55 protein-coding genes and 1 pseudogene (3 of these 56 cut by a window edge) are annotated in these 55,684 nt (G+C 70.4%); 30 read left to right on the forward strand and 26 right to left on the reverse strand.

What is annotated here, in order from left to right:
• Window positions 1–1,110, forward strand: partial view of a metallophosphoesterase family protein gene (locus tag KOL93_RS00535; protein WP_260405822.1) — the 3' portion only. Its footprint begins 60 nt before the window's first position; the window shows 1,110 of its 1,170 coding nt (coding positions 61–1,170); its start codon lies off the left edge, out of view; its stop codon occupies window positions 1,108–1,110.
• 42 nt (window positions 1,111–1,152) lie between these two features.
• On the opposite strand, the gene KOL93_RS00540 is transcribed toward KOL93_RS00535, so the two are convergent.
• The 10 genes from KOL93_RS00540 to KOL93_RS00585 form a co-directional block, all read right to left on the reverse strand.
• A complete protein-coding gene (locus KOL93_RS00540) occupies window positions 1,153–1,947 on the reverse strand; it encodes an ABC transporter ATP-binding protein (RefSeq protein WP_221583358.1) in 795 nt (264 codons plus the stop codon).
• Window positions 1,944–2,987 carry a FecCD family ABC transporter permease gene (locus tag KOL93_RS00545; protein ID WP_221583359.1) on the reverse strand — a complete coding sequence of 348 codons (1,044 nt, stop codon included), beginning with the start codon at window positions 2,985–2,987 and terminating at the stop codon, window positions 1,944–1,946. The genes KOL93_RS00540 and KOL93_RS00545 overlap by 4 nt, the downstream gene beginning before the upstream one ends.
• Window positions 2,984–4,021, reverse strand: a complete 1,038-nt coding sequence (locus tag KOL93_RS00550) for an iron chelate uptake ABC transporter family permease subunit (protein WP_221583360.1) — start codon at window positions 4,019–4,021, stop codon at window positions 2,984–2,986. The genes KOL93_RS00545 and KOL93_RS00550 overlap by 4 nt, the downstream gene beginning before the upstream one ends.
• Window positions 4,022–4,029: 8 nt before the next feature.
• A complete protein-coding gene (locus tag KOL93_RS00555) occupies window positions 4,030–4,968 on the reverse strand; it encodes an ABC transporter substrate-binding protein (protein WP_221583361.1) in 939 nt (312 codons plus the stop codon).
• A gap of 110 nt (window positions 4,969–5,078) precedes the next feature.
• Window positions 5,079–5,918, reverse strand: coding sequence for a siderophore-interacting protein (locus KOL93_RS00560; protein ID WP_221583362.1), 840 nt, complete (start codon window positions 5,916–5,918; stop codon window positions 5,079–5,081).
• Between the two features lie 31 nt (window positions 5,919–5,949).
• The gene (locus KOL93_RS00565) at window positions 5,950–6,537 is read right to left on the reverse strand and encodes a PadR family transcriptional regulator (RefSeq protein ID WP_221583363.1); all 588 of its coding nucleotides are present in this window, start codon (window positions 6,535–6,537) and stop codon (window positions 5,950–5,952) included.
• A 94-nt stretch (window positions 6,538–6,631) separates the two neighbouring features.
• Complete coding sequence (gene ligM / locus KOL93_RS00570; protein WP_221583364.1) at window positions 6,632–8,041, reverse strand: vanillate/3-O-methylgallate O-demethylase; 1,410 nt, start codon at window positions 8,039–8,041, stop codon at window positions 6,632–6,634.
• A gap of 28 nt (window positions 8,042–8,069) precedes the next feature.
• Window positions 8,070–8,951, reverse strand: coding sequence for a formyltetrahydrofolate deformylase (gene purU / locus KOL93_RS00575; RefSeq protein WP_221583365.1), 882 nt, complete (start codon window positions 8,949–8,951; stop codon window positions 8,070–8,072).
• The gene (locus tag KOL93_RS00580) at window positions 8,951–9,826 is read right to left on the reverse strand and encodes a methylenetetrahydrofolate reductase (protein WP_221583366.1); all 876 of its coding nucleotides are present in this window, start codon (window positions 9,824–9,826) and stop codon (window positions 8,951–8,953) included. The genes purU and KOL93_RS00580 overlap by 1 nt, the downstream gene beginning before the upstream one ends.
• Window positions 9,827–9,960: 134 nt before the next feature.
• Window positions 9,961–11,334 carry an aminomethyl transferase family protein gene (locus KOL93_RS00585; RefSeq protein ID WP_221583367.1) on the reverse strand — a complete coding sequence of 458 codons (1,374 nt, stop codon included), beginning with the start codon at window positions 11,332–11,334 and terminating at the stop codon, window positions 9,961–9,963.
• A 115-nt stretch (window positions 11,335–11,449) separates the two neighbouring features.
• On the opposite strand from KOL93_RS00585, the gene KOL93_RS00590 reads away from it, so the two are divergent.
• The 3 genes from KOL93_RS00590 to mdlC all read left to right on the forward strand — a co-directional run bounded on the left by KOL93_RS00590 (window position 11,450) and on the right by mdlC (window position 14,564).
• The gene (locus tag KOL93_RS00590; protein ID WP_221583368.1) at window positions 11,450–12,367 is read left to right on the forward strand and encodes a LysR family transcriptional regulator; all 918 of its coding nucleotides are present in this window, start codon (window positions 11,450–11,452) and stop codon (window positions 12,365–12,367) included.
• A gap of 103 nt (window positions 12,368–12,470) precedes the next feature.
• On the forward strand, window positions 12,471–12,941 hold the full coding sequence (locus KOL93_RS00595; protein ID WP_221583369.1) for a DUF3237 domain-containing protein: 471 nt from the start codon (window positions 12,471–12,473) through the stop codon (window positions 12,939–12,941).
• A 30-nt stretch (window positions 12,942–12,971) separates the two neighbouring features.
• A complete protein-coding gene (gene mdlC, locus KOL93_RS00600) occupies window positions 12,972–14,564 on the forward strand; it encodes a benzoylformate decarboxylase (RefSeq protein WP_221583370.1) in 1,593 nt (530 codons plus the stop codon).
• A gap of 12 nt (window positions 14,565–14,576) precedes the next feature.
• Here the strand turns inward: mdlC and KOL93_RS00605 are convergent, their stop codons facing one another.
• From KOL93_RS00605 to KOL93_RS00620, 4 genes are all read right to left on the reverse strand, one after another.
• A complete protein-coding gene (locus KOL93_RS00605; RefSeq protein WP_221583371.1) occupies window positions 14,577–15,983 on the reverse strand; it encodes a TRAP transporter large permease in 1,407 nt (468 codons plus the stop codon).
• Window positions 15,983–16,648 (reverse strand): TRAP transporter small permease, encoded by a 666-nt coding sequence (locus KOL93_RS00610; protein ID WP_221583372.1) that lies wholly within the window; start codon window positions 16,646–16,648, stop codon window positions 15,983–15,985. The genes KOL93_RS00605 and KOL93_RS00610 overlap by 1 nt, the downstream gene beginning before the upstream one ends.
• Window positions 16,649–16,714: 66 nt before the next feature.
• Window positions 16,715–17,830, reverse strand: coding sequence for a TRAP transporter substrate-binding protein DctP (dctP, locus tag KOL93_RS00615; RefSeq protein WP_221583373.1), 1,116 nt, complete (start codon window positions 17,828–17,830; stop codon window positions 16,715–16,717).
• Between the two features lie 246 nt (window positions 17,831–18,076).
• Window positions 18,077–19,801 (reverse strand): tannase/feruloyl esterase family alpha/beta hydrolase, encoded by a 1,725-nt coding sequence (locus KOL93_RS00620; protein ID WP_221583374.1) that lies wholly within the window; start codon window positions 19,799–19,801, stop codon window positions 18,077–18,079.
• A 158-nt stretch (window positions 19,802–19,959) separates the two neighbouring features.
• Here KOL93_RS00620 and KOL93_RS00625 point away from each other — a divergent pair, with 158 nt between their 5' ends.
• Genes KOL93_RS00625 through KOL93_RS00645 form a run of 5 tightly spaced genes read left to right on the forward strand, consistent with a single transcriptional unit; the run spans window position 19,960 to window position 24,607 of the window.
• The gene (locus KOL93_RS00625) at window positions 19,960–20,952 is read left to right on the forward strand and encodes an ABC transporter substrate-binding protein (RefSeq protein WP_221583375.1); all 993 of its coding nucleotides are present in this window, start codon (window positions 19,960–19,962) and stop codon (window positions 20,950–20,952) included.
• A 6-nt stretch (window positions 20,953–20,958) separates the two neighbouring features.
• Window positions 20,959–21,795 (forward strand): ABC transporter permease, encoded by an 837-nt coding sequence (locus tag KOL93_RS00630; RefSeq protein ID WP_221583376.1) that lies wholly within the window; start codon window positions 20,959–20,961, stop codon window positions 21,793–21,795.
• Entirely contained in the window at window positions 21,795–22,571 is a 777-nt protein-coding gene (locus tag KOL93_RS00635) for an ABC transporter permease (protein ID WP_221583377.1), read from the forward strand. The genes KOL93_RS00630 and KOL93_RS00635 overlap by 1 nt, the downstream gene beginning before the upstream one ends.
• Window positions 22,561–23,409, forward strand: coding sequence for an ABC transporter ATP-binding protein (locus tag KOL93_RS00640; RefSeq protein WP_221583378.1), 849 nt, complete (start codon window positions 22,561–22,563; stop codon window positions 23,407–23,409). The genes KOL93_RS00635 and KOL93_RS00640 overlap by 11 nt, the downstream gene beginning before the upstream one ends.
• Entirely contained in the window at window positions 23,402–24,607 is a 1,206-nt protein-coding gene (locus KOL93_RS00645; protein WP_221583379.1) for a Bcr/CflA family efflux MFS transporter, read from the forward strand. The genes KOL93_RS00640 and KOL93_RS00645 overlap by 8 nt, the downstream gene beginning before the upstream one ends.
• 6 nt (window positions 24,608–24,613) lie before the next feature.
• Here KOL93_RS00645 and menE read toward each other — a convergent pair whose 3' ends face one another.
• The 5 genes from menE to KOL93_RS00670 form a co-directional block, all read right to left on the reverse strand.
• Window positions 24,614–26,206 (reverse strand): o-succinylbenzoate--CoA ligase, encoded by a 1,593-nt coding sequence (gene menE / locus KOL93_RS00650; RefSeq protein WP_221583380.1) that lies wholly within the window; start codon window positions 26,204–26,206, stop codon window positions 24,614–24,616.
• A gap of 346 nt (window positions 26,207–26,552) precedes the next feature.
• A complete protein-coding gene (locus KOL93_RS00655) occupies window positions 26,553–27,017 on the reverse strand; it encodes a MaoC family dehydratase (protein ID WP_221583381.1) in 465 nt (154 codons plus the stop codon).
• A gap of 18 nt (window positions 27,018–27,035) precedes the next feature.
• Entirely contained in the window at window positions 27,036–28,211 is a 1,176-nt protein-coding gene (locus tag KOL93_RS00660; protein WP_308291493.1) for an acyl-CoA dehydrogenase family protein, read from the reverse strand.
• Complete coding sequence (locus tag KOL93_RS00665; RefSeq protein WP_221583382.1) at window positions 28,208–29,089, reverse strand: amidohydrolase family protein; 882 nt, start codon at window positions 29,087–29,089, stop codon at window positions 28,208–28,210. Before KOL93_RS00665 ends, KOL93_RS00660 begins: the two co-directional genes overlap by 4 nt.
• Window positions 29,086–30,012, reverse strand: a complete 927-nt coding sequence (locus tag KOL93_RS00670) for an SDR family NAD(P)-dependent oxidoreductase (RefSeq protein WP_221583383.1) — start codon at window positions 30,010–30,012, stop codon at window positions 29,086–29,088. The genes KOL93_RS00665 and KOL93_RS00670 overlap by 4 nt, the downstream gene beginning before the upstream one ends.
• A 107-nt stretch (window positions 30,013–30,119) precedes the next feature.
• Here KOL93_RS00670 and KOL93_RS16285 point away from each other — a divergent pair, with 107 nt between their 5' ends.
• From KOL93_RS16285 to KOL93_RS00720, 10 genes are all read left to right on the forward strand, one after another.
• Window positions 30,120–30,557 (forward strand): MarR family winged helix-turn-helix transcriptional regulator, encoded by a 438-nt coding sequence (locus KOL93_RS16285; RefSeq protein ID WP_221583384.1) that lies wholly within the window; start codon window positions 30,120–30,122, stop codon window positions 30,555–30,557.
• A 45-nt stretch (window positions 30,558–30,602) separates the two neighbouring features.
• Window positions 30,603–31,361 (forward strand): IclR family transcriptional regulator, encoded by a 759-nt coding sequence (locus tag KOL93_RS00680; RefSeq protein ID WP_221583385.1) that lies wholly within the window; start codon window positions 30,603–30,605, stop codon window positions 31,359–31,361.
• Between the two features lie 75 nt (window positions 31,362–31,436).
• Window positions 31,437–32,255 (forward strand): protocatechuate 3,4-dioxygenase subunit beta, encoded by an 819-nt coding sequence (gene pcaH / locus KOL93_RS00685; protein ID WP_221583386.1) that lies wholly within the window; start codon window positions 31,437–31,439, stop codon window positions 32,253–32,255.
• Entirely contained in the window at window positions 32,255–32,812 is a 558-nt protein-coding gene (gene pcaG / locus KOL93_RS00690; RefSeq protein WP_221583387.1) for a protocatechuate 3,4-dioxygenase subunit alpha, read from the forward strand. The genes pcaH and pcaG overlap by 1 nt, the downstream gene beginning before the upstream one ends.
• Complete coding sequence (locus tag KOL93_RS00695) at window positions 32,802–34,139, forward strand: lyase family protein (RefSeq protein WP_221583388.1); 1,338 nt, start codon at window positions 32,802–32,804, stop codon at window positions 34,137–34,139. The genes pcaG and KOL93_RS00695 overlap by 11 nt, the downstream gene beginning before the upstream one ends.
• 94 nt (window positions 34,140–34,233) lie before the next feature.
• Window positions 34,234–35,016, forward strand: a complete 783-nt coding sequence (locus tag KOL93_RS00700; RefSeq protein ID WP_221583389.1) for an alpha/beta fold hydrolase — start codon at window positions 34,234–34,236, stop codon at window positions 35,014–35,016.
• The gene (pcaC, locus tag KOL93_RS00705) at window positions 35,013–35,414 is read left to right on the forward strand and encodes a 4-carboxymuconolactone decarboxylase (protein WP_221583390.1); all 402 of its coding nucleotides are present in this window, start codon (window positions 35,013–35,015) and stop codon (window positions 35,412–35,414) included. The genes KOL93_RS00700 and pcaC overlap by 4 nt, the downstream gene beginning before the upstream one ends.
• A 136-nt stretch (window positions 35,415–35,550) precedes the next feature.
• Entirely contained in the window at window positions 35,551–36,498 is a 948-nt protein-coding gene (locus tag KOL93_RS00710) for a nucleoside hydrolase (protein WP_221583391.1), read from the forward strand.
• 31 nt (window positions 36,499–36,529) lie between these two features.
• Window positions 36,530–37,459 carry a PfkB family carbohydrate kinase gene (locus KOL93_RS00715; protein ID WP_221583392.1) on the forward strand — a complete coding sequence of 310 codons (930 nt, stop codon included), beginning with the start codon at window positions 36,530–36,532 and terminating at the stop codon, window positions 37,457–37,459.
• A 93-nt stretch (window positions 37,460–37,552) separates the two neighbouring features.
• Window positions 37,553–38,233: a GNAT family N-acetyltransferase gene (locus tag KOL93_RS00720; RefSeq protein ID WP_221583393.1), complete on the forward strand. Its 681-nt coding sequence runs from the start codon at window positions 37,553–37,555 to the stop codon at window positions 38,231–38,233.
• Window positions 38,234–38,893: 660 nt separating this feature from the next.
• Here the strand turns inward: KOL93_RS00720 and KOL93_RS00725 are convergent.
• Complete coding sequence (locus KOL93_RS00725; protein WP_374107092.1) at window positions 38,894–40,339, reverse strand: MFS transporter; 1,446 nt, start codon at window positions 40,337–40,339, stop codon at window positions 38,894–38,896.
• A gap of 294 nt (window positions 40,340–40,633) precedes the next feature.
• Here KOL93_RS00725 and KOL93_RS00730 point away from each other — a divergent pair, with 294 nt between their 5' ends.
• Complete coding sequence (locus tag KOL93_RS00730; protein ID WP_221583394.1) at window positions 40,634–41,881, forward strand: glycosyltransferase; 1,248 nt, start codon at window positions 40,634–40,636, stop codon at window positions 41,879–41,881.
• 339 nt (window positions 41,882–42,220) lie between these two features.
• On the forward strand, window positions 42,221–42,886 hold the full coding sequence (locus KOL93_RS00735) for a YdeI/OmpD-associated family protein (protein ID WP_221583395.1): 666 nt from the start codon (window positions 42,221–42,223) through the stop codon (window positions 42,884–42,886).
• Window positions 42,887–42,995: 109 nt separating this feature from the next.
• Here KOL93_RS00735 and KOL93_RS00740 read toward each other — a convergent pair whose 3' ends face one another.
• Window positions 42,996–44,594, reverse strand: a complete 1,599-nt coding sequence (locus KOL93_RS00740; RefSeq protein ID WP_221583396.1) for a glycoside hydrolase family 10 protein — start codon at window positions 44,592–44,594, stop codon at window positions 42,996–42,998.
• A gap of 122 nt (window positions 44,595–44,716) precedes the next feature.
• Here KOL93_RS00740 and KOL93_RS00745 point away from each other — a divergent pair, with 122 nt between their 5' ends.
• On the forward strand, window positions 44,717–45,130 hold the full coding sequence (locus KOL93_RS00745) for a hypothetical protein (RefSeq protein ID WP_221583397.1): 414 nt from the start codon (window positions 44,717–44,719) through the stop codon (window positions 45,128–45,130).
• On the opposite strand, the gene KOL93_RS00750 is transcribed toward KOL93_RS00745, so the two are convergent.
• Window positions 45,108–45,902: an LLM class flavin-dependent oxidoreductase gene (locus tag KOL93_RS00750; RefSeq protein ID WP_221583398.1), complete on the reverse strand. Its 795-nt coding sequence runs from the start codon at window positions 45,900–45,902 to the stop codon at window positions 45,108–45,110. The two genes, KOL93_RS00745 and KOL93_RS00750, sit on opposite strands and share 23 nt — an antisense overlap.
• Before the next feature lie 163 nt (window positions 45,903–46,065).
• On the opposite strand from KOL93_RS00750, the gene KOL93_RS00755 reads away from it, so the two are divergent.
• Both KOL93_RS00755 and KOL93_RS00760 read left to right on the forward strand, forming a co-directional pair.
• Complete coding sequence (locus KOL93_RS00755; RefSeq protein WP_221583399.1) at window positions 46,066–47,451, forward strand: glycine--tRNA ligase; 1,386 nt, start codon at window positions 46,066–46,068, stop codon at window positions 47,449–47,451.
• Between the two features lie 144 nt (window positions 47,452–47,595).
• Window positions 47,596–48,015 carry a ribosomal maturation YjgA family protein gene (locus tag KOL93_RS00760; RefSeq protein WP_221583400.1) on the forward strand — a complete coding sequence of 140 codons (420 nt, stop codon included), beginning with the start codon at window positions 47,596–47,598 and terminating at the stop codon, window positions 48,013–48,015.
• Here KOL93_RS00760 and KOL93_RS00765 read toward each other — a convergent pair.
• The 4 genes and pseudogenes from KOL93_RS00765 to KOL93_RS00775 all read right to left on the reverse strand — a co-directional run bounded on the left by KOL93_RS00765 (window position 47,945) and on the right by KOL93_RS00775 (window position 51,046).
• On the reverse strand, window positions 47,945–48,358 hold the full coding sequence (locus tag KOL93_RS00765) for a DUF1801 domain-containing protein (RefSeq protein WP_221583401.1): 414 nt from the start codon (window positions 48,356–48,358) through the stop codon (window positions 47,945–47,947). The two genes, KOL93_RS00760 and KOL93_RS00765, sit on opposite strands and share 71 nt — an antisense overlap.
• Window positions 48,359–48,430: 72 nt before the next feature.
• On the reverse strand, window positions 48,431–48,997 hold the full coding sequence (locus KOL93_RS16040) for an HhH-GPD-type base excision DNA repair protein (RefSeq protein WP_260405857.1): 567 nt from the start codon (window positions 48,995–48,997) through the stop codon (window positions 48,431–48,433).
• Between the two features lie 114 nt (window positions 48,998–49,111).
• Window positions 49,112–49,576 (reverse strand): annotated as a pseudogene (mobA, locus tag KOL93_RS16045) (molybdenum cofactor guanylyltransferase); the annotation flags it as partial.
• 174 nt (window positions 49,577–49,750) lie between these two features.
• On the reverse strand, window positions 49,751–51,046 hold the full coding sequence (locus KOL93_RS00775) for a glutamyl-tRNA reductase (RefSeq protein WP_221583403.1): 1,296 nt from the start codon (window positions 51,044–51,046) through the stop codon (window positions 49,751–49,753).
• 132 nt (window positions 51,047–51,178) lie between these two features.
• Between KOL93_RS00775 and KOL93_RS00780 the strand changes: the two genes are divergently transcribed.
• Window positions 51,179–52,246: an AI-2E family transporter gene (locus KOL93_RS00780; RefSeq protein ID WP_221583404.1), complete on the forward strand. Its 1,068-nt coding sequence runs from the start codon at window positions 51,179–51,181 to the stop codon at window positions 52,244–52,246.
• 89 nt (window positions 52,247–52,335) lie between these two features.
• Window positions 52,336–53,373, forward strand: coding sequence for a uroporphyrinogen decarboxylase (gene hemE / locus KOL93_RS00785; protein WP_221583405.1), 1,038 nt, complete (start codon window positions 52,336–52,338; stop codon window positions 53,371–53,373).
• Window positions 53,373–54,887: a protoporphyrinogen oxidase gene (gene hemG, locus KOL93_RS00790; RefSeq protein WP_221583406.1), complete on the forward strand. Its 1,515-nt coding sequence runs from the start codon at window positions 53,373–53,375 to the stop codon at window positions 54,885–54,887. The genes hemE and hemG overlap by 1 nt, the downstream gene beginning before the upstream one ends.
• A 6-nt stretch (window positions 54,888–54,893) precedes the next feature.
• On the forward strand, window positions 54,894–55,268 hold the full coding sequence (locus KOL93_RS00795) for a YhcB family protein (RefSeq protein ID WP_221583407.1): 375 nt from the start codon (window positions 54,894–54,896) through the stop codon (window positions 55,266–55,268).
• Window positions 55,268–55,684, forward strand: partial view of a phage holin family protein gene (locus tag KOL93_RS00800; protein ID WP_221583408.1) — the 5' portion only. Its footprint extends 6 nt past the window's final position; 417 of the gene's 423 nt are visible here — the first part of the coding sequence; its start codon is at window positions 55,268–55,270; its stop codon lies off the right edge, out of view. The genes KOL93_RS00795 and KOL93_RS00800 overlap by 1 nt, the downstream gene beginning before the upstream one ends.
• A protein-coding gene (locus tag KOL93_RS00805; protein ID WP_221583409.1) for a hypothetical protein crosses the window boundary here: on the forward strand, window positions 55,680–55,684 show its 5' end (the start). Its footprint extends 262 nt past the window's final position; the window shows 5 of its 267 coding nt (coding positions 1–5); its start codon is at window positions 55,680–55,682; its stop codon lies beyond the right edge, outside the window. The genes KOL93_RS00800 and KOL93_RS00805 overlap by 11 nt, the downstream gene beginning before the upstream one ends.

Genomic DNA, 55,684 nt, shown 5'->3' on the forward strand with positions numbered 1-55,684 from the left:
GCCGCCGCGAGCATCGGCGCCCCGACGACCGCCCAGGCGAAGACGGCCGACGGCCTCGTGCGCCGCGCGCTGCGCTTCCGCGACGACGGCACGTTCACTGTCGTGCAGTTCAACGACACGCAGGACACGCACACGACCGACGAGCGCACGATCGCCCTGCAGGAGGCCGTGCTCGACGACACGGACGCCGACTTCGTCGTGATCAACGGCGACGTCATCACGGGCGGCATGACCTCCGAGCTCCAGGTCAAGCAGGCGCTCAACAACGTCGTCCTGCCGATGGAGAGCCGTCGGATCCCGTGGGCCCTCACGTTCGGCAACCACGACGAGGACAGCGTGCCGCAGACGGGCATGGACGAGGCGAAGATGCTCGCGTTCGTCCGGCAGTACGAGCACAACGTCAACGTGGGCGATGCCGACGTGACGGGAACCGCCAACCAGGTGCTCACGATCCGCTCGTCGTCGAACGGCGATGAGGCGTTCGCGCTGTGGCTCCTCGACTCGGGCCGGTACGCGCCGGGTCAGATCGCCGGCCAGGACTTCGCCGGCTACCCGACGTGGGACTGGCTGCGCTTCGATCAGGTCGACTGGTACTGGCGCACGTCCCAGGCGCTCGAGCAGCGCGCGGGCGGGCTCGTCCCAGGGCTCATGTTCCAGCACATCGCGCTGTGGGAGCACCGCTTCATGTGGTTCGCGAGCGTCGACGGTCGGTCGGACGCCGACCACGCGCGCGCGGCCGCGAAGCACGGGATCGTGGGGGAGCGCAACGAGGCCGAGTGCCCGGGTCCGTTCAACTCGGGGCTCTTCAACGCGATGCTGGACCGCGGCGACATCCGGGGGCTGTTCGTCGGCCACGACCACATCAACACCTACGTCGGCAACTACTACGGCATCGAGCTCGGATACGGTCCCGGCACGGGGTTCGGCCCCTACGGGCTCGGGGGCGCCGACAACCATCGCCTCCGCGGCGCGCGCGTCTTCACGCTCGATGAAAACGCGGACGGCGTCTACACGGGATCCCGAGCCCTGTTCGCGAGCGACTACGGCATCGACCTCACGAACCAGCGTCGGCCGAGCGAGCCCGCGCCGTTCCCGTCGTACGTGAGCTGATCGCCGCTTCCCGGGTGCCGACTGCGTGACCGGAGGACGCCCCTATCGCAGATCCCGCGGCACGACGAGCGGGGTGCCGGTGACCGGGTCCGGGATCACGACATTCGGCAGGGCGAACACGTCGCGGACGAGATCGGACGTGATCGTCGCGGCCGGCGCGCCCTCCGCGACGATCGCTCCCTCGGACATCACGACGACGTGCGACGCGAAGCGGGCGGCCTGGTTGAGGTCGTGCAGCACCGCGACGACAGTGCGGCCGGCGGCGTTGAGGCGGTGGAGGAGGCCGAGCACCTCGAACTGGTGGGAGACGTCGAGGAACGTCGTCGGCTCGTCGAGCAGCAGCATCGGCGTCTCCTGCGCGAGAACCATGGCGATCCACACGCGCTGACGCTGACCGCCAGAGAGCTCGTCGACGCGGCGGTCGCCGAGGTCGCGCACGCCCGTCTCCTCGAGGGCCTCGGCGACAGCGGCCTCGTCGGCGGGCGACCACTGGCGCAGCAGCCGCTGGTGCGCGAACCGCCCGCGTGAGACGAGCTCCGCGACAGTGATGCCGTCGGGCGCGGTCGCCGACTGGGGCAGCAGTCCGATGCGGGTCGCGGCGCGCTTGGCGGGAACGTGCGCGATGTCGGACCCGTCGAGCACGACCTGCCCGGCCGACGGACGCAGCAGGCCGGCGAGCGCGCGCAGCAGCGTCGACTTGCCTGAGGCGTTGGGCCCAAGGATCACGGTGAACGATCCCGGCGGCACGCGGAATGAGAGCCCCTCACTGATGACGCGCTGGTCGTAGCGCAGAGTGACGTCGTCAGCGGCGAGAACGACGGGGGAGGGATCGGTCATGCGGTCTTCCTGATCTCGTGGGCGAGCAGCCAGATGAGGTAGCCACCGCCGATGACGACGGTGACGACGCCGACGGGGACGGTCAGCGGGATCACGTGCTGCGCGACGATGTCCGACGCGACGAGCACAGCGGCGCCTGTCGCGGCCGACGCGGCGATCGGGATCTCTGCCGTGCCGGCGAGGCGGCGCGCGATCTGCGGCGCGGCCAGGGCGACGAACGAGATCGGTCCGGCGACGGCGGTCGTCACGCTCACGAGCGCGACGGCGAGGCCGATCGCCGCCCATCGGATCCGCGAAACGGCGACGCCGCTCGCCCGGGCGGCGTCGGCGCCGAGGTCGAGCTGGCGCAGGCCGCGCGAGACGAGGGGGACGGCGGCGAGGAGCACGAGCACGACGGCGGTCGCGGGCCACCCCGTGGCCGCGGTGACGCCGTTGAGGCTCCCGGCGCCCCAGGCCGCGGCGAACAGCGCCGTCTCGAGTTCGGCGCGCAGGAGCAGCCAGGTGTTGAGTGCGGAGAGCATGGCCGAGACGCCGATGCCGACGACGATGAACCGGAACCCCTGCAGGCCGTCGCGCGAGGCGAGCATGAGGATGGCGACGGCCGCCGCGAGTCCGCCGGCGAGCGAGCCGAGCGTGAGCATGGCCCAGCCGCCGCCGGCGATGAGCGTGAGGATCATGCCCGTGTACGCGCCGCTCGCGAGGCCGATGACGTCGGGACTGGCGAGCGGGTTGCGCGTGAACGTCTGGAAGACGGCGCCCGCGACGCCGAGGGCGGCGCCGAACGCGATCGCGCTCGCCGCCCGAGGGAGACGCCACTCGAGCACGGCGGTGCGTGCGAGCCCGTCCGTCCGGCCGGTGAAGGATCCGACGACCTCCGCAGGTGCGACGGGGTAGTCGCCGAGGGCGAGGGCGGTGACGCCGAGGATCAGGACAACGACGGTGACGGCGGCGGTGGCGGCGGCGCGGCGCACGCGGACGACGACGCGGTGGCGGCCCCGCCCCAGGACGAGGCGCCGGTGGGCGAAGCGGACGTCCGTCACAGCGCGCTCGCTCGGCGTCGGCGCACGAGGGCGATGAGCACGGGCGCCCCGACGAAGGCGGTGACGATGCCGGCGGGCATCTCCCCGGGGGCGGCGACGCGCCCCACGATGTCGGCGAGCACGACGAGCGCGGGCGCGGCGAGCATCGATACGGCGAAGATGCGCCGCTGGTCGGTGCCGACGCTCCAGCGCACGACGTGCGGGATCATCAGACCGACGAACGCGATCGGGCCGGCGATGGCGGTCGCGGTGCCGGCCAGGAGGGTGACGGCGGCGATCGCCGAGCCCTGCACACGTGCGAGTCGCACGCCGTGCGACCGCGCAACATCGGCGCCGAGCGCGACGGAGTTCAGCGCCGGGGCCGCGACGAAGGCGAGGGCCAGGCCGGCGACCAGCAGCGGGGCGGTCGTCGCGAGCACGTCGGGGCCGCGCTCGAGGAGGGAACCGGCGTTCCACCCGCGCATCCGGTCGAAGGCGTCGGGGTGGGTGAGCGTGAGACCCGTCGTGAGCCCCGCCAGCACGGCGCCGACCGCGACGCCGGCGACCGTGAGACGGATCGGATCCGCAGGGCCGCTCCGGGAGGATCCGAGCGCATACACGGCGGCGGTCACGACGAAGGCGCCGAGACAGGCGAGCCAGACGTAGCCGCCGGGCTCGGTGATCCCGAGGAATGCGATGCCGATCGCCACGAAGAATGCCGCGCCCGCGTTGACGCCGAGGATGCCCGGATCCGCGAGCGGATTGCGGGTGAAGGCCTGGATGAGGGCACCCGCGACGCCGAGGGCGACCCCGACCATGACGCCCGCGATCGCGCGCGGCACCCGCTGATCCCATACGACGAAGCGCGCCTCGTCGGTTCCGGCGCCCGCGAGCGCGGCGAGAATCTCGTCGGCCCGCAGCGGGTTCGCGCCGACGAAGACCGATGCGACGAGTGCGGCGACGAGTGCCCCGGCGAAGACCGTCGTCCAGGCGCGCGCGCGACGGGCGGCCGCACCCGTGACCGTCCGTCGCGTCGAGGATCCCGCGCCCGTCATGCGCGCGGTCAGCCCTCCTGCAGGATCCGCTCGAGGTCGTCGAGCACCGTCATGCCGCCGACGGGACCGACGCCGGTGATCCAGAACGAGAAGTCGACGAGCTCGAGGTCGCCGAACGCGTCGGCGTTGTCCGCGATGGACGCGGGCATCGTCGTCGGGTCGTCGACGTCTGCCGTCGTGACGAGCACGAGGTCGGCCTCGGCCTCGCGCGCCTGCTCGGGCGAGATGTCGAGCGAGATGTCCTCCCAGTCGTGTTCGGGCGTCGTGAACCCGGCGCACTCGAGGGTGCTCCCGGCGAAGGACAGGGGGCCGTACAGCGTCAGGCGCGTGTCGCGCGGGCGCACGAGCTGGGCGGTCTGGCCGGCCGTGTCGTACTCGTCGGCGATCTCCGTGCAGCGGGCCTCGTAGTCGGCCAGGAGGTCCTCCGCACCCTGCTCGTCGCCGAGCGCCTCGGCGACGAGGGCGACGTTGTCCTGCCACGGGTCGGCCTGCGTATCCATGAAGACGGTGGGTGCGACGTCGGACAGCTGGTCGTAGAGCGCCGAGTGGCGCGACTCCGTGCCGAGGATGAGGTCGGGCTCGAGGGCGGCGATGCGCTCGACGCTCGGCTCGGTGACGGTGCCGACCATCTCGATGTCCGCGGCCTCGTCGCCGAGGTAGGCGGGCACGCCCGTCTCCTCGCTGAGCACGGCTGTGCCGACGGGGATCGCGCCGAGGGCGACGGAGGTGTCGAGCTGCACGGGCTCGAGCACGACGACGCGCTGGGGGTCATCGGGAACGGCGGTCTCGCCGCGTGCGTGATCGACGGCATGGGTCCCGCCCTCGGTCTGCGCTGCGGCGGAGTCGTCACCGGACGGCGCGGAGCAGGCGGTCAGGAGCAGAGCTCCGGTGGCGAGCGCGGCAACGGCGCCGAGGGGGCGCAGACGGCGGGGAGCGAGCACGGGCATAGGCGTCCTTCTGGTCGGGGAGGGAGCGCTGGCCGGAGGAGCGAACACGGGCCGGCGGGTTACTTAGCTGAGCCTAACCTCACTTGAGGTGGTGTCTCCAATCGACCCCGTCATGCCCGCGGGCGGTCGTTCCAGTACTCCTGCACGTGCACCCGGTCGGAGCGGATCCCCGCGCTCCCGAGCAGCGAGCGGATCCGCGCGACGCGCTGACTCTCGGTCGCACACCACGCGTAGAAGCCATCGCCCGCCGAGGCGGCGGTCGCGCCGTTGTCCCGCGCCCATGCTCCGACGGCCGCGGCGAGGGGGTCGCCGCCGCGCTGCCCAGCCGCGCGCAGAACGACGGCGAGACGGTCTCCGACGTCGTCGCGCAGCCACTCGGCATCCCGCGGGTCCGCGGCCTCGACGAGCACTTCGGCCGCGACGTCGGCCGGCAGGTCGCGCACGATCCCGCGCACCGCGGGAAACGCCGTCTCGTCGCCGCAGATCAGCACACGCCGAGCGGATCCGGGATCCCACTGCACGCCGTGTCGCCCCGCGTCGCGCCGCGCGTCGGGGGCCGAGACGAGCAGGCGGTCGCCGACCTGCGCGCGTCGCGCCCATGTGCACGCCGGGCCCTCCGTGGCGTGGTGGAAGAAGTCGATGTCGAGCTCCTGCCCCTCGGGCCGCGCCGAGCTCACGGTGTAGCTGCGCAGGACGGGCCGCCGGTCGCGCGGCAGGTCGCGCCATTCGCGCCGCCACTCGGCCTCAGGAAGGAGCGCCCGGTCGAGCTCGGCGGGATATGCGGCGGGAGACAGCAGGATCTTGATCCGCTGATCCAGGCCGCGTGGCACGAGGTGAGCGAGCTGCGGGCCCGCGAGCGTCACGCGCGTGAACGCGGGAGACAGTCGCGAGACGACGCGCACGGTCGTGCCGAACAGCGCGTTGGGGGAATCGAGGAAGGAGGGAGTCATCGTGTCGTCGTCACGCGCGGCATCGCCTGACTCAGCTCCCGTACCCGAGCCCGTCGATCAGGTCGAGCCCGCGCTTCGCCCACCCGATCTCGGTGCGGGCGCGCTCGACGAGGTTCTCGTAGCCGAAGCGCTTGAAGGCGACGACGCGGGCGTGGTCCTCGGGCGGCGTGACGGCGAGGCGCTCTCGCAGCATCGGCGTGCCGTGGGCGTCGACGCGCTCGAGTTCGGCCTCCCACTGGTCGAGCTCGCCCTGCCAGTGCGCGATGTGATCTTCGAGGAAGGAGCGCGCCGCTTCGGGGGTCGCGGCTTCAAGGTAGGCGGCCTTGAGCGACGCGGGTTCGCGCACCCGGGCGTAGGAGAGGGGGCCGTTCATCCAGGCGAGATAGTCCTCTTCGCCGGCAGCGGTCACGTGGTAGACCCGGCGGGTGCCGCGGGTGCCGCGCACCTGCTCCTCGCCCTCGATGAGCTCGGCCTTCTCCATCTTCCGCAGCTCGGGGTAGATCTGGCTGTCGGGTGCGTGCCACAGATGGCCGACCGATGTGTCGAACTGCTTCTGCAGGTCGTATCCGGACATCGGGCCGACCCGCAGCAGCGCGAGCAGGGCGTAGCGAAGACTCATCTCTCGATCCTCTCGCGTCCGCGCGGGATCCTGCGCGGACGACAGGGGGCTCGGGCGACCCGCAGGTCGAGCCCGAGCCCCCGTCAGGTGGTGATTACTTGTTGTAGCCGGTGCGCCATCCGCCCTGATACGTCTCGCGCGCCACGGAGGCGTACGGGACGGGGCTGACGACCGCGCGGACCTCGGTCTGCTCATGCGGCTCGACCGAGGCCTTCTTGGTGCCGCCGTTCGGCTCGCCCCAGATGACCTTGACCTCGGCGCCCTCGGGCACGTCGGGCGCGACGGTTGCGAGCGACAGACCGCGCTTCTCGTTCGAGCTGTAGCCCGTGAACATCGAGTGGCCCACGACCGTGCCGTTCGCGTCGACGACCGAGTCGTAGTTCGCGGATCCGTAGTTGGCGAGCGGCAGGTCGAAGAACTTGTAGCTCGGGCCGTCGACGTCGAAGAGCGACCCGAAGATCTTCGTGAGGTCTTCCGCGTTCCACTCGAGCGTCACCTTGCGGCGCTGCGTGGCGGGGTCGACCTTCTCGAGCGCGTCGCGCCCGATGAAGTCGTGGTCGAACTTCACGAACGGGCCGTAGCCGAGCTCCCACGGCGTCTTGTAGTAGTCCTCGATGCTGTCGCCGACGAAGGATCCGGCGAGCGTGCCGGTGGCCTCGTAGCTGTCGGCGCCGAGCCACTGGCGGTACGCGGCCTCCTCGGCGCCCGTGTAGATCGCGGGGAGCGGCGAGGGGATCCAGCCCGACTCGAGGGTGTTCGACGGGTACGCACGCGATCCGACGGGAACGAGGCCGAACTCGGCGCCCGCCTCGACGATCGTGTCGCGGATCAGGTCGTGGTCCTCGTACGGGCCCCAGATCTCGAGGCCGGGGGCGCCCGCCATGCCGTGACGCAGCGTGCGCACCTGCTTGCCGGCGATGGTCATCGTCGACATGTTGAAGAACTTCAGCTGCTCGAGCGGGCCGCCGTTGACCTTCTCGATGACCTCCCAGGCCTTCGGGCCCTGGATCTGGAAGCGGTAGTACTTGCGCGTGACGGGGTGGCCGTACGGGCGCGACGGCGAGCGGCGGTCGACCTCGATGTCGAGGTTCGAGTACCCGCCGGTCTCGCCGTGGAACATGAGCCAGTTGGACGCGGGCGCGCGGCCGACGTACACGTACTCGTCCTCGGCCTCGCGGAAGAGGATGCCGTCGCCGATGACGTGACCGGAAGCGGTCGTCGGCACGTACTGCTTCGCCTTGTTGACGGCGAAGTTCGCGACCGAGTTGATGGCCGTGTCGCTGATCAGCTTGATGGCATCGGATCCCTTGAGGAACACGTTGTCCATGTGGTGCGACTGGTCGTAGAGCACGGCGGTGTCGCGCCAGGCCTTCTGCTCCTTGATCCAGTTCTGGAAGTCGGCGGGGACGACCGGGTAGATGTACGAGCCGATCTGCGAGTTGCGGAGCAGCTCGATCGGGTTTCCGGCCTGGTCGATGGCCTGCTGAAGATTCTGAGGTGCCACGATGAACCTTTCTGATTGCTGGGGTGGGTCAGGATGTGAAGACGATGGTGTGGTTGCCGTGCCGGATCACGCGATCCTGGGCGTGCCAGAGCACGGCGCGGGAGAGGGCGGCGCGTTCGACGTCGGCGCCGCGGCGCTGCAGGTCGGCGGCCGTCTCGGCATGTGTGACGCGCACGACGTCCTGCTCGATGATCGGTCCCTCGTCGAGCTCTTCCGTGACGTAGTGCGCGGTCGCGCCGATGAGCTTGACGCCGCGCTCCTTCGCCTTGCGGTAGGGCCCGGCGCCGATGAAGGCCGGCAGGAACGAGTGGTGGATGTTGATCACCGGGACGCCGACCTTCTCGAGGAAGTCGTTCGAGATCACCTGCATGTAGCGGGCGAGCACGATGAAGTCGACGTTGCCCTTGAGCAGCTTGAGGATCTCCGCCTCGGATGCCGACTTGTCCGGTCCGTCCTGCGACGGCACGTGGAAGAACGGGATCCCGAACTGGCGGACGTCGTCGGCGACGTTCGTGTGGTTGGAGATCGTCATGGGGATCGTCACGGGCAGCTCGCCGCGGCGGTGACGCCACAGGAGGTCGAGCATGCAGTGGTCGCTCTTCGACGCGAGGATCGCCATGCGCATCGGCTCCGACATGTCGCGCAGCTTCCACGACATCCCCATCGGCTCAAGCGTCTTCTCCAGGTCGGACTCGATGTCGGGCATCGCCGCGATGAGGTCGGGGCGGTGCAGCACGATCCGCTGGAAGAACTGCCCGTTCTCGGGATCCGTCGAGTGCTGGTCGAGCGAGATGATGTTGCCGCCGTTGCGGGTCACCACCGACGCCACCTCGCTGACGATGCCCTTCTGATCGGGACCGTGGACGATGAGGCTCGCGTGATCGACGAGGTGGGGGACGACGCCGTTCATCAGGCGCTCGCCTGGAACTTCCGCGCCCACTCCGCCGTCGCCGAGAGGCCGCCGAACGTGTAGAAGTGGACGCCGACGTCGCCGGCCGCGTCGTCGGCCGCGACGAGGGCGCCGAGATCGTTGATGAAGCGGTCGGGGCCGGCCGTTCCCATGAGGTTCGTCAGCGAGAAGCCGTACTTCTTGACGATCATGGCGTTCGCGCCGATGCCGAAGCGGCGGGCGAATCCGAGCAGGCGCTTGATGCCGGCGGGGCCGGGCGTGCCGACGCGGATGGGGGCGTCGATGCCGCGCTCGCGGACCTTGCGGATCCACGAGATCACCGGCTCGGTGTCGAAGCCGAACTGCGTGAGGATCACCGCGTCGAGGCCCTGCTCCTTGAGAGCGGCCGTCTTGGCCGCGAGGTGCTCCCACAGCACGTCGTCGGCGATGTCGGGGTGTCCCTCGGGGTATCCCGCGATCGACACCTCCTTGACACCGAACTCGGGGAGGCGACCCGACTGGATCACGTCGAGCGAGCTCGCGTACGGGCCCATCGGGGTCTCGGGGTCGCCGCCGACGCTGAAGACGTGGTCGGATGCGCCCACGTCACGCAGGGCGGCGAGGAACTCCTCGAGCTGCGCGACGGATCCGAGGCGGCGCGCCGAGATGTGCGGGACGGGGATGAAGCCCGCCTCCTTGACGGCCTTCGCGGCCGCGACGCGCATCTCGAGATCCTCGTTGCCGAGGAACGTCACGTTGATGCGGGTTCCCTGCGGGATGAGGCTCTGCGCCTCGTGCAGTCCGGGCACGTCCTTGCCCGTCATCTCGAGCGAGAAGTCGTCGATGAGGTTCTGGCCAGCGTTCACGGATGAGGGTCCTTCCGTTTCGGTGCGCATCGTTGCGCTTCCGGATCGAATATAACTATGGGCATAGGGAAATGTCTAGGGGTAATCGAGAATCTGTCTCCACACCCCGAGACGCGCGCACGCCCCCGGCCTGGGATGGGCCGGGGGCGTGCGGAGCGGAGGGATCAGTCGGCGCGATACGAGGTGCGCGCCTCCTCTGTCAGAGGGGCGGGCTGCACGGTCGCACGGATCGTCACCTGCACGTGGTCCTCCACCTGCAGCTTCGACGAGGGCGTGTCCTCGCCCCAGACGACCGTCACCTCCGTGCCCGGCTCCGCGAACTCCGGCTCGACGACGGCCAGCGACAGGATCGCCCGCTCGTTCGCGGAGTAGCCGGTCCACGTCGACTGCCCGACGATGCGCCCGCCCGCCTCGACGCGGTCCGCGTGGAAGGTGTCGTAGAGCGACATGGGCAGGTTGAAGTACTTGGCGCCGGGGCCCGGCCTGTACATGGACCCGACGGCGTCGGCGACGTCGTCGCCGTTCCACACGAGCGTCACCTTCCGGCGCGTGTCGGTCTCACCCTCGTCGACCATCTTCTCGAGCGCCTCACGCCCGATGAACTCGTGGTCGAACTTCACGATGCGGCCGTAGTCGAGCTCGAACGGCGTGACGTAGTAGTCCTCGATGTCGTCGGAGTGGAAGCTCCCGCCGAGCGGTGAGATCGTCTCGTAGGCGTTGTGCTTCAGCCAGCGGCGGTACGGGGCGAGCTTCTCGTCGGTGTAGATCGCGGGCAGCGGGCGCGGCAGCCAGCCGGATTCGAGCGCGTTCGTGTGGTACGCGCGGCCGCCGACCTGGATCATGCCGTGCTTCTCGCCGGCCGCGAGCAGCGCCGCGTGCACAGCGGGTTGGTCCTCCCACGGCCCCCACATCTCGAACCCGGGCTCTCCCGCCATGCCGTGGCGGAGTGCGCGCACTTCCTTGCCGCCGATGGTGAAGCGCGTCATGTGGAAGAACTTCAGCTTCGGGGGCTCCTCGCCCGTCGCCTCGCGGATGACGTCCATCGCGCCCGGGCCCTGCACCTGGTAGCGGTACACGACAGGATCCCCCGTGCGCACGAGCGAGTTGTCGTCGCGCCAGATGCGCACGTCGTATCCGCCCGTGACCGCGTGGTAATGCATCCAGTTGATCGACGGCGGGATGCCGACGGCCTGGTACTCGTCGTCGTCGAGGTGGAAGAGGATGTTGTCGCCGATGACGTGACCGCTGTGGCTGACCGCGACGAACTGCTTCGCCATGTCGACGGGGAACTTCTCGACGCTGTTGACGCCGAGGTCGCTGATGAGCTTGAGGGCATCGGGGCCCTTGATGTTGAGGTCGGCCATGTGATGCGACTGGTCGTAGAGGACCGAGGTGCGTCGCCACGCGAGCTGCTCGTCGCGCCAGTTCGAGAACTCCTGCACGACGCGCGGCACGACCGCCGGCGGTGTCTGCGACTCCCAGAGCAGAGGGACGGGGCCACCGGCCTCCGCGATCGCCTCTTCGAGATTGCTCGCCATGATTCCTCCTTGAATCGGTGTCGTGCGCCGTCGGGCCCACGTGTCTTCAGTCTTGACGCGACCGCCCTCACCTGTAAAACATGAGTTCACGACGTGTCACCCCAGGAGAACTTGCATGAGCGACATCCCCTTCACCTTTCGCCAGCTCGAGTACTTCAGCGCCATCGCGGCGGAGGGATCCCTGTCGGCGGCCGCCCGTCGCTGTCACGTGAGCGCGTCCGCCCTCGCGCTCGCCGTCGACGAGCTCGAGCGGCATATGTCGCTGCAGCTCGTCGTCCGCCGCAAGGGGCACGGCGTCACGCTGACCCCGGCCGGGTCCCGCGTGCTGTCGCTCGCGCGCGGGCTGCTGACGGACGCCGAGACGCTGGCGGCCGACGCCTGGCAGGCGTCGACGACTCTCACGGGGCGATTCCGGCTCGGCTGCTTCTCGACGCTCGCACCGTTCTTCCTCCCCGCCGTCGTCCAGGAGTTCCAGGCGAGCCACCCGCAGCTCGAGATCGACTGCGTCGAGGCGAGCGCGCCGGAGCTGCACGAGATGCTCCTGCAGGGTCGCCTCGACGCGGCGCTTCTGTACAGCGTCGACGTCTCGGCCCAGCTCGACTTCGACGTCGTGCGGGAGCACCGCCCGCACGTCGTGGTCGGGGAGGATCATCCGTTCGCCGGGCGCGGGGAGGTGCACCTGGGGGAGCTCCTGACGGAACCGCTCGTGGTGCTCGACGTGCAGCCCACCCGCCAGAACACCCGAAACATCTTCGCGGCGCTCGACCTCGCCCCCACGATCGGGCACGTGACCACGAGCTTCGAGCTCGCGCGATGCCTCGTCGGTCGCGGCGCGGGGTACGCCATCCTCTTCCAGCATCCGGCGACCGACCTGACGTACGACGGTCACGTCGTGCGCACGATCCCCATCGCCGACGATGTGCCGCCCACGATCACGGGCCTCGCCCGTCCCGCGGGCTCCCCGCGCACTGCGCGATACCGCGCGCTGCACGAGTTCCTGCGGGGGTGGCGGGAGCCGGCACCGGTCGGGTGATCCTCCGCGTGCACGAGGGAACAACTTCTGTGCGCTGGCGTTGAGCCCACCTTGTACCCGGACGAGCCCCGTATTGCGATCCGCCCGCTGTTAGCATCGCGGCGTGGATACCACGCCGAACTCCATCGCTCTGACCTTCCTCGCGCGCATCGACGTCGATGTCGCAGACCCGAGCGATCTCGGTGTCGTCGCCGGGGAGCATCGCAGGATCGTGTCGATCATCGGCGGAACAGTCGACGGACCAGGTCTCTCGGGGCGAGTGCTGCCCGGCGGAGCTGACTTCCAACGGCTCAGGATAGACGGAACGCAAGAACTCGATGCGCGATACGGCTTGGAACTGGAGGACGGCACACGGCTGTACGTAGAGAACCAGGCGCTCAGGGCGGGTGACCCGGAAGTGATGGCTCGCCTTGCCCGAGGCGAGCGCGTGGATCCATCTCTCGTGTACTTCCGATCCACCCCTCGCGTCCATGCTCCCGCGGGTCCGTGGGAGTGGCTCAACAGGCGGATTCTCCTCGCAACTGGCGAGCGGACGCCGGATCGGGTTCAGCTCGATGTCTATCTCGTCGAATAGGCGCCCGCCTGATCAAGGAACGGCTACGTCATGACTGCTCAGCGAACTGTCCTGGAAGCATCCGCAAACCTGTTGCGGGCTCACGGCTTGACCACGATCTTCGGGAATCCCGGGTCCAACGAGCTTCCGTTCCTGGCGGGGCTCGGGAACGACTTCGATTTCGTCCTCGGGCTGCACGAGCAGGTCGTCATGGGCATGGCAGATGGCTATGCCCGAGGCACAGGGCGCCCGGTCCTGGTCAACCTGCACGCAGCCTCCGGCACGGGCAACGCGATGGGCGCGCTGACGAACGCGCACTACGGCCACTCGCCCCTCGTGATCCTCGCGGGCCAGCAGGTTCGCCGCACGGTGGGCCAGGAGACGATGCTGGCGAACGTGGATGCCGGCGCGCTCACCGCCCCTCTGACGAAGTACGCTCACGAGCCCCTGGCCGCTGCGGACGTGCCGCGCACGCTTTCGCAGGCGGTGCTCGAAGCCGGCACGGCGCCACGCGGGCCCGTGTACGTGTCGGTCCCCTTGGACGACTGGGCCGAATCGGCGCTCCCGGACGACGCCCTGCTCACCGAGCGCTCCGTGACCACGGCCGGCGACCTGCCCGCCGCGCTGCGAGAGGAGCTCACCGCCGCGCTCGACGGCGCCGAGCGCCCGGCTCTCGTGCTGGGCCCGCAGGTGGACGTCGCCGCCGTGGCCGACTCCCGAGTGCTCGACGACGTCGTGCGTCTCGCCGAGCACGCCGACGCGATGGTCTATGTGGCTCCTTCGCCGAGTCGGTGTCCGTTCCCGACGCCCCACGCCAATTTCGGCGGCGTGCTGGTGCCCGGCATCAGCTCGGTGCGCGAGAAGCTGTCCGGGCACGATGCGGTGTTCGTCGTCGGCGCCCCCGTGTTCCGATATCACCGCTGGGAGCCAGGTGACTATCTCGCGCCGGGCACCGCCGTCTGGCACCTCACCGAGGATCCGTCGGAGGCGACGAGGGCGCCCTTCGGCCGCGCCATCGTCGCGACCGTGAGCGCAGCCGTATCGGCCCTGGCCGACTCCGTGACGGATCGCGGGCGCCGGCGCCCCGAGCGGTCCCTTCCCGTTGCCTCCACCTCGCCCGACGGCATGACCGGAACCGAGATCATCGAGGTGCTCAACGAGCACGTCCACGACGGCGTGACATACGTCAATGAGACGACGACGCTCGATCTGGACTACCTGGAGCGCATCAGGATCACCCGCCCCGGCGGCTACCACTTCCCCGCGTCGGGTGGCCTGGGTTTCGGTCTGCCAGCCGCCGTCGGGTTGTCGCTCGCACAGCCCGAGGCGACTGTCGTCGCCACCGTCGGAGACGGATCCGCGAACTACGGGATCACGGCGCTGTACACGGCCGCGCAGCGCCAGACCCGGACGGTGTTCGTGATCGTCAACAACTCCGGCTACGGCGCACTGGCCGGATTCGCGAAGCGGATGGGCGTGCCCGACGTCCCCGGTCTGACCCTGGGCGGGATCGACTTCGTGTCTGTGGCGCGCGGCTACGGCGTCCCCGGTGAGCATGTGAGCACGCGCGAGGAGTTCGACCGCGTGTACCGTGACGCGCTGGCGGCGTCCGGCCCCGTCCTGATCGACGCCCGCGTCGTCTGACGCCCGACTCGCTCAGCTGGCAGCCAGAGACGGCAGCCAGAGCACGATGTCGGGCAGCAGGAACAGCACGACGATCAGCACGGCCTCGATCGCCACGAACGGCCAGACCCCGCGGAAGACGTCGCTCGCACGGACTTTCGCCGTTCCGGCCACCACAAAGCAGTTGATCCCGACCGGCGGGGTGACCATGCCGATCTCGATGAGCTTCACGACGAGTATTCCGAGCCAGATCCCGTCGAACCCGAAGTCGTTCGCGATCGGGTAGATGAGCGGCACGGCGATCACCATGATCGAGATCGACTCGAGCATCATCCCCAGCGGGATCAGCAGCGCCAGCAGCAGCGCCAGCACCGCCCAGTCCGGGATGTCGAGCGCGGTCAGCGAGTCGGTGAGCATGTTCGGCACGCGCGCCACGACGAAGAACAGCGACAGCACCGCGGAACCGACGATGATGGCGAACACCATCGACGTGGTCTGGGCCGTTTCCTTGAGGGCGTCCACGAACTGCGTCATCATCTGTCGGCTGCCGGCCCTGCGGAACTCCCACAGCAGCATCACAGCCGCAGCGAGCGCGCCGATGGCGGCGGACTCGGTCGGGGTGAACAGGCCCGTATAGATCCCGCCCATGATGATGGCGAACAGGATGGCGAGGCGGACCAGACCGCGGTAGGGCAGTCGTCCGGGGCGCGCGTCGCCCGCCCCCGGGGAGCCGGGGCCTCTCGTCGAGGTGGCCGTCGCGGCTCCGGTCCCCTCCGGGGCCGCGACCGCGTCCAGGGTCTCGGCGAGTCCGCGCTCCTCGGCGGGAGCCGTCGCCAGTCGCCGGGTGCGGACCAGGATGTAGATCGAATAGGCGACTGTCGACAGGAGCCCGGGGATGATGCCGGCGGCCAGCATGGCCGCGATGGACTCGCCCGTCAGGATCGCGTACAGCACCAGGAACACGCTCGGCGGGATCATGGCGCCGAGCGTTCCCGCCATCGCCACCAGCGCTCCGGCAAGGCTCGTGGGATACCCGGCCTTGCGCATCTCGCCGACGGCGAGCTTGGACATCGTCGCAGCGGTGCCGATGCTGGATCCCGACACGGCGGCGAAACCGGCGCAGGCCACGACAGTGGAGATCCCCAGCCCCCCGGGGACGCGATGGAACACGCTGCGGGCGATCGTGAACACCTGCTCGGCGATGTTCGCCTTCACGGCGAAGATCCCCATCAGGATGAACATCGGGATGATCGTCAGACTGAACGTCGACGTCTGCTCGAAGGGAACCGACGCGATGCTCGCGGTGACGAAGTCGACATCGCGCAGCAGCAGCATGCCGACGATGCCCGAGGCTCCCAGAGCCAACCAGACGGGCATGCGGCTGGCCAGCAGGACGATGAGCATCATGATGACCACGATGACGGCGAGCTCGGTGCTCATCAGCGGCTTTCCTCCGTGTGAGGTCCATCGGCAGGTCGTTCGGGACCGCCGACCTCGTCGTCGGCGGGGTCGGCAGCGGAGGAGCCGCCCTTCCTGTGGCTGCGGGCCTCGCGAGCCGCGACGAGGTCGGGGTCGACGCTGTCCTCGCCCAGCAGCGGCTTACCGCGGAGAACGAGCACCACGTTGATGATGGCCACCAGCAGGAAGGAGGCGAAGCCGATCACCACGAGCCAACGGGCGGGCCAGAGCGGCCAGTCGATGAGCCCCTGACGCAGCTCGCCTGCTTCTGTGCTCTGCAGCGCCCGCTCGGACGTGGCGATCACGAACCACACCGTGACCACGATCCCGATGAGCCAGCCGACTCCGATCAGGATGCGGGCCGCCCGCCGCGGCAGCGCGTTCGTGAGCAGGTCGACGGCCACGTGGGAGTTCGTCGCCCCGGCATAGGCGAGCCCGAGGAACACGGTCGCCACCAGCGCGCTCTCGCTCATCTCGAGCAGCCCGGGGACCGAGCGTCCGCCGACATTGCGGACGACCACGTCGATCGTGATCACGACCATGATCGCGATCGTCGACAGCGAGGCCAGTGCCCCGAGTGGCACGGTGATGATCGTGGCGATCCGGCGCAGTGCGTCCGGGCGCTCCTTCTCGCGGGTGCTGTTCATGCGGGAATCCTCCCTGCGCAGGTGCGGGTGCCGTCTATCGGCACCCGCACCTCGCGGACCGTCGAGCTATGCCTTGTCGGAGCAGACCAGCGACGGGTCCTTCGGGGTCTCGCCCTCGAAGGACTCCATCTTCTCCTTGTAGAGCTCGAGGTAGCTCTCGGCGTCCTGGAGGCCTGCGGACTCTGCGTCGGCGATCCACTTCTCCTCGCCCTGAGTGCCGATCGCCTCACGCCAGCGCTCGGTTTCGCTCTCGTCCCATTCGTTGATCTGCTCGATCGTCTCCAGCACAGGGTCGCACTGCTCGAGGGTGACCTCCTCGAACACGTCGGCGACGCCGCCCTGGTTGTACTCCTCGTTGACTTCGTCGACGATCTGCTTCAGGTCGTCGGGCAGACCCTCATACGTGTCGAGGTTCATCCACAGGCCGGTGCTGGTGTACTGGCCCAGCCCCGGGTCCGTCCAGTACGACAGGATGTCCTTGAGCTGGAAGGCGACGAGGCCGTCCATCGGGAATCCGGCCGCATCGGCGACGCCGCGCTCGACGCCTTCGTACGTCTCCGGCGCGGTGAGGGCGACGTTGCTGCCCCCGGCCTCTTCGACGGCCATCTGGGTGTACGGCCCCGCCATGCGCCAGCGCTGCCCGGCGATGTCGTCGATCGACTCGACCGGCTCGTTGCTTCCCAACAGCAGACGGCCCGCGGGGTTGTGCCCGACGAGCTTCAGCCCGTTCTGCTCCCACAAGGCGGCGGCGCCGTCGTGCTCAGTGCTCAGCTCCCAGATCGCCTGGGTGAAGGCCTGATTGTTCTGGGTGAGGAACGGGATGCTCACGACGGTGGTCTGCGGGAACATCTGCGCCGCGTAGTCGGCGATCGTCTGCCCCACGTCGGCGCGGCCGTCGACCACGCACTGCGGGATCTCGTCGGCGGCGCACAGCGCCCCGGCGTAGGAGATGTCGAAGGTGATCCGTCCTTCGGAGCGCTCCTCGATCTCCGACGTCCAGTACTCCATGACCGCCTCGTCCACGCTGTCGGGGTTCGCCCAGGAGGCGACGGACAGCGTTACGGTCTCTCCGCCGTCTCCGCCGTCTCCTCCGCAGGCGGCGAGGATGAGGCCGGCGGCGGCGAGACCCGCGGCGGCGGTGAATGTCCTGGTGCGGCGACCCGCGGGGGAAAGAACTGGCATGGCTGTGCTCCTTGATGCGTCATTGCGTCGGGTGCGCCGGGAGTCGCGCTGCGTCCTTGCAGGGATCCGGTAATCGATGATGACATCAACGATTTCGAACTACAAGGGATTCGCGCACCGACCAACGATGCGCGATGCCCGCGCCCCACTGTCGACGCAAACTATTGAGCAATCCGATCCCACACGTCTTCGTCGAGCCCGCCGTGAACAGCAGCGGACTCGACGAAGACGTGCGGACTCGGCGCGTCAGCCGCGGATCCCCGGCCCGCCCGAGCTCGGCTTGCAGGCGAAGCTCGACGCGGTCTCCGGGTCGCCGCCCGTGTAGCGGGCGACCTCGGGGTACGGGCACAGTGTGCGCGTGCGGTCGGCCGACCACTCGGCCGGGACCTCGGCGTTGACGCCGGCGAGGTTGCCCTCGCCGCGGGCCGTCGCGACCATGCTGTCGGGAGCCTCGCCCTGTTCGACCCACGTCACGAGGGCGCCGAGGGCGTCGAACTGGTCGGTCGCCATCCCTCCCTGCACGTGCGCCATGCCCGGCACCTCGAAGTAGCGAACGAAATTGCGCTCGCTCTTGTAGCGATCGGCGACCTCGTCGTACCAGCGGGCCGTGTCATCGGGGCTGAAGACTCCGTCGGACGCGCCGTGGATCACGAGCATCTTCGCGCCCGTGTCGCGCAGCGTGTCGAGGTCGGTGCCGTCGCCCAGCGGGGTCGCGACATCCATCGGGCTCTCGCCGGTGATGCCCTGCTCCCAGATCCCGGCGGCCTTCTCGTCGATGTCGACGTTCAGTGCGTAGCCGGACAGGTCGGCGAGGATCGAGGGATCCTCGGGCTCGGGCGAGAACAGGAATCCGACCGCCATCGGGTCGAGCATCGTGCTGGCGGTGAACTTCCACCAGGCCCACCCCGAGTTCGAGATGCCCGCGTCCCAGGGGAACGACGTGTAGATCGGATCCCCGGTGCTCGTCACCGCACCCGCCATGACGCGGTCGAGCACCTCCTTCTGCGCGGAGGAGAGGCAGGTGCCGTCCCGGTCGCCGTCGCAGGTCGGAATGTCCCGCCCGACGTCGAAGAACTTCGTGCAGCGCTCGCCGTCCGAGACGATGCCGTCAGCGAGGCGGTCGATCGCGTCGCAGCGGTCGAGGATCGCCTGCGAGACGACGCCGCGCTCCTCGGGCGTGAAGGCGGTGTTCAGGTCGCCCGGCGTCGTCGCGACCGTGTTCCACTGCTGCGCGCCCCAGATCTGGGCGACAGCCGCCTGCGGCAGGTTGAAGCCGGGCGCGACGGGCAGGAACCCGTCGTACTGGTCGGCGTAGCGTGTCGACGCCACCATGGTGTGGCGGCCGCCGTTGGATCCGCCGGCGATGTACGACGTGTCGGGTCCGCGACCGTACGCCTCGGCGATGAGCTCCTTCGCCATGGGCGTGAGTGTGCCGACGGCCTGGTAGCCGTAGTCGAGGCGCGCCTGCGGGTCGAATCCGAACAGCGGGTTCTGGTCGCCCGAGTGACCCGCGTCGGAGCTGATGACAGCGAAGCCCTGCTGCAGTCCGTTCTCGAGCTGCCCGCCCATGGGGGCGCCCACGGCGGGGGTCACGCTGCCGTCCATGCCGCCGTTCGCCTGATAGAGGAACCGGCCGGACCAGTCGGTCGGCAGACGCATCTCGAAGCCGATCGCGTAGGTCTCGCCGTCGACCTCGCTCACGCGCTCGTTCATGCGGCCCGTGACGAGGCAGTGCTCGCCGACGGGAGATCCCGCATTCTCGAGGGCGCCGGCCGGGACGAGCTCGACGACGTCGATCTGCGTGCGGTCGTACGCGAAGTCGACGAGAGCGGCGCACTCCGCGAGCGTGCCGGGCTGGGCGGGTGCGACCTGCGGCGGGTCGGTCGGCGGCGCCGCGTAGGCCGTCGTCGCCGCGAGCGAGAGGCCCGCCACGGCCGCGAGGCCGGCGAGTAGGTGGGGGATCTTTCTCATGGGTGTCCTCCTCATCGAGGTGGCCCGACGGCATCGTCGCCGGCGGACTCCTGAAACATGGTGGCGCCTACCATTGACTTTCTCAATAGTCGGAAGGTTTACTGGTTTCACCCGGCGCCTGCAAGGGCGCGCACTCAGTCACAAAGGAGTAGCTGAGCATGTTCACTCGCACCCGTTTCGCGGCCATCGGAGCCATCGCCGCGGCAGGCCTCCTCCTCGCATCCTGCAGCGAGGGATCCCCGAGCGGAGGCGGATCCGAAGGAGGATCCGCCGACGACGAGGGACTCACCCCCATCACCGTGGGCGTCCTGAAGATCGCTCCGGCCGCCGCCGTGCAGTACGGCATCGACGAGGGCATCTTCGAAGAGCACGGCCTCGACGTCACACTCGCCGAAGCGCAGGGCGGCGCGGCCATGCTGCCGTCCGTGTCGACCGGCGAGTACGACTTCGGCGTCGGCAACGGCCTCTCGGTCCTCACGGCCGCGACGCAGGGCATCGATATGCGCATGGTGTCGGGCTACTCGTACTCGCTCCCCGAGGGCGAGGACATCAACGCGGTGGTCGTGCGCGCCGGAGACGGCATCGAGTCGTGGAGCGACCTCGAGGGCAAGACGGTCGCGACCAACACGATCAAGACACAGGGCGACCTCACGATCAACGAGGCGATCGAACGCGACGGCGGGGATCCCTCGACCGTCGAGTACATCGAGGTGCCGTTCCCCGACGCGCTTCCGCAGCTCGAGGGCGGCAACGCCGACGCGGTGTGGATCCCCGAGCCGTTCTACTCGGCGGCCAAGGCCGACCCCGACACCTACTCGATCCTCGGCTTCCCCAATCAGGACACAGTGCCCGGCCTGCCGACCATGGTCACGTTCGCCTCGGGCGCGACCGTCGACGAGGATCCCGAGCTCGTCGAGCAGTGGCGCGCCGCGATCACCGAGACGCTCGACGCGGCGATGGCCGACGAGGAGGGCAACCGCGAGACGATCGTCGAGTTCACGGGCATGCCCGCCGAGACGGTCGACGTGATCGGGCTCGAGCGCCTCTCGGGCGAGCTCGACGAGGACATCATCGTGGAGCTCAGCGACATGGCCGTGAAGTGGGGCTTCCTCGAGTCGGAGCCCGACCTCGACACCGTGATTGCGCCGTAACGCACCATGGCGGCACCCGAGACGATCACACGCGTGGTCGCCGTCGCGCAGCGCCGCGGCAGCAGGCGCCGGTTCCGGCCGCGTCGCCTGCTGCTCGGCCTCGCGGGCATCCTGACCGCGCTCGCCGTGTGGGAGGTGGTCTCCCGCACGGGCATGCTGAACCCCGAGTTCTTCCCGCCCGCCTCGACGGTCATCGTCCAGCTCGGCGTGAATGCGACGCTGACCGGATTCTGGCAGGCCGTGGGCGTGACCCTCGGCACCTGGGCGCTCGGCATGCTCGTCGCGTTCGTGCTCGCCACCCCGCTCGGCATCGTCATCGGGCTGTCGATGCAGCTGACGAAGATCACGCGCTCGACGGTCGAGTTCCTCCGCCCGATCCCGTCGGTCGGCCTCATCCCGCTCGCGGTCCTCGTGTTCGCCGTCCCCCTGCAGCAGAGCCTGCTCATCGTCGTCTACGGCGCGTTCTGGCAGATCTTCGTGCAGGTGCTCTACGGCGTGGCCGATGTCGACACCGTCGCGATGTCGACGGCCCGCAGCTACCGCTTCACCTGGCTGCAGCGGGTGCGCGACGTCGTCTTCCCGACCATGCTCCCGTACCTCGTGACGGGCGTGCGCCTCGCGGCGGCCGTCGCGCTGATCCTCACGGTGACGATCGAACTCGTGGTCGGCACCTCGCAGGGGCTCGGGTTCGAGATCGCGCAGTCGCGCAACGCGGCGCTGTACGAATCGACATACGCGCTCGTGCTCGTGACGGGCCTCATCGGCGTCGCAATCAACGTCGGCGTGAGGTTCGTCGAGAAGCGGGCGCTGTCGTGGCACCAGTCCGTGAGGGAGGGAGCCTGATGCGCAAGACGCTCATCGCACTGGCCTACGCGCTCGGCCTGCCGATCGCCCTCCTGCTGATCTGGTACGTGGCGACGCTCGGGGCGACGAATCCGTTCGTGCCGAAGCCGCTCGTCCTCGTGCAGACGTTCGCCGACACGTGGCTGGGCGACCGGATCGCGAATGACATCCTGCCCAGCCTCGCGCGCTTCGCGATCGGCACGGGCATCGCGATCGTCCTCGGCATCGTCCTCGGACTCGCGATCGGCCTCAGCCGCAACCTGCGCGCCTACACCGAACCGGTCTTCGAGTTCTTCCGCGCCCTCCCGCCGCCCGTGCTCATTCCGATCCTCGCGCTGATCCTCGGCGCGAGCGACGGCATGCGCATCTCGGTCATCGTGCTCGGCGCCGTGTGGCCCGTCCTGCTCAACACGATCGAGGGCGTGCGCTCCGCCGACGAGGTGCAGACCGAGACGAGCCGCTCGTACGGGATCACCGGGTGGGGGCGGATCCGCTTCCAGGTGCTGCCGTCGGCCGCGCCGCAGATCATGGCGGGCATCCGCCAGAGCCTCCCGATCGGGATCATCCTCATGGTGATCGGCGAGATGATGTACGCCACCGCCGGTCTCGGCTACTCCATCACCCAGTTCCAGCGGCAGTTCGCCGTCTCGCAGATGTGGTCGGGCATCCTGCTGCTGGGGCTCCTCGGATTCGCCGTCTCGCTCCTGTTCAAGGTCGTCGAGCGTCGTGTCCTCCGCTGGTATCACGGACTGAAGGACCTCGAGAATGCCTCCTGAGAACACCATCGCCATGGCCGGCCGCACGCTGCCCGCCGACCAGACCCTGCTGAGCGTGCGCGGCCTGCAGAAGGTCTACGAGACGGACGACGGCCCGATCGAGGCCGTCCGGAACCTCACCTTCGACCTCGGTAAGAACGAGCTCACGTGTCTCGTCGGGCCGAGCGGATCCGGCAAGACGACGCTGCTGAAGTGCATCGCGGGCCTCCTCGAGCCGACGAGCGGCGAGGTGGTGCTCGACGGCAAGAAGGTGACGGGGCCGCCGAAGAAGATGGCCGTCGTGTTCCAGGAGTACGGCCGGTCGCTGTTCCCGTGGCTGCGCGTCGCCGAGAACGTCGACCTGCCGTTGCGCAACGCGCACGTCCCGAAGGCCGAGCGGCGCGAGCGCGTCGCGGAGGCCCTCGAGTCCGTCGGCCTCTCGCACGCCGCGAAGCAGTACCCCTGGCAGCTGTCGGGCGGCATGCAGCAGCGCGTCGCGATCGCCCGGGCCATCGCGTACCAGCCCGAGGTGCTGCTGATGGACGAGCCGTTCGCGGCCGTCGATGCGCAGACGCGCGCGGACCTCGAGGACCTCGTGCGGTCGATCCGCAAGAGGCTCGGTGTGACCGTGCTGTTCGTGACCCACGACATCGACGAGTCCGTCTATCTCGGCTCACGGGTCGTGATCCTGTCGTCGTCGCCGACCGTCATCCAGGAGGACATCGAGATCGACCTCCCGGACGAGCGCGACCAGCTCGAGACCCGTGCGATGCCGCGGTTCACCGAGCTGCGCCACCACGTGTACGAGCAGATCCAGAAGGCGAAGCAGGGGTTCCGGCCCGACGACGCCCGTGTCTGAGCAGGCGCGGCCGACGCTCACGCCGGGGGTCCTCGGCGCGCTCGGCTTCGTCGCGATGGCGGGATCCCTCGCCACCGACCTCTATCTGCCGTCGTTCCCGCATCTGCAGGAGGACCTGGGCGTCTCGGCGTCGGTCGTCCAGCTCACGCTGACGGCGTTCCTGGTCGGCGCCGCGATCGGGCAGTTCGCGGTCGGCACCGTGAGCGACGCCCTCGGTCGTCGGCGCACGCTCCTCGTGGCGCTCGCGCTCTACGCGCTGGCAGGGTTCGGATCCGCCGCGATGTTCTCGATCGAGGGCGTCATCGCCCTGCGATTCCTGCAGGGCGTGTTCGGATCCGTCGGGGCGTCGCTTGCGCGGGCGATCGTCGCCGACATCGCCGAGAACCGGCAGCAGGCCACGCGCGGGATCAGCATCGTCGTCGCGATGATGGGGGTCGGCCCCGTCTTCGGCAGCCCGCTGGGCGCGCTGCTCGTCGAGTGGGGCGGCTGGCGGCTCACGCTCGCGGGCCTCGCCGCGGTCGCGACGGCGATGGTCGTCGTGACGGCGCTCGTGATCCCCGAGTCGCTTCCGCCGGACGCACGGCATCCCACCCGGATCCGCCCGCTGCTCGCGAACCTCGCCCGTCTCGGGCGGGACGGATCCTTCCTCGGCTACGCCCTCTCGTACGGCCTCACCTACGGGGCGTTCATCGTCTACATCGGGTCGTCGTCGTTCATCGTGCAGAACGTGTTCGACCAGTCGCCCGTGATGTATTCCCTCGCCTTCTCGGCGGGATCCCTCTGCTTCGTCGGCGGGGCGCTGCTCAACGCCCGGCTCGCGCGGCGTATCGGCGCCGACGTCGCGCTGCGCGCCGCGCACCTCCTCGCGTTCGCCGCGGCCGGCGCTCTCGTCGTGCTCGCGGTAGGCGGGTCCCTCACTTTCGCGGCGTGGATCCCGCTCTCGTGCCTCTTCATCGCGGGGATCGCGGGCGGCATGTCCAACTCGACCGCGCTCGCGCTGGGGCGGGCGGGCTTCGCCGTCGGAGCCGGGTCGGCGTCGCTCGGTCTGGCGCAGTACGTCCTCGCGGCCGCGGCCTCTCCCCTCGGCGGTCTGTGGGGAGACGACACGGCGCTGCCGGCGACGATCGGCATGCTCGGCGGCGCGGCGCTGGCGCTGATCGCGGCGGCGTCCGGTCGCGCGGCCGAGCGCCGCCGCTGAGGAGGGCTACTTCTTCGGGGTGCGGATCGTCTCCGTCGCCCACGGCTCCTTCGTGCCGATGGCGTGGGCGGGGCGGACGGATCCCGTGAACGTCGCGCGCAGGTCCGCCTTGCGGATCTTGCCGGAGGCCGTGCGGGGGAACTCGTCGACGACGATCGTCGTCCGCGGGATCTTGTATCGGGCGATCTCGCCGGTGAGGGCGTCGACCAGCTGCTCGCTCGTGAGCTCCGCGCCCTCGCGCAGGGTGACGATCGCCCACGGCACCTCGCCCCACTTCTCGTCGGGCACCCCGATGACGGCGACGCCCGTGACGCCGTCGAGGTCGCTGACGAGGTTCTCGACCTCGGCGGGATAGATGTTCTCGCCGCCCGAGATGATCATGTCCTTCAGCCGGTCGGCGATGAACAGGAAGCCGTCGTCGTCGAGGTAGCCCATGTCGCCCGACCGGAACCAGCCGCCCGGACGGAAGGATTCGGCAGTCTTCTCGGGCAGCCCGTGGTAGCCCGAGAACACGTTGGGTCCCTGGATCTCGATCTCGCCCACGGTGCCGCGCGGGACGACGTCGCCCGCCTCGTTCGTGACGCGGATGTTGGTGAAGAAGTGCGGCAGTCCGACGCTTCCCTGCTTCGTGCGCGTCCACTGCGGGGGCAGGTGGGTCGCTCCGGGAGACGTCTCGGTCATCCCGTATCCCTGCGAGAACGACATCCCGCGCTCCTCGAACGCGTTGAGGATGCGCGTGGGGACGGCGGAGCCGCCGCAGGTGAGCTTGCGCAGGGTCGACAGATCGGCCGCGTCCCAGTCGGGATGATCCGCCATGAGCTGGTAGGTCGTGGGCACGCCGCTGATCGAGGTGATCCCGTGGTGCGCGATGAGCTCGAGCGCCCGTCCGGCGTCGAACCGCTTCTCGAGGACCACCGTTCCTCCGGCCAGCACCATCGGCAGCGCGCCCATCCCGAGCGCGGCGACGTGGAACAGCGGTGAGATGAGGAGGGAGACGTCCGAGGCGTCGAAGCCGTAGTCGATCACCGCGTTGATCGCGACGTACGTGAGGTTCTGGTGGCTGAGGACCGCGCCCTTGGGCTTTCCGGTGGTCCCGGAGGTGTAGATGATGGCCGCGGGCTCCTCGAGCGTCATCTCGACCGCGACCCGTCCGCCGCGCGAGCGCGTCATCAGCTCGGACAGCGCGGGCGACGTCGGCGCGCCGCCGCTCGTGGGGATGACGTGCACGACCGCGCCCGCCGCGACGCCCGGAGCGATGCGGTCGGCGAACTCCTCGTCGTGGACGACGGCGCGCGCGCCGCTGTCGGAGAGCACGTGCGTGATCTCGCGGGCGGCCAGACGCGTGTTGACCGGAACGAAGACGGCGCCGATCTGCGTGCACGCGAACAGCGTGAACAGGAACTCCGGACTGTTCTCGCCGATGTACGCGACGCGGTCGCCGCGCGAGATGTCTCGGACGTGCAGCACCTCGGCGACCTGGTCGACCGCGTCGGCGAACTGCCGGTAGGTGAACGTGCGCTCGCCGAAGACGAGCGCCTGCTTCTCGGGATCCTTGAGGCGCCGCTTCGCAGTCCAGGCGCCGATGCCTGCGTTGTACATCCGTGAACGTCCTTGTTCTCGTGGGGTGCGTGTGGGCCGTGCCCGTCCCAGCGGGGCGCCGTCGATGGCGCCCCGCAGCCCGTCGTGCACGCGGCCGGCGAAGCCGGTTCCGCCGGTGAGAATCTGCGCGTGGCGGGCTTTTCGTGCGTCATGCGGGCGGGCGGTGAAGCCGGTTCCGCCGGTCAGGTTCTGCGCGTGGCGGGCTTTTCGTGCGTCATGCGGGCGGGCGGCGAAGCCGGTTCCGCCGGTCAGAATCTGCGCGTGGCGGGCTTTTCGTGCGTCATGCGGGCGGGCGGCGAAGCCGGTTCCGCCGGTCAGAATCTATGTGTGGCGCGCCCTTTGCGCGTCATGCATAGAAGCGGTAGAGGCTCCGGGTGATGACGGCGGGGCGCTCCGAGCCCTCGACCTCGAAGGTGTGGTCGACCGTGAGCTGGTATCCGTTGCCCTTGACCTCGGAGACCTCGGCGACGACGGCGTTCATGCGCACCTTCGCGCCGACCGCGACGGGCGAGACGAAGCGCACCTTGTCGAGGCCGTAGTTGACCTTCGTCGTGACGCCTTCGACGTCGCACAGATCCGACCAGAACTTCGTCGCGAGCGACAGGGACAGGAAGCCGTGCGCGATGGGGCCGCCGAAGGGGCTCTCCGCCGTCGCGCGCTCGGGCTCGACGTGGATCCACTGGTGGTCGTCGACGGCGTCGGCGAACGTGTTCACGCGGTCCTGCGTGATCTCGAACCAGTCGGTGAAGCCGAGGTCGCGGCCCGTGAGCGAGGTGATGTCGTCGTACGACACGACGGTCTGCGTGGTCATGGTGTTCCTTTCGGGGGTTCAGACAAAAGCGGATTCGCCGGTCAGCGACCGGCCGACGATGAGGGCGTTGATCTCGTGCGTGCCCTCGTACGAGTAGACGGCTTCGGCATCCGCGAAGAAGCGTCCGGCGCCGTGCTCCAGCAGGAGCCCGTTGCCGCCGAGCACCTCGCGTGCCAGGGCGACGGTCTCGCGCGCCGTCTGCGCGGTGACCATCTTGGCGAGCGCCGAGTTCTCGTCGCTCCAGTGGCCCGCGTCCTGCTGCGCCGACAACTCGACGGCGAGCGTCAGCGACGACGTCGCGTTCCCGAGCATGCGCGCGAGCTTCTCCTGCACGAGCTGGAAGCCGCCGATCGGACGGCCGAACTGCTCGCGGTCGGCCGTGTAGCGGATCGCGGCGTCGAGCGCGCCGGCCTGGATCCCTGCGGCGATCCAGGCGACATCCGAGCGCATGACGCGCAGCACGGCCGCGACGTCCCGCCAGGACGAGATGCCCTGCAGCCGACGGTCCTCCGTGACGCGGACGCCCGACAGGCGGATGCGGAAGTTCTGCATGATGCGCAGCGACACCTTGCCGTCGATCCGGTCGAGGGACACGCCGTCCGCCTCGCGGTCGACGAGGAAGGTCTTGACCTGGCCGTCCGCGGTGTCGCGCGCGAAGACCGCGAGCACGTCGGCGCCGTCGGCGCCGCCGATCCACTTCTTCTCGCCGTCGAGGATCCACGTGTCGCCCTCGCGGGTCGCCGTGGTCGCGAGGCCGCCCGCGATGTCGGATCCGTGATCCGGCTCCGTGAGGGCGAAGACGCCCGTCATCTCGAAGCGTCGGATGAGCGGATCCCACTGCGCGGCCTGCTCGGCGGATCCGCCGTGGCGCACGATGGCGCGGAACAGGCCGGACTGCGCGTTGTACATCGTCGCGACCGACGCGTCGCAGCGCGCGAGCGCGTAGTTGCGGAACCCGCTGAACATCGTCGAGTCGGCTTCCTCGGCCGACACGCCATCGGGCTCCATGAGCCCGAGGGGCACGAGCTCGCCGAGCACCGCTGAGGGCATCGTCGCGTGCTCCCACGCGTCCGCGAGGAGGGGGCGGATCCGCTCGTCGAGGACCGTGGCGAGCTCGTCGAGGGCGCGCCGCGCCGCGGGGGAGAGGTGCCGCTCGGCGAGGCCCAGCCGGTCGACGACGGGGTCGTGCGTCACGACAGTCCCAGCAGGCGGGCCGCGTTGTCCTTCATGATGCCGGGGAGGACCTCGGGCTTGAAGGTCTCCATCTTCTCGGCGTCGCGGATCCAGCGGTCGGGCGTCAGGAGGGGGAAGTCGGATCCGAACAGCACGCGGGTGCGGATGAGCGAGTTCGAGTACCGCACGAGCTCGGCAGGGAAGTACTTCGGGCTCCACCCGGACAGGTCGATCCATGTGTTGTGCTTGTGGGTGGCGACGGAGAGCGCCTCCTCCTGCCACGGCACGGAGGGGTGCGCCATGATGATCTGCAGGTCGGGGTAGTCGGCTGCGACGCCGTCGAGCAGCATGGGGTTCGACAGGGCGAGGCGGAATCCGTAGCCGCCCGGCATGCCGGCGCCGATGCCCGTCTGTCCCGTGTGGAAGAGCCCGATCACGCCCGCCGCCTGCAGCGCCTCGTAGACGGGACGGTAGCGGTCGTCGCTCGGGTCGAAGCCCTGCACGGTCGGGTGGAACTTGAAGCCTTTCACGCCGCGCTCGATCAGGCGCCCGATCTCGTCGAGGGCGTCGTCGCGGCGAGGATCCACCGAGGCGAACGGGATGAGCACGTCGCTGTGGCGGATCGCGCCGTCGACGATCTCGTCGTTCGAGATCGGCGGATGCCAGAGGTTCGTGGACGAGTCGACCGTGAAGACGACGGCGGCCATCCTCCGTTCGCGGTAGTACGCCGCGATGCTGTCGAGGTCGGGGCGCGGCCCATCGGCGCGGAAGTACTTCGACGCGGCCTCGGCGAGGTCGGCGGGGATCGAGGCGTGGCCGTGGTCGTCGACCTCGATGTGCACGTGCGTGTCGATCGCCTCGATGCTGTCGAGGTCGATCGACGGCGCGTAGCGCGTCATCCCTTCGGCTCCGGCGCGAGCTCGTCGGGGAGCTGCGGCATCTTCTCACCGACCGACTGCAGCTCGCCGACGGCGTCGGCGAAGCCCTCCATGAGCGCGTCGAACGTCCAGCCGCCCTCGCGGTAGGCGGTGGCCACGGGCTCGGGGTGCGACCAGAGCTGCATGCGATCGCCGCCGATGCCGATCGCCTGACCCGTGATGCCGTCTGCGGCGTCGGACGCGAGGAAGGCGATGAGCCCGGCGACGTCGGCGGCGGGACCGAAGCCGAGGTCGTGGCGGAAGAAGTCGGGCATGGCCTCGCCGCGCTCGTCGGCTTCGACGGCCTTCTGGAAGAACGGGATCGTCTTCGTCATCGCGGTGGCGGCGACGGGGATGACGGCGTTGACCGTGATGTTCGCCTTCTTGAGCTCCATCGCCCACGTGCGCACCATGCCGACGATGCCGGCCTTGGCGGCCGCGTAGTTCGTCTGGCCGAAGTTGCCGCGCTGGCCGGTCGGGGATCCGATGGCCACGATGTGACCCGGCGTGCCGGCCTCGCGCATGCGGGTGGCGGCCTCGCGCACGCAGGTGAACGTGCCGCGGAGGTGCACGTCGATGACGGCGTCGAAGTCCTCGTCGCTCATCTTCCAGAGCGTGCGGTCGCGGAGGATGCCCGCGTTCGTGACGAGCGCGTCGAGGCGGCCGTACGTGTCGTAGGCGTGGTCGACGAGGGCCTTCGCGGTCGCCGTCGGGCCGACGGGCGCGACGACGGCGCTCGCGGTGCCGCCGGCGTCGGCGATGCTCTGGACGGCGGCGTCGGCCGTCTCCTGACTGACGTCGTTGATGACCACGCTCGCGCCCTGGGCGGCGAGCTCCTGGGCGTAGGCGAGACCGAGCCCCTGGCCCGATCCTGTGACGATGGCGACTGTGCCTGCAAGCGACATTGCTCTCTCCGATCTGTGCGCCGGTCTGGGCGGCTGAGAACCATCGAATCGTCAATGCTTGAAAAAGTCAATGGTTGTCGGAGACACGGGTTTGCTACCATCAGCGCATGTCGACTGCCGAGACCGAGGTGACACGCGGATCCGCGCTGGCGCACAACGCGAGCTTTCTTCTCACGCGAGCCAGTGTCATCGCCGCGCAGCGCGACAATCGTGCGCTCGAGCCGCTCGGTCTCAAGGTGCGCTCCTATTCGGTGTTGTCCCTCGCCGTCGAGGACGTGCCGCCGACCCAGCGCGAGATCGCGGAGTTCCTGCGTCTCGACCCGAGTCAGGTCGTCGCCCTCGTCGACGAGCTGGAGGAGCGCGGGCTCGTCGCCCGTGCGGCGGATCCTCGTGACCGTCGCGCGAAGGTCGTCGCCGCGACGGGCCCAGGCCTGGCCGCCTACGAGAAGGCCCGTGCCTCGGTCGTCGACGTCATGACCCACCTCGCCCCCGACGACGTCGCCACCTTCCAGCGCGTGCTCGAGCAGCTGGCGTTCGAAGAGTAGGGGCGCGACTCCCCCTCCCACTCACCGGGACGTACACTCGCCACCATGGGCGACACGGAGGGCGTGCTCGAGCGGGCGATGCGGATCCTCGCGTGCTTCACCGAGGACGATTCCACGCTCTCGGCGTCCGACCTGAGCGCACGGACCGGGCTGTCGCCGTCGACGCTCCACCGGATCCTCTCCCAGATGGTTGAGCTCGGGATGGTCGCCCGCGTGCAGGGGCGCCGGTATGCCGTCGCACCGCGGCTGTGGGAGCTCGGCGAGCTGTCGCCCCTGGCGCTGCGCCTGCGCGAGACGGCGCTCCCGCACATGCTGCGCCTGTACGAGGCGACGGGGGAGAATGTGCACCTCGCGGTGCTCGACGGAGAGGTGCCGGGTGAGGCCTCGGCGCTGTTCGTCGGCAAGGTCACGGGCCATGCCTCGATTCCGACCCTCAGCCGCATGGGCGGGCGGCACCTGCCGCACACGGTCGGCGTCGGCAAGGCGATGCTCGCGCGCCAGGACGACGACTGGATCGCCGCCTACTGCGCGCAGCCGCTCGAGCGCGAGACCGTGCACACGATCACGGACCCGCAGGCGCTGCGGGCCGACCTCCTGGCAACCCGCGCGCGCGGGTATGCGCGTGCGCAGGAGGAGATGACGCTCGGCAACGTGTCGATCGCGGCGGCCCTCGGATCCGTCGTGGGGCTTCCTCTGGCGGCGATCGGCGTCGTCGCGCACATCGAGCACGCGGACGAGCGGCGCATCTCGGCGCTCGTGCGACAGGCCGCGCACGACCTCACCCGTGAGCTCAACTCCCGCTGAGTGGGACGGTCGCGTCGATGCGGCGGAACGACCCGCCACGCTGGAGGGCACACGTCGCTGTCGAAGGAGACGCATATGACAGACAAACCGGGCACTGCCGCACCCGAATCCCTGCTCGCCGCACCGGATCAGATCACGCAGGCCGAGATGACCCAGGAGATCCAGGATCTCCACGCGCAGTACGCGGAGCGCGTCGCGAACGGCGAGAACCTGCCGAAGACGATGACCGACTTCCCGCCGTACCGGTCGAGCATCCTGCGCCACCCCACGAAGGACCCGAAGCTCGTCGACCCTGAGACGATCGAGCTGTGGAGCCCCGCGTTCGGGCAGCGCGACGTCGCCGCGATCGAGAGCGACCTCACGCTGCAGCACACCGGGGAGCCGCAGGGCGAGCGCATGACGATCGAGGGATACGTCAAGGACAGCTGGGGCCGCCCCGTCGCGAACCAGCTCGTCGAGCTGTGGCAGGCGAACGCAGCCGGCCGCTACATCCACCAGCGCGACCAGCACCCCGCCCCGCTCGACCCGAACTTCACGGGCGCCGGTCGCGTCATCACCGACGCCAACGGCTTCTACAAGTTCACGACGATCAAGCCGGGCGCGTACCCCTGGAAGAACCACGTCAACGCGTGGCGCCCCGCGCACATCCACTTCTCGATCTTCGGGTCCGCGTTCACGCAGCGCATCGTCACGCAGACGTACTTCCCCGGGGATCCGCTGTTCCCGCTCGACCCGATCTACAACACGATCCGCGATCAGAAGGACCGCGACCGGCTCATCGCGGCGTACGATCACGACCTGACGGTGCCCGAGTTCTCGATGGGCTACCGCTGGGACATCGTCGTCGACGGTCCCGACGCCACCTGGACCGAGGACGAGGACGGAGACCACTGATGCGTGAGAAGACTCTGGAGCCCACCGCGGGCCAGACCGTCGGGCCGTTCTTCAAGTTCGGCGTCGAGTTCGAGGGCATGAACGAGGTCGCCTTCCCCCACAGTCCGGGCGCGATCATGCTCGACGGTCGCGTGTTCGATGGCGACGGCAACCCGATCCCCGACGCGATCATCGAGATCTTCGGTGCCGACGAAGACGGATCCGTTCCCCGCGACCGCGGCACGCTCGCGCGCGACGGCGGCGGCTTCACGGGCTTCGGCCGCACGTTCACCGACGACGAGGGCCGCTACTACTTCTGGACCCGCAGTCCCGGTGCGACCGACGAGGGCAGGCCCCCGTTCATCGCGGCCATCGTCTACGCCCGCGGCCTGCCCAACAAGCTGCACACGCGCATCTACCTGCCCGAGGCCGTCGCCGCGGGCGAGACCGATGCGCTGCTGAGCTCGCTGAGCGACGCCGAGAAGGCGACGCTGACCGCGCGCCGCACCGACAAGGGCTGGCTGCAGCACGATTTCCGGCTGCAGGGCGACGAGGAGACCGTCTTCCTTGCCTACTGACGCGTCGTTCGACCTCGGCCTGATCTCTCCCGCGACTGCCGGGAGAGATCAGGCCGTCGCCGATGACGCGATCCTGCGGGCGCTCGTCGAGGCCGAGGTCGGCATCGTCGACGCGCTCGTCGCCGAGGGTGTCGCTCCCGCGGGGATCTCCGGCGCCGCGCTGCGCGACGTCGCCCTCGATGCACGCGCCCTCGCGCGCGAGGCGGTCGCGGGCGGCAACCCCGTCATCCCGCTCGTGGCGCAGCTGCGGGTGGGCGCTTCCGATGATCTGATGCCGTGGATCCACCGCGGAGCGACGAGCCAGGACATCCTCGACACCGCGCTCATGATCGTCGCGAAGGACGCCGTGGGGCGGATCCGCGCCGACCTGTCGCGCGTGGAGCGGGCGCTCGAGGCCTTCGCGGCTGAGAACGCCGATGTCGTCGCCGCCGGACGCACGCTCACGCAGCACGCCGTCCCCACGACGATCGGCCTGCGGGCGTCGGGATGGCGCCGCGGCGCGACGCGGGCGATCGCACAGCTCGACGCGCTCGAGCTCCCCGCCCAGTTCGGCGGCGCCGCGGGCACGATGGCGGCGATGGTCGAGATCGTGCGGGCGTCCGTCTCAACACAACGCAGTCAGAACGGCGCTGCCGAGGGGCGACACGCCGCGCAGGCGGCCGAACGACCGCCGATCGACTGCGTTGTGTTGGAGAAGGTGCAGGCGATCCGCGCCGCCTACGCCGATGCGGTGGGCCTCGCGCACCTCGACGCCCCCTGGCACACCCAGCGCTTCCCCGTCACCGAGCTCGGCGACGCCGTCACTCAGGCGATCGACGCGCTCGGCAAGATGGCGACCGACGTCGCGACCGCCTCCCGCACCGAGATCGGCGAGCTCGCCGAACCGACGGGCGGCGGATCCAGCGCGATGCCGCAGAAGCAGAACCCCGCCCGCAGCGTGCTGATCCGCTCGGCCGCGCTGCGTGCGCCGCAGCTCGGGGCGACCCTGCACCTCGCGTCGGCGCTCGCGGCCGACGAGCGCCCCGACGGCGCGTGGCACGCCGAGTGGCCCGCGCTGCGCGAGCTGCTGCGTCTCGCGCTCGGCGCCGCCTCGCACGCCGCCGACCTCGCCGAGGGGTTGCGCGTGGATCGCGACGCCGTCGCCCGCACGCTCGCGGCGACCGACGGCCTCATCGTGTCCGAGCGCCTCAGCGCCGTGCTCGGCAAGGATCGCGCCGCGGAGGTCGTGGCGCAGGTGGCGGCGGGGGCAGACCTCGCGACCCTGGTGGATCCGGCCCTCCTGGATCCGTCCGACTACACCGGCCTCGCCCGCGCCTGGACCCCATGACCGCGAGAGTGGCCGATCCCGCCCAGAGCGGCCGATCCATCGCCCACTCTCGATGACATCCCCCACTCTCGCGCCGACTCGATCAAGGAGCATCGTGGCAATTCCCGAAATCGCCGTCACCCAGGCCATCGGGCCCGAGGGTGCGCCCGTCGTCCTGCTCGGGCCCTCGCTCGGGACTGCCGGCGCCGTGCTCTGGGAGGACGTCGTCCCGCTCCTCGCGCAGCGCTTCCGGGTCGCGACCTGGGACCTCCCCGGGCACGGCGCCTCGGCGCCCGCGACGGGTCCCTTCACCGTCGACGACCTCGCCGACGCGCTCGCCGCGCACGCACGCGCGTTCGACGAGCCCGTGTCCATCGCGGGCGTCTCGCTCGGGGGCGCGGTCACGCAGTCGCTCGCGATCCGCCACCCCCAGCTGCTGCGCGCCGCCGCGGCGATCTGCACGTCGGCGAACTTCGCCGCGGGGGCGGACGCCTGGCACGAGCGCGCCGCGAAGGTGCGACAGCAGGGCACATCGGTGTTGATCGGATCCTCCGCCGAGCGCTGGTTCGCGCCGGGATCCATCGCCGCGCGTCCCGACATCACGGGGCGCCTCCTGCACACGCTCGCCGACGCCGACCACGAGTCGTACGCGACGTGCTGCGAGGCGCTCGCGACGTTCGACGTGACCGCCCGGCTCGGATCCGTCGCCCTCCCGTTCCTCGTGATGTACGGATCCGACGACCAGGCGACGCCGCCGGCGAAGTCGGAGGAGATCGCATCGGCGATTCCGGGGGCGACGCTCGTCGGCATCGAGGACGCTGCGCACCTCGCGCCCGCCGAGAAGCCCGCCGAGGTCGCCGCCAAGCTGGCCGCCTTCTTCGAGAGGAGCACACGATGACGCGTCCGAGGGGCGAGGGGATCACCGACGGCGAGCGCTACGACGCCGGCATGGCCGTGCGCCGCGAGGTGCTGAGCGACGCGCACGTCGACCGCGCGACGGCGAACCAGACGGAGCTGACCGAGGAGTTCCAGCACTTCATCTCCCGCTATGCCTGGGGAGAGGTCTGGACGCGTCCCGGCCTCGATCGCAGGATGCGCTCGGTCGCCGTCATCACGGCCCTCATCGCGCGCGGCCACCACGAGGAGCTCGCGATGCACCTGCGCGCCGCGCTGCGCAACGGCCTCACGGTCGACGAGGTCAAAGAGGTCATCCTGCAGTCGGCGATCTACTGCGGCGTCCCCGATGCCAACTCGGCCTTCCGCATCGCGCAGGAGGTCTACGGCTCGGAGAGCTGAGTCGCGGCTCCCTGAGCGCCCCGGCCGGGCGCATCTGAGGACTTGTGCCTTCCCGAGGAGGGCAGGGTGCGGATCCGTCCTCGCCACTGCACATCTCCTCACGAGCGCCCCGCCCTGCGCCCCGTAGGATCCCCTGGTGACCAAGATCGTGCTCGACGTCGACACCGGTGTCGACGATGCCCTCGCCGTGATGACCGCCGCCCTCTCGCCCGACGTCGACCTGCTCGCGTGCACGACCACCTGGGGCAACATCGACGTCGATCAGGCGGCGCGCAACACCCACGCGGTGCTGCGGATGGTCGGCGCCGACGACGTACCGGTCGCGCGCGGAGCGGAGGGCCCCGTCGACGGCACGCCGCCGCGCTTCTCGGGGCACGTGCACGGTGCCGACGGGCAGGGGGGCCACGCCGACACGTCGTACGCGCCGGTGCTCGCGGAGGAGTCGGCCGTCGAGCTCCTGCTGCGCCTCAGCCACGAGCACGCCGGCGAGCTCGACATCGTCGCCGTCGGCCCGCTGACCAACCTCGCGCACGCGCTCGAGGCGGATCCGTCGCTGCCGGAGCGGATCCGTCGGGTCATCATCATGGGCGGAGCCTTCCTCGCGCCGGGAAACGCGACGCCGTCCGCGGAGGCGAACATCGCGAACGACCCGGAGGCGGCGAAGCGCGTGATCGATGCCTCGTGGGCCTGCACGCTCGTGGGCCTCGACGTCACGATGCGCCAGATGCTGACCGAGGAGCATCGCGCGCGGCTGGCCGCGGGAGGCGAGGCGGGCCGGTACGCGGCGCGGATCCTCGACCACTACTTCGAGTTCTATCGCGGGGTGACGGGCGAGCGGTGCGCCGCGAACCACGACGCCCTCGCGCTCGGCGTCGCGGCAGGGCTCGTCGACGTCGCGCTCGCGCCCGAGGTGCGCGTCGACGTCGACACGACGCGGGGCCCGAGCCGCGGGAGCACGGTCGCGGATCTGCGTGGGATGCACCGGGGCTGGCCCGCGGTCGAGGGCACGCGGCATCGCGTCGTGCTCGAGGTCGGGGCGGGGTTCGAGGACGCGATGATCGACCTCATCGCGGGGGCGGCTTGACCGACGGATCCCGGTCGGAGAGGGTGAGCGCATGACAGCTCGAGTGCTCGTGATCGGTGCCGTGAACGTCGACCTCGTGGTGGCGGCCGAGAGGCTCCCGACGGCGGGCGAGACGGTCGTCGGCCCGCGCGTCGAGCGGCACGGCGGAGGCAAGGGGGCGAACGCGGCGGTCGCGGCGGCGCGCGCCGGCGCCGAGGTCCGGTACTGCGGCGCCGTCGGCGACGACCCGATGGGCGCGGAGTCGCTCGCCGAGCTCCGCGCCGAGGGCATCGACGTCGACGCCGTCGCGGTGCTCGTGGGCGAGGCCACGGGCACGGCGCTGATCGTCGTGGATCCGCACGGTGAGAACCAGATCGCGGTCGGTTCCGGCGCGAACGCCGCCGTCACGGAGGATCACGTGCGGGCGGCCGTCGCCCACGCCGCTGACTGGGCGGGCTGCGTGCTCGTGAGCACCGAGATCGCGCCCGCCGCCGTCGTCGCCGCCGTGCAGGCCGCGGCCGCCCACGGCATCCCGTGCGTGCTCAACTCGGCGCCTGTCGTGCGCGAGCTCGCGGAGGTCCTGCCGCTCGCTCCCATCCTCACGCCGAACGCGTCGGAGCTGGTCGACCTCAGCAAGCTGCTGGGCGCGCCCCTGGCGGCCGACGTCACCGAGCAGGCGGGCATCGCGGCCTCGATGACGCAGGGAACCGTCGTCGTGACGCTCGGCGCCGACGGCGTGCTCGTCGCGGATCCGTCGGGCGGTCTCACCCGGATCCCGGCGGGTCCCGCCCCGGACGTGCGCGACACGACGGGTGCCGGCGACACGTTCAACGGCGTCTTCGCCGGCGCCGTCGCCGCCGGATCCGAACTCCCGGATGCGGCGCGTCGCGGCGTCGCGGCGGCCTCGCTGTCGGTCGCCGCGGTCGGCGCTCGGGCGGGCATGCCCGACGCGGATCGCATCGATCGCGCGATGGCGGAGTGACCTCCGCGTCGCCGAGCGCTGACGACGCGCCGCGGCGCGGATCCGGGGCGCCGGCGTGGGCATCGGCGCGCGCGGGGGCATACGCTGGTGGGCATGCGTGAGATCCGCCAGCTGGACACCGTCGAACTGATCCTCGAGGCGCAGGGGGTGCTCGACGCGATCCGCGGGCCCGAGCGCGTCGTCGACGCCGGAACCCTGCGTGCGCTGCAGCAGTCGGGCAACTACGTCGTCGGGCTGTTCGACGAGGGCAAGATGGTCGGCGCCTCCGTGGCCTTCTTCGCCGCACCCGGCGACCGGTCGATGCACTCGCACATCACCGCGCTGCTGCCCGAGTACCGCGGCCGCGGCTGGGGTCGCGAGCTCAAGGAGCACCAGCGGCAGTGGGCGCTCTCGCGCAGCGTGGGCAACATCACGTGGACGTTCGACCCGCTCGTCGCACGCAACGCGCACTTCTTCCTCACCGTGCTCGGCGCACGCGTGACGGGCTACGCCGTCAACCAGTACGGCATCTTCGGCGGCGGCGACGCGGGCGACGAGTCCGACCGCCTCGACGTGAAGTGGGCGCTCGCAGAGGTCGCCAAGACGCCTGCCGACGACGAGGTCGTCGAGACGCTCTCGATCCCGAACGACGTCGAGCAGATGCGCGATGCCGACCCGGCGGCGGCCCACGAGTGGCGCATGAACCTGCGCCGCGAGATGGCCGTGCTCACGAACCGCGGCCTCCGCGTCGGCGGCTTCGACACCGAGCGCGGCTACCTCTTCGTCACGGCCTGACGCCGCGGATCCGTCGGCCTGCGCCGGCCGAGCCGTCGCTTCAGGTGACGCTCGTGACCCTTCTGGGCGCGACGAAGGGCCGCAGGCGTCACGTGAGCGGATGCGGCGGCGGCACCTCAGGTGACGCCAACAACCCTTCCGGGTGCGACGAGGGGTCGTCGGCGTCACTCGAATGGATCCGGCGGTGGCGGTCGTGCGTCGGGTGACGATCGTGACCCTTCCGGGAGCGACGAAGAATCGCAGCCGTCCCCGAGCGGACCCGTCGCGGGCCGTGGCCTCTCACGTGACGCTCGCAACCGTTCCGGGCGCGATGAAGGGTCGCAGGCGTCACGTGAGTGGATGCGGCGTTGGCGGCGGTGCGTCACGTGACGTTCGTGACGCTTCCGGGGGCGACGAAGGTCCGTATGTGTCACTCGAACGGATCCGGCGTTGGCGGTCGTGCGTCAGGTGACGCCAACAACCCTTCCGAGTGCGAAGAAGGGTCGCAGGCGTCACCCGAACGGATCGGTCGCTTCGCGTGACGCTCGCGACCCGTGCGGGCGCGATGAACAGTCATCGGCGTCATATGAGGGATCCCGGCGCGGGACCTGGCATCTCAGGTGACGCTCGGGGCCCTTTGGAGTGCGACGAAGGGTCGCAGGGGTCACCCGAACGGATCCGTCACTCGCGGTGCGGGACCGCCGCGCGCTCGGCGTCGGGGGTGGAGCGGGGGATGAAGAACGTGAGCGCCGTGGCGACGGCGGCCGCGGCGATCGCGATCCAGAAGCAGGTCGCGAAGGCCTCGGACGTGGGCATCGCGTGCCCGTCGCGGTCCACGCTCATGGCGGCGAGCACGCCGCCCATGACGGCCGACGCGCTCGAGGTGCCGACCGAGCGGAACAGCGCGTTGAGGCCGTTGGAGACGCCCGTCTCGTCGTTCGGAACGGATCGCATGATGATCATCGGCATGGCGGCGAACGAGAAGGCGATGCCGACGCCGATGATGCCGTTCGCGACGACGATGTGCCACACCTCGGTCGACCACAGCAGCACGAAGACGTAGGCGACGACGATCGACGCCGTGCCGATCGTGAAGAGCGGACGCGGGCCGAAGATGCGCTCGAGCTGGCCGGACAGCGGCGACAGCACCATCATGATGAGGCCCGACGGCGCGATGCACAGCGCGGCCTCCATCATCGTCAGCCCGAAGCCGACGCCGGTCTCCGTCGGCATCTCGAGCAGCTGAGGGAACGACACGTTCGAGCCGAACAGCGCGAAGCCCATGCCGATGGCGGCCAGATTCGTGAGCAGAACCGCGGGGCGCGCGGCGACGCGCAGGTCGACGAGCGGATCGCGCGTGCGCAGCTGGTAGGCGCCCCAGGCGAGCAGCGCGATGACGCCGATCGTCAGGGATCCGATGGCCCACGGGGATCCCCATCCCCAGTCCGCGCCGCGCGACACGTACAGCAGCAGGCCCGTCAGGCCGACGGCCAGGCCGAAGGCGCCGAGCAGATCGAGCCGGCCGGGGGAGAGCAGAGTGTCCTCCGGGACGACGAACCAGATCGCGGCGGCGCCGACGACCCCGAGCCCGAGCGACACCCAGAACAGCGCGTGCCAGTCATAGTTCTCGGCGATGAACGCGGCGAACGGCATGCCGATCGCTCCGCCGACGCCCATCGTCGCGCTCATGAAGGCGACGGCCGTGCCGAGCTTCGCGGGCGGGAGGACATCGCGCATGATGGCGATGCCGAGCGGGATGACGCCCGTTGTGATGCCCTGCAGTCCACGCCCGATGATGACGCCGAGGATCGAGGTCGACAGGGCGGCGACGAGCGATCCGAGGATGAGCGCCGCGAGGAGGTACATGATCACGCGGCGCTTGCCGTACATGTCGCCGAGGCGCCCCGAGATCGGCGTCGCGACCGCGGCGACGAGCAGCGTGATCGTCACGACCCAGGTCGTGTCCTCGCGCGGCGCGTTCAGCAGCTCCGGCAGCTCGGCCTGCAGCGGCACGACGAGTGTGAACATGAACGCGGAGCTGAGCCCCGCAAAGGCGAGTGCCGCGACGATCGCCCAACCGGGAGAGCGACGGGTGAGCTGCTGCCTGGATCCCGTCTCGTCATTCACTATCCGAGTTTATCGGTGGTGCGTCGCCGCGGGCCCCGGCTTCCGGGATCCGGGAAGCGGATGCGTCTCCTCCAGATCAGGCACCGCGTGCGCGAGCCAGCGCCGGATCGGCCGGGTCGCGCGGGCGCCCGGGGCATGACGACGCCAATTCTCGTGCCTCGATCTCTCGAGCCTGCGGAATCACGCGGATCCGACAGCCGCACCATCCAGATCTGCCGTCGCTGTGCTCGCCCGCGGGTCCGGCCCGGCGCCGCGACCCTGACACGGGACCGCACCGGGCCGTAGCCTCGCAGCATGCGCGCGCTCATCATGGCCTTCGGCACCCGCGGTGACATCCAGCCCTACGCGGCCTTCGCGGGGGCGCTCGCCCGTGCGGGGCATGAGGTGACGCTCGCGATCCCCGCCGGCTTGGCGCACCTCGCTCCCGACGAACCTGGCATCGATGTCGAACCGGCCGGATCCGAGATGCTGCGCCTTCTGCAGGAGGTGATGCCGACCCTGTCCGGTCCGCGCGACGCCCTCCGCACGTTCGGCATCATGAAGCGCGCCATGCGCGAGCAGATGGACGAGACGTGGCGCGCCGCCGAGGCGCACGGCGCGGACGTCGTCGTGCATCACCCGAAGTGCCTCGCGGGGCCCCACATCGCCGAGAAGCTCGGCGTGCCGGGGGTGATGTCGCTGCCGCTTCCGCTGTATCCGCCGACGTCCGCATTCCCCGCGCCGCTCTTCGGCGTGGCGTCGTTCGGTCGCCGCGGGAACCGCGCGAGCTACGCCCTCTCGCGGGTCGCGACTGCGGCCTACGGCGGCATGATCAACGACTTCCGCGGTTCGATCGGGCTCGACGGATCGGTGAAGCGCCTCGGGGATCCCCTCGTGAATCCCGACGGCTCTCCGATGCACGTGCTCTCGCCCTACAGCCGTCACGTCGTGCCGATCCCGCCCGACTACCCGCCCACCGCGCACGTCGCGGGCTACTGGTTCCTCGAGCAGGACGAGGATCCGGAACCCGCACTCGCAGATTTCCTCGACGCGGGCGACCCTCCCGTCTACATCGGCTTCGGATCCATGGGGTTCGGGAAGGGGGCCGACACGCGTCGCGAGGCGGTGCTGTCGGCGCTCGCCGAGACGGGGCTGCGGGGCGTCGTCGCGACGGGATGGGGCGGGATCGCCCCGGGCGAGGCGGTGTCGAAGGACGTGTTCGTCATCGACGGCGCACCGCATGGCCGGCTCTTCCCGCGGTGCGCGGCGGTCGTGCACCACGGGGGAGCGGGATCCACCGCGGCGGGCCTGCGCGCGGGGCGGCCGTCGCTCGTCGTGCCGTTCCTCGGCGACCAGCCGTTCTGGGGATCCCGTGTCCACGCGATCGGAGCCGGTCCCGCTCCCCTGGCGCCCGCGCGGCTCGGGCGCGAGCTGGCCGGGCGCCTCGGCCAGCTCGTCGGAACCCCCACCTACGCACGTCGCGCGGGCGAGGTCGCCGACCTCATCGCGGAGGAGGACGGGCTGGCGCGCGGGGTGCGCGTGCTGGAGGAGATCGTCGGCTGACGTGCAGCGTGCGCGTGGAGGAGGGGCGGCCCCGTGCCCTCGTGCGGAGAAGCGCGTTCTCGAGGAGATGTGCGCTCGTGAGGAGTGATCCACGCGGTGGAGTCCTCACTCCGGCACTTCTCCTCAGGAGCGTCCGGCGGCTCTCGGGAGAGGCTCGCGCGGCAGGGATCGGTCGCGTCGGGCGTTCATGAGGAGATGTGCGCGATGGAGGAGGGAAACGGACTCAGGTGTCCTCAGCGCGGCACATCTCCGCGTGGGCGCATGGCCGGGGACCCCGACGTGCGCGGGCGTACGTCGACACCCGGTGCGGTCGCCGGCGTCCGGTGCCATCCTGGCCGCATGACGAATGCGCGCCCGGGCACACCCGGCGGATCCGACGAGCGCCCCGCTCTGTTCTTCTGCGACGCCGCGGAGTTCCGCGCGTGGCTCGAGCAGAATCACGACACGGCGACGGAGCTGTGGATGGGGCTGCGACTTGCGCACGTCCCGGAACGCGGCCTGACGTGGGCTGACGCCGTCGTCGAGGCGCTGTGCTTCGGATGGATCGACTCGGTCTCGCAGAAGATCGACGCCGACTCCCGGCGACAGCGGTGGACCCCGCGCACGCCCCGCAGCACCTGGTCCCGCGTGAACATCGCGCACGTCGAGCGACTCACCGCCGAGGGGCGCATGCACCCCGCGGGCCTCGCGGCGTTCGAGCGCCGCTCCGAGGCGCGGTCGGGCACGTACTCGCATGAGAACCCCGAGGCGGAGCTCTCCCCGGAGCTGCAGGCGCTGGTCGACGCCGCGCCCGCCGCCGTCGCGTTCCTCGAGGCCGCGACGCCGGGCTACCGCAAGGCCGTGCGGCACTGGATCATGTCGGCCAAGCAGCCGGCGACACGTGAGCGACGCACGCGCCAGCTCGTCGAGGACTCCGAGGGTGGGCGGCTCATCCCGCCGCAGCGCCCGGGGCGCACGCCGGCGTGGCTCGAGCGCGCCGCGGCGGCCGCCCGCGCCGCGACCTGACCCGACGTCGTGGGACATGACGACGGCGATTCTCGCACCGTGCCGCACCGGATCCGCGGAATCACGCTGATCCGGCCCGCAGGCCGATGAGAATCGCCGTCGTCATGCATCAGACCGTGCGGACCGCGCTTCCCGCCGACTCGTTCCAGACGCGGTCGAGCGAGGTCACGACGTACGTGCACGTGCCCGCGGGTGCGTCGGCGTCGATCCACGTGTGGTCGGCGCCCTCGGACGCGCGCAGCGTCGCAACGAGATGCGCGCCGTTCTCGATGTCGACGGCGCCGGATCCTTCCACCCGGTACACCGCGAACGATGTCGCACGTGTGCGGGGCGGGCCGGCGTCGATCCACTTGAGGGCGACGCCCTCGCTCGTGCGGAACGCCTCGACGATCCGCGGCGGGCGCACACGGGTCGCGGGCAGGTGCGGCATCGCCGGCACGAGCGCGGGCCTCGTGTAGTGCTCGTCGCGCACGGCGGCCATCGCGCCGTTGACGGCGTCGGCCTTCGGGATCTGGTTCGCCGAGTACCAGACGTGCCCGTGCACGGGCGTCCCGGCGCCGGTCAGCTCCTTGCCGAGATCCACGTGGTTCGCCAGCTCCTGCGGATCCGTGAACGCTCCGCTCGTCACCTTGTACACGGCCTCGCCGATGTAGAGCTGCGTCCCCGACTGGGCGGCGACATTGGCCCACCACGGCGCCAGCTTCAGGTAGTCGGCGACGGCGAGGCCGAACTGCCAGTAGATCTGGGGGTTGATGTAGTCGAGCCACCCCTCGAGCACCCATTTCCGGGTGTCGGCGAACTGCATGTCGTACGACTCGGATCCGCCGGTGTCGGAACCCAGGGGATCCGTCGAGCTGTTGCGCCAGATCCCGAACGGCGAGATGCCGAACTTCACCCACGGCTTCGTCTGCTTGATGCGCTCGCTGATCGTCTGCACGAAGGTGTCGACGTTGTGGCGGCGCCAGTCCTCGATGCGGTCGAAGTCGGATCCGTGGGTCGCGTAGGTCTCGGCGTCCGGGATCTCCTCGCCGGCGATCGCGTAGGGGTAGAAGTAGTCGTCGAAGTGCACGCCGTCGATGTCGTAGTGCTCGACCGAGTGCAGGATCGCCGCGTAGATGTGCTCGCGCGCCTCGGGGATGCCCGGGTCGAAGTAGAGCTTCGGACCGTATGCCCACACCCACTCGGGGTGCTGGCGGGCGGGGTGCTCGGGCACGAGCGCGTCGAGGTTCGTGTCCATCGACACGCGGTACGGGTTGTACCAGGTGTGCAGCTCGAGGTTGCGGGCGTGGGCTTCGTCGACCATGAACTGCAGCGGATCGAATCCCGGATCCTGCCCCTGCGTGCCCGTCAGGTACGTCGACCACGGCTCGTGGGGGCTCGGCCAGAACGCGTCGGCGGTCGGACGCACCTGGATGAAGACGGCGTTGAGTCGGTACGACACGGCCACGTCGAGCCAGTGCACGAGCTCGGCCCGCATCTGATCGGGGGACAGTCCGGTCGCGCTCGGCCAGTCGATGTTCACGACCGACGCGATCCACATCGCGCGCATCTCGTGCTTGCGGATCGCGGGTTCGGCGGAGCCTGCCATCGCCGCCGCCTGCGCGGGGGCGAGCGTGCCGACCGAGACCGAGAGCGCGGATCCGGCGATTCCGGCGGTGGCGAGTGTGAGGAACCCGCGGCGTCCGACGGGCGGGAGCTTCTGCGTCATGGTGTCCTTCCTGGCCCCGCCTCGTTGCGGAGTCCTGGCAAGACTTTACGAACGCTCGACGCGGAATGGAAGAAGTTTTCATGGAGTCGTGCGGCGCGGAACCGGCCCCGTATTCTGCCCGCATGACGATCGGACCCGACTGGATCCCGCACCGCCGCGCCTCCGACGGCGAGCTCGTCGGCTGGATCCGCCCCGCGGGAGAGGCATGGCAGGCGATGTCGCTGTTCGCGCAGCCGATGACGGATCCGGCTGACTGGGACGTCACCGAGGACGCGCTCGAGCACACGACCCTGACGTGGATGGCCGACGTGTGGATCCTCGAGCGCGACGGCCGCGACATCCGCGTGCGCCTCGTCGAGTTCCGCCCCGATGCGGAGGACGGGTCCCCGGGGCGGGTCCTCGTGAAGACCGACGACTTCGGCGCGATCGACGTGCCCTACGAGCTCATCGATCTCCCGTGGCCCCCGCCCGCGGAGCTGCGCCCCCTGCGCGCGGACGACGGGGGAGGGTGGATCAGCGCGCCAGCGCCTCGATGAACGGCGTGGGATCGGGGTGGCTCGCGGGCGCTTCGAACGACACGGCGTCCGCACCGGCCTCGCCGAGCAGAGCGGCGCGATCGCGCAGGCGGACGGCCAGTGACGGTCCGAGGGGATCGACCTCGGTGTAGACGATGAGGCGCGTGCGCCCGTCGCGGCCGGACGCCGCGCGGCCCTCGTCGACGATCGTGCGGGCCGCACGCACGGCGGACTCGTCGGACTCGGCGGTGAGGAGGACGCCGTCGGCGAGCTCGCCGCCGAGTCGGAGCGTCTTCTCGCGGGTCGCGCCGATCACGAGCTCGGGAGGTGTCTGGGGAGGTCGCCCGAGCGCGACCTCGTCGAGGGAGACGTAGCGCCCGTCGACGTCGACCGTCTCGCCCGCGAGCAGTGCGCGTACCGCCGTGGTGTACTCCCGCAGGAGGGTGAGGGGCGACTGCGCACGCGCGCCGACCTGTCCCATCCAGTCGAGGACCCCGTGCCCGAACCCCGCGATGACCCGGTCCGGCGCGAGGTGCGCGAGCGCGGACAGCTCCATGGCCGCGAGCGCCGGATTGCGCAGCGGGACCGGCATCAGCCCCAGGCCGACGCGTACGCGAGACGTCCACGCCAGCGCGGCGGAGGCGGTCGCGATCCCGCCCTCGAGGAAGCAGTCCTCCCACAGCCAGAGCTCGGGGATCCCTGCCTCATCCGCGGCGATCGCGACGTCGTGGAGCAGCTCGGGCGGGGTCTCGGCGCGGAACGTGATGCCCATCGTCGGGAGAGCGGTCGTCATGCCGACAGCCTGACACCTGCGAGCGGTGCGCGGGGCGGCGTCGGCGAACTCGTCATGGAGGGACGGAGACGATGCGACAGGGAATCCTCTGATCCGCGATCAGTAGAATCGGTCGTGGTGCGTTCGCACCGACACCCACCCTCTCGTGACCATAGGAGCCACCGTGGCCGAACAGTCCCGCCTCGACAAGGTGATCGCCCTCGCCCGCCATCGCGGATTCGTCTTCCAAGCGGGCGAGATCTACGGCGGATCCCGGTCAGCCTGGGACTACGGCCCCCTCGGCACCGAGCTCAAGGAGAACATCCGCCGCCAGTGGTGGCAGACGTTCGTGCGGGGCCGCGGCGACATGGTCGGCCTCGACAGCTCGATCATCCTCCCCAGCAAGGTCTGGGAGGCCTCCGGCCACGTCGCGACGTTCCAGGATCCGCTCGTCGAGTGCCTGCAGTGCCACAAGCGCCACCGCGAGGATCACCTCATCGAGGCGTTCCAGGAGAAGAAGGGCCGCGACCCCGAGAACGGCATGGCCGACATCGCCTGCCCCGACTGCGGCACGCGCGGCAAGTGGACCGAGCCGAAGGAGTTCTCCGGCCTCGTCAAGAGCTACCTCGGCGTCGTGGACGATGAGTCGGGCCTGCACTACCTGCGCCCCGAGACGGCGCAGGGCATCTTCACGAACTTCGCCAACGTCGTGACGGCCGCGCGCAAGAAGCCGCCGTTCGGCATCGGCCAGGTCGGCAAGGCGTTCCGCAACGAGATCACGCCCGGCAACTTCATCTTCCGCACGCGCGAGTTCGAGCAGATGGAGATTGAGTTCTTCACCGCTCCCGAGGATGCGCCGACGTGGTTCGACGACTGGGTCGAGGCGTGCTGGAACTGGTTCATCGACCTCGGCGTGAACCCCGACAACATGCGCCGCTTCGACGTCCCCGACGGCGAGCGCGCCCACTACTCGGATCGCACGATCGATGTCGAGTACAACTTCGGGTTCCAGGGCAAGGGCTGGGGCGAGCTCATGGGCATCGCCAACCGCACCGACTTCGACCTGAAGAACCACATCGAGAAGTCGGGCGCCAACCTGCACTTCTTCGACCAGGCCTCGGGTGAGAAGTACGTCCCGTACGTGATCGAGCCGTCGTTCGGCCTCACGCGCGCCATGATGGCGTTCCTCGTCGACGCGTACGAGGAGGAGGAGGTGCCGAACGCGAAGGGAGGCACCGACACCCGCACGGTGCTCAAGCTCGACCCGCGACTCGCGCCGACGAAGATCGCCGTGCTGCCGCTCAGCCGCAACGAGAAGCTCTCGCCGCTCGCCCGCAAGGTGGCCGACGACCTCCGCGGATCCTGGAACGTCGACTTCGATGACGCCGGCGCCATCGGCCGCCGCTACCGTCGCCAGGACGAGATCGGCACGCCCCTCTGCGTCACGGTCGACTTCGACAGCCTCGACGACGACGCGGTCACCGTGCGCGACCGCGACACGATGGGCCAGGAGCGCGTCTCGCTCGAGGGCCTCTACGGCTACCTCGCCGAGCGCCTCCGCGGCGCGTAGGAGAGCAGTCGACGCGGGCGGATTCACACGGATCCGCCCGCGTCGTCGTTCGCACCTCCGGAGGATCGGAGCCGTCTGAGCATCCGCTCCCCCGATGCGCGCGACTCTCCGCGCACTCGGACCCTCACCCCGTACGCTCGCTCCATGCGCCGCTTGATCCTCGCCCTCGCCGCCCTCGTCGTGATCGCCGCCGGGCTGTCGGTGCACACGCTCGCGCCGGCCGGATTCGTCGGCGACGCGGCGGGCGATGCGCTTTACGCCGCGCTGATCTTCCTGCTCGTCGCGTTCGTCGTCCCGCGATGGCCGTCGTGGGCATCCGGATCCGTCGCCCTCGTGTGGTGCGTCGCGGTCGAACTCTTCCAGCTCACCGGCCTACCTGAGCAGTGGGGCGCCGCGTTCCGACCGCTCGCGCTCGTGTTCGGCACCGTGTTCTCGGCGACCGACCTGCTGTTCTACGCGCTGGGCGTCGCGCTCGCGGCCGTCGTCGACTCGGTCATGCGCCGCCCTCGCGGGCGCGGTTCCCGAACACCCCCGACGTCAGCGTCCGGTACGACCGCTCGATGATCCCGCGCAGCACGTCGAGGTCGCACACCTCGAGATCTTTGATGTAGAGGCAGCCGACGCCCGTCGTGTGCGGGCCGAGGTGCGCGAGCTCGTCGGCGTGCGCGTCGATGCCGTCCATGAGATAGATCGTCGTCGCCGCCTTGCGCGGTGCGAATGACGCGGCCGGGCCGTCGCCCTCGCGGCCTGAGGCGTAGCGGTAGTGGTAGCTGCCGAACCCGACGATGGTTCCGGTCAGCACGGGATCCTCGCCCGTCGCCGCGGCCATGAGAGGCAGCAGCGTCGCGGCGTCGCGGCGCCGCTTCGCGGGTGTGACGTTCGCGATGTAGCCGTCGATCTCGGTCATGCCTCGAGTGTGCCCCTCCGGGGCGCCCGGCGCACCCCGACAGCCGCGATCAGGGGCGGATGCGGCGGGGCGCTACTTCTTCGCGGCCGCCTTCATCGCCTTCTTCGTCTCGCGGACCTGCGCGAGCGACTCCGGGCCGGTGATGTCGGCGACCGACCGGAAGGATCCGTCGTCGCCGTACGGCGAGCTGGCCTCCTGCCAGCCGTCGCCCGTGAAACCGACCTGCTTGCCGAGCAGGGCGAGGAAGATCTTCGCCTTCTGATCGCCGAAGCCCGGCAGCTTCTTGAGGCGCTTCAGCACCTCGGCGCCGGAGGGCTCGCCGTCGGTCCAGATCGCGGCGGCATCGCCGCCCCACTCCGCGACGATCTCCTGGCACAGCTTCTGCACGCGTCCGGCCATGGATCCCGGGAACCGGTGCACGGCGGGTGTCTCCCGGAACACCTCGACGAACGCATCGGGGTCGTATCCCGCGATCTCGGCGGCGTCGACGGATCCGGTGCGCTGGCGGATCTTCTCCGGGCCGGCGAACGCCGTCTCCATCGCCACCTGCTGGTCGAGCAGCATGCCGATGAGCAGGGCGAGCGGATTCTCGCTGAGGAGCTCGTCGCTGGCGGGGTCGGACGTGATCGTGAGGCTCATGGATCCATCATCGCCGAGGCGGCGGGCGCGGGCGAGGTCCTCGGGGGTATCGATGTCGCGCAGAACCGTCGGGTCCGCAGGCACGCGGGTCAGGTCGACGTCGCGAGCGAGCGCGCGCATCGCGGCGTCGGCCGGATCCCCCAGCCGCGCCAGCGCGTCTCGCAGGGCGCACTCCTGCCATGCGGCGCACAGCATCTGCGGGTGGCCGTCGTCGGCGACGGCGGCCCCCTCGCCGGCACGACGGACCAGTGCGCGGATCAGGTCCGGGGTGACGAACGGCATGTCCCCGGCGAGCAGGACGACGGTGCGCGCCGGATCCGCGGCGACGGCCGCGAGCGCCGCGGCCACACCGGCGACGGGCCCGGCGAACGGCGGATCCTCGCGCACGACGTCGACGGACGGATCCGTGATGCCGTCACCCGAGCCCGCGACGACGATCCGCGCGCGGCGATCCGCCTCGCGCACCGCGCCGATCACCCGGTCGACGACCGAGGTGCCGCCGATCTCGACAGCGGGCTTATGTCGCCCGCCGAGGCGCGACGACCGCCCGCCGGTCAGCACGATCGCGAGGATGTCCACGGCGCGATGCTACGCGAGGGCGCGCAGCACAACGCAGTCGATTCGGGCAGCGGAGGCGGTGCGGACCGCGGAATCGCGGGGGCTGCAGCGGGCGGAGGCTCCGGATTGACTGCGTTGTGTTGGCGGGTGCCGGTTCAGGGCGCCGGCAGCAGGGCGGACGGTCCGAACGCCGCGTCAGCCCGCTTTGTACTCGTCGCTCATAGGGCACTCGGCCGGCGGAGCGGCCGAGGCGAAGTGGGGGCGGGCGTCGATGCCGAAGAGGGTCTGGATCGCATCGAACACCTCGTCGGCGCGCCCCTCGATCGCGGCCTCCTGCGCGCGCACCGTCGGGGTGTGCAGCAGCATGCCCGTGAAGTGGCGCAGAGCCTGTTCGATCTGCTCGGAGTTCTCGCGGTTCTTCCCGCGGTCGAGCTCGCGCTCGAGCACCTCGAACACGTGCTTGCGGAGCGCGACGACGGCGGGCTGCGCCGTCTGCTGGCGCCCGACCTGCGCGAACTTCGCCGCGGCGTCGCGCACGATCTCGCGGGCCGCGTCGGATGCCTGGAGCTCTTCGAGCGGCGCGTGCAGGCGGATCGTCTCGAGGTCGAGCAGCGTGATGCCCTCGACGTCGCCGACGTCGGGGTCGACGTTGCGCGGCAGACCGAGGTCGATGACGAACGCCCTGCCGTCGAAGCCGCCGGCGCGGAGCGTTCCTGCGCTGAGGACCGGCTCCTCGTGTGACGTGCACGTGATGACCATGTCGACGCGCGCCGCCGTCGCGGCGAAGTCGTCGTGCGACACCTGGGCGAGTCCGTGCTTCGTCGCGAACTGCGTGCGTCCGGACGGCGAGTAGACCTTCACAGAGGAGGCGCCGTGGTCGCGCAGCGCCGCGAGCGTCGCGGCGGCGTAGGCGCCCGTGCCGACGAGCAGCACGTCGATGTCGCCCCAGTCGGCGATGCGACTGTCGGCGAGGTCGAGCGCGAGGCGCACGAGCGAACGGCCCGCGCGGCCGAGGGCCGTGGCGTTCTTGACGCTCTTCTGCGTCTCCGTCGCGCGCTGGAACAGTCGCTCGAGCTCGCTCGACGTCGTCCCGTGCGCACGCGCCTCGTCGAGCGCGCGGCGCACCTGGCCGCCGATCTCGCCTTCGCCGACGACGACGGATTCGAGGCCGGACGCGACCGAGAAGAGGTGCTCGGCGACCTTGCCGCCCATCTTCACCTCGTAGGCGCCCGCGAGCTCCTCTGCGGTGATGCCCGTCGCCGTCTCGATCGCGCGCTGCGCGGCGACGATGCCGGCGTCGTGGCCGACGGTCGCGGGCTCGTCGATCTCGATGTAGGCCTCGAACCGGTTGCAGGTCGAGAGGACGACGGCGCCGGAGATGTCGTCGGCCTCGCCGGCGACGAGGGGGGCGACGGCTTCCGTGTACGTGCTGAGGCGCTCGAGAAGCTCGAACGGGGCGGTCTTATGACTCGCGGACACACAGAGAAGCACGATCAATGATTCTACAGCGCGTCGAAAGCAGATCTGAATGATTCCAGAGAAGTAAGGTGACCCTCACCGTATCGGCACCCGTGGGGGTATCCCTCCTTCCCAGGACGCGCGGATCCGCCCTAGATTGGCCTGGTGCCCTCAGAGACCTCGCGCGCCCCGTCGCTGCCGCCCGTGATCCGGATCCTGGTGGTCCTCGCCGCGAGCGTCGTCGCGCTCGGCGGGCTGTGGCTCGCGCGGGACGTGTTCGGCCCCGTCGCGCTCGCGGCCGTCATCGTCATCATCTGCTATCCGATCGGGCCCGCGATCGTGCGCAGGGGCGCGCCTCGCTGGGTGGGCAGCACGGGCGTCATCGTGCTCGCCTACATCGTCGTCGGCATCCTCGCGCTGCTCATGACGTTCGCGATCATGGAGTTCATCCGGCTCGTCACCGAGCTGATGCCCGAGTTCACGGCCATGACGCAGGATGTCTACGGCTGGCTGGACGAGCTCGGCGTGAACGCGACGATCGGCACGCAGCTCTCGTCGATCTTCAGCGCCTCGAACATCATCAGCATCGTCACCACGCTGTCGAGCAGTGCGATGTCCGTCGCGATGATGTTCTTCTTCGTGCTCGCCTACGTGATCTTCATGGGCGTCGACACGGCTCGCTACGCCCGCGCCGAGCAGGCCTTCGGCCCGCGGATCCGTCCGGTCGTCCAGCGCATGCGGGAGTACTGCGCAGGAGTGCGGCGCTACTTCGTCGTCAATGCGTCGTTCGGAATCGTCGTGGCGATCATCGACGGGATCGCGCTGTATCTGCTCGACATCCCGGCGCCGCTCGTGTGGGCGATCCTCTCGTTCGTCACGAACTTCGTCCCGAACATCGGCTTCGTGCTCGGGCTCGTGCCCCCGGCGGTCCTCGCGCTCGTGACCGCCGACTGGGTGACGTCGCTCATCGTCGTCGGCGTCTACATCGTCGTGAACGTCACGCTGCAGGTGCTGATCCAGCCGAAGTTCATCAGCGACGCCGTGGGGCTGAGCCTCACCCTGAGCTTCTTCTCGGTCGTCTTCTGGACGTTCGTGATCGGCCCGCTCGGCGCGATCCTCTCGATCCCCCTCACGCTGCTCGTTCGCGCCCTCGTGCTGGAATCGGACCCGGACACGCGCTGGCTGCGCTGGCTCTCGGGCGACGACGACGCGGCGAAGGCCCCACCCACCTGACCGTGTCCCACGACACGCCGTCATCCGGGCGCGGAGACGGCGTGTTGTGGGACACGGAATTCTCCAGGGCGGGGTGCGAGGATGGGCCCATGGCCCTCTCCGACGCTCCTCTCCTCCGCGCGCTGCGCGGTGATCGCCCCGACACCGCCCCCATCTGGTTCATGCGCCAGGCCGGTCGCTCGCTGCCGGAGTATCGCGAGCTGCGGGTGGGCACGAAGATGCTCGACGCCTGCCTCGACCCGGAGACGGCGGCCGAGATCACGCTGCAGCCGGTGCGCCGGCACGGCGTCGACGCGGGCATCTTCTTCAGCGACATCGTCGTCCCGCTGAAGATCGCCGGCGTCGAGGTCGAGATCGAGCCGGGCCGCGGGCCCGTGTTCGCGGATCCCGTGCGCACGGCAGACGACGTGACGCGCATCACGCGCATCCCCGCGAGCGAGATCGCCGAGAAGGCCGAGCCGATCCGGGAGGCCGTGCGCCTCACGACCGCCGAGCTCCACCCGCAGGGCATCCCGCTCATCGGCTTCGCGGGGGCCCCGTTCACACTCGCGGCGTACCTCGTCGAGGGTGGCCCCTCCAAGGAGCACATGCGCGCTCGCGCGATGATGCACGCCGACCCCGATTCCTGGCACCGCCTGGCGGGCTGGCTGTCCGAGGTCTCGGCGGCGTTCCTCGCCGCGCAGGTCGATGCGGGCGCCTCGGCCGTGCAGCTGTTCGACTCGTGGGCCGGATCCCTGGCTCGTGCCGACTACCGGGAGTTCGTCGCCCCGCACTCGAAGGCGGCACTCGCGGGCGTCGCGAGCGTTCCGCGGATCCACTTCGGCGTCGGCACCGGCCCCTTCCTCGCCGACATGACCCTCGACGGATCCGCCGACGCGGTGGGCGTCGACTGGCGACTGCCGCTCGACCAGGCGGCCGAGATCGTCGGGCCCGACACGACCCTGCAGGGCAACATCGACCCCGCGATGCTGCAGGCGCCGTGGCCCGTGCTCGCGCGGCACGTGCGCGATGTCGTCGCCGCGGGCGACGCCGCGCGCGCGCACGTCGTGAACCTCGGCCACGGGGTCCCGCCCGACACTGACCCCGAGGTCCTCACCCGCATCGTCGAGCTGGTGCACTCGCTCTGATGGCCGACGAGAGCGCGTACGACCTCGTCGAGCTGCATGAGAAGGCGACGCAGACGCGCATCGTCGTCATCGGCGCGGGCATCGGCGGCCTCGTCTCGGCGCTCGAGTTCGCGAAGCTCGGCATGCAGGTCACGGTCGTCGAGGCCGGCCCCCGGGCCGGCGGCGCGATCCGCTCGGGTGAGGTCGCGGGGCTCCCGCTCGACCTCGGCGCCGAGAGCTTCGCGACGCGCGGCGGCCACGTGCGCCGTCTCCTCGACGAGCTCGGTCTCTCGGATCGCGTCGTGGATCCGGAGACCGGCGCGGGCGGCGCCTGGGTCGCCGGAGTTCCCCGCATCGGCGCCGCGCCCCTCCCGAAGGGCGGCGTCCTCGGCATCCCCGCCAACCCGTTCGCCGACGATGTGCGCCGCGTGCTCGGCTGGGGCGGCGCCTGGCGCGCCTACGTCGATCGCCTCCGGCCGGTCCTCACGATCGGGCACGCCGATTCGCTCGGCGCGCTCGTCGCGTCGCGCGTCGGCCGGAAGGTGCTCGACCGCCTCGTCGCGCCGGTCACGACCGGCGTGTACTCGGCATCGCCCGAGCTCATCGACCCCGACGTCGCCGCGCCGGGTCTGAACGCCGCGATCACGCGCGCGGGCTCGCTGACGGGCGGCGTCGCGATGCTCGCCGAGGAGCGCCGCAGCGCGCCGGGTGGAGCGGTCCAGGGGATGCGCGGCGGGATGGGGGCGCTCGTCGACGCCCTCGTCGAGCGTCTCGAGCGCGACGGCGTCGAGGTGCGCACGGGCGCCGCGGCAGAGTCGCTCGAGCGTCGCCCCGGCGATGAGTGGCGGGTGCACCTCGCTGCGGACGACGAAGACGGCGCGGAGCCCCTCGACGCGCACGGCGTCGTCGTCGCGACGGAGGAGGGTGCCGCGCGCCGGCTTCTCGCCGCGCACGCACCGGGCCTCGATGAAGACGCTCCCGTCCCCGGGCCCATCGTCGACATCGTCACCCTCGTGCTCGACGCCCCGGAGCTCGACGCGAAGCCCCGCGGCACCGGCGTCCTCACCGTCCCCGGATCCCACCGCGCGAAGGCGCTCACGCACGCGACCGCGAAGTGGGCGTGGATCGTCGATGCGGCGGATCCCGGCGTGCACGTCGTGCGCGTGTCGTTCGGGAGCGCGTCCGAGGAGCCCGCCACATCGGGGCTGCGCGACGAGGAGGTCGCGGAGCTCGCGCTCGCCGAGGCCTCGCAGCTGCTCGGCGTGACGTTGACCAGGGATCAGCTGCGCGACCAGCGGCTCGAGCGCTACGCGCAGTCGCAGCCGGCGTCGACGATCGGGCAGAAGCAGCACACCGCCCGGGCGCGCGCGGCGATCCGCACCGTGCCGTGCGTCGGCGCCGTCGGCGCGTGGCTCGCCGGCACCGGGCTGGCCCAGGTCGTGCCCGACGCGATCGCCGAGACGGATCGCGTGCGCCGCGCGGTTCTCTTCGAATCGGACGCCGCATCCGACGCATCAGGGGAGAAAGATTCCTGAATCGGCATGCATCCCCTAACCTGGGGAACGCTGCAGCTCATCGACATCACGGAGGGGTTCCCCATGCGAGGAAAGATCGGGCTGGTCGTCGGCCTGGGCGTCGGATACGTGCTCGGCACGCGCGCCGGCCGAGCACGCTACGAGCAGATCAAGAAGCAGGCGGAGAAGGTCTGGGAGCTCGAACCCGTCCAGAAGCAGGTCGGCAAGGCGAAGGACTTCGCCCAGACCAGCGCGCTGGCGGTGCCGCGCGTCGCCTGGGACGGTGTCGTGAAGGTCATCGCGACCGTCGCCGAGAAGCAGGGCACGCCGGGTCAGAAGCTCGACTCCGCGATCGACGAGGTGGAAGACGCCGTCGACGACGTGAAGAAGGCCGCTGACTGATGGCCCGCGACAGCAAGACGTCGCCGCTGCGCGATCGGGCCGACGATGGTCTCCTCACTCTGATCGGCGACGTCCCCGACCTCGTCAAGAACCTCATCAGGGCCGAGCTCGACGCCGTCAAGAAGTACGCCGTCCAGGTCGCCAAGCACGCGGGCATCGGCACAGTCGCGGTCATCGTCGCGCTGTTCTTCCTCTTCTGGATGATCCCCGCACTTCTCGCGTTCTTCGTGATCCTGCTCGACCTGTGGATGCCGCTCTGGGCGGCCTCCCTGATCGTCGTCGGCATCGGGCTCGTGCTCGCCGTGATCTGTCTCGGGTACGCGTGGCTGCTCCGCTTCCGCAAGATCTCGAAGCTGGAGAGCCCCGGGGCCGCGGCCAAGGCCGACGCCGCCATCGTGAAGGAGTTCGCGGATGAG

This window comes from Microbacterium salitolerans, assembly GCF_019720895.1.
GTDB lineage: Bacteria > Actinomycetota > Actinomycetes > Actinomycetales > Microbacteriaceae > Microbacterium.

Excerpts from the sequence above, each read along its gene's own strand:
- KOL93_RS00540 (WP_221583358.1), bottom strand. The coding sequence starts at position 1,947 with ATGACCGATCCCTCCCCCGTCGTTCTCGCCGCTGACGACGTCACTCTG.
- KOL93_RS00550 (WP_221583360.1), bottom strand. The coding sequence starts at position 4,021 with ATGACGGGCGCGGGATCCTCGACGCGACGGACGGTCACGGGTGCGGCC.
- KOL93_RS00555 (WP_221583361.1), bottom strand. The coding sequence starts at position 4,968 with ATGCCCGTGCTCGCTCCCCGCCGTCTGCGCCCCCTCGGCGCCGTTGCC.
- KOL93_RS00560 (WP_221583362.1), bottom strand. The coding sequence starts at position 5,918 with ATGACTCCCTCCTTCCTCGATTCCCCCAACGCGCTGTTCGGCACGACC.
- KOL93_RS00565 (WP_221583363.1), bottom strand. The coding sequence starts at position 6,537 with ATGAGTCTTCGCTACGCCCTGCTCGCGCTGCTGCGGGTCGGCCCGATG.
- purU (WP_221583365.1), bottom strand. The coding sequence starts at position 8,951 with ATGAACGGCGTCGTCCCCCACCTCGTCGATCACGCGAGCCTCATCGTC.
- KOL93_RS00580 (WP_221583366.1), bottom strand. The coding sequence starts at position 9,826 with ATGCGCACCGAAACGGAAGGACCCTCATCCGTGAACGCTGGCCAGAAC.
- KOL93_RS00585 (WP_221583367.1), bottom strand. The coding sequence starts at position 11,334 with ATGGCGAGCAATCTCGAAGAGGCGATCGCGGAGGCCGGTGGCCCCGTC.
- KOL93_RS00590 (WP_221583368.1), top strand. The coding sequence starts at position 11,450 with ATGAGCGACATCCCCTTCACCTTTCGCCAGCTCGAGTACTTCAGCGCC.
- mdlC (WP_221583370.1), top strand. The coding sequence starts at position 12,972 with ATGACTGCTCAGCGAACTGTCCTGGAAGCATCCGCAAACCTGTTGCGG.
- KOL93_RS00605 (WP_221583371.1), bottom strand. The coding sequence starts at position 15,983 with ATGAGCACCGAGCTCGCCGTCATCGTGGTCATCATGATGCTCATCGTC.
- KOL93_RS00610 (WP_221583372.1), bottom strand. The coding sequence starts at position 16,648 with ATGAACAGCACCCGCGAGAAGGAGCGCCCGGACGCACTGCGCCGGATC.
- dctP (WP_221583373.1), bottom strand. The coding sequence starts at position 17,830 with ATGCCAGTTCTTTCCCCCGCGGGTCGCCGCACCAGGACATTCACCGCC.
- KOL93_RS00620 (WP_221583374.1), bottom strand. The coding sequence starts at position 19,801 with ATGAGAAAGATCCCCCACCTACTCGCCGGCCTCGCGGCCGTGGCGGGC.
- KOL93_RS00625 (WP_221583375.1), top strand. The coding sequence starts at position 19,960 with ATGTTCACTCGCACCCGTTTCGCGGCCATCGGAGCCATCGCCGCGGCA.
- KOL93_RS00630 (WP_221583376.1), top strand. The coding sequence starts at position 20,959 with ATGGCGGCACCCGAGACGATCACACGCGTGGTCGCCGTCGCGCAGCGC.
- KOL93_RS00635 (WP_221583377.1), top strand. The coding sequence starts at position 21,795 with ATGCGCAAGACGCTCATCGCACTGGCCTACGCGCTCGGCCTGCCGATC.
- KOL93_RS00640 (WP_221583378.1), top strand. The coding sequence starts at position 22,561 with ATGCCTCCTGAGAACACCATCGCCATGGCCGGCCGCACGCTGCCCGCC.
- menE (WP_221583380.1), bottom strand. The coding sequence starts at position 26,206 with ATGTACAACGCAGGCATCGGCGCCTGGACTGCGAAGCGGCGCCTCAAG.
- KOL93_RS00655 (WP_221583381.1), bottom strand. The coding sequence starts at position 27,017 with ATGACCACGCAGACCGTCGTGTCGTACGACGACATCACCTCGCTCACG.
- KOL93_RS00665 (WP_221583382.1), bottom strand. The coding sequence starts at position 29,089 with ATGACGCGCTACGCGCCGTCGATCGACCTCGACAGCATCGAGGCGATC.
- KOL93_RS00670 (WP_221583383.1), bottom strand. The coding sequence starts at position 30,012 with ATGTCGCTTGCAGGCACAGTCGCCATCGTCACAGGATCGGGCCAGGGG.
- KOL93_RS16285 (WP_221583384.1), top strand. The coding sequence starts at position 30,120 with ATGTCGACTGCCGAGACCGAGGTGACACGCGGATCCGCGCTGGCGCAC.
- KOL93_RS00680 (WP_221583385.1), top strand. The coding sequence starts at position 30,603 with ATGGGCGACACGGAGGGCGTGCTCGAGCGGGCGATGCGGATCCTCGCG.
- pcaH (WP_221583386.1), top strand. The coding sequence starts at position 31,437 with ATGACAGACAAACCGGGCACTGCCGCACCCGAATCCCTGCTCGCCGCA.
- pcaG (WP_221583387.1), top strand. The coding sequence starts at position 32,255 with ATGCGTGAGAAGACTCTGGAGCCCACCGCGGGCCAGACCGTCGGGCCG.
- pcaC (WP_221583390.1), top strand. The coding sequence starts at position 35,013 with ATGACGCGTCCGAGGGGCGAGGGGATCACCGACGGCGAGCGCTACGAC.
- KOL93_RS00715 (WP_221583392.1), top strand. The coding sequence starts at position 36,530 with ATGACAGCTCGAGTGCTCGTGATCGGTGCCGTGAACGTCGACCTCGTG.
- KOL93_RS00720 (WP_221583393.1), top strand. The coding sequence starts at position 37,553 with ATGCGTGAGATCCGCCAGCTGGACACCGTCGAACTGATCCTCGAGGCG.
- KOL93_RS00730 (WP_221583394.1), top strand. The coding sequence starts at position 40,634 with ATGCGCGCGCTCATCATGGCCTTCGGCACCCGCGGTGACATCCAGCCC.
- KOL93_RS00735 (WP_221583395.1), top strand. The coding sequence starts at position 42,221 with ATGACGAATGCGCGCCCGGGCACACCCGGCGGATCCGACGAGCGCCCC.
- KOL93_RS00740 (WP_221583396.1), bottom strand. The coding sequence starts at position 44,594 with ATGACGCAGAAGCTCCCGCCCGTCGGACGCCGCGGGTTCCTCACACTC.
- KOL93_RS00745 (WP_221583397.1), top strand. The coding sequence starts at position 44,717 with ATGACGATCGGACCCGACTGGATCCCGCACCGCCGCGCCTCCGACGGC.
- KOL93_RS00750 (WP_221583398.1), bottom strand. The coding sequence starts at position 45,902 with ATGACGACCGCTCTCCCGACGATGGGCATCACGTTCCGCGCCGAGACC.
- KOL93_RS00760 (WP_221583400.1), top strand. The coding sequence starts at position 47,596 with ATGCGCCGCTTGATCCTCGCCCTCGCCGCCCTCGTCGTGATCGCCGCC.
- KOL93_RS00765 (WP_221583401.1), bottom strand. The coding sequence starts at position 48,358 with ATGACCGAGATCGACGGCTACATCGCGAACGTCACACCCGCGAAGCGG.
- KOL93_RS16040 (WP_260405857.1), bottom strand. The coding sequence starts at position 48,997 with ATGAGCCTCACGATCACGTCCGACCCCGCCAGCGACGAGCTCCTCAGC.
- hemE (WP_221583405.1), top strand. The coding sequence starts at position 52,336 with ATGGCCCTCTCCGACGCTCCTCTCCTCCGCGCGCTGCGCGGTGATCGC.
- hemG (WP_221583406.1), top strand. The coding sequence starts at position 53,373 with ATGGCCGACGAGAGCGCGTACGACCTCGTCGAGCTGCATGAGAAGGCG.
- KOL93_RS00795 (WP_221583407.1), top strand. The coding sequence starts at position 54,894 with ATGCATCCCCTAACCTGGGGAACGCTGCAGCTCATCGACATCACGGAG.